This is a genomic window from Kriegella aquimaris, from assembly GCF_900103215.1.
In the GTDB taxonomy this organism is placed as follows: domain Bacteria; phylum Bacteroidota; class Bacteroidia; order Flavobacteriales; family Flavobacteriaceae; genus Kriegella; species Kriegella aquimaris.
On record NZ_FNGV01000004.1, the window covers coordinates 288,358 to 346,028 of the forward strand.

General features: G+C 40.3%; 44 protein-coding genes (2 of these 44 only partly in view). 19 read left to right on the forward strand and 25 right to left on the reverse strand.

The window, feature by feature from the left end; translation table 11 throughout:
- The 9 genes from BLS33_RS11280 to BLS33_RS11320 form a co-directional block, all read right to left on the reverse strand.
- A protein-coding gene (locus BLS33_RS11280; RefSeq protein ID WP_089888684.1) for a hybrid sensor histidine kinase/response regulator transcription factor crosses the window boundary here: on the reverse strand, nucleotides 1–885 show its 5' end (the start). 3,273 nt of this gene lie to the left of the window's left edge; 885 of the gene's 4,158 nt are visible here — the first part of the coding sequence; its start codon is at nucleotides 883–885; its stop codon lies beyond the left edge, outside the window.
- 94 nt (nucleotides 886–979) lie between these two features.
- Nucleotides 980–1,306: a DMT family transporter gene (locus tag BLS33_RS11285; protein WP_089888687.1), complete on the reverse strand. Its 327-nt coding sequence runs from the start codon at nucleotides 1,304–1,306 to the stop codon at nucleotides 980–982.
- Nucleotides 1,307–1,353: 47 nt separating this feature from the next.
- Nucleotides 1,354–1,737: a DUF3037 domain-containing protein gene (locus tag BLS33_RS11290; protein ID WP_089888689.1), complete on the reverse strand. Its 384-nt coding sequence runs from the start codon at nucleotides 1,735–1,737 to the stop codon at nucleotides 1,354–1,356.
- Nucleotides 1,727–2,506, reverse strand: a complete 780-nt coding sequence (locus BLS33_RS11295; RefSeq protein WP_089888691.1) for a HipA family kinase — start codon at nucleotides 2,504–2,506, stop codon at nucleotides 1,727–1,729. Before BLS33_RS11295 ends, BLS33_RS11290 begins: the two co-directional genes overlap by 11 nt.
- 91 nt (nucleotides 2,507–2,597) lie before the next feature.
- The gene (locus tag BLS33_RS11300; RefSeq protein WP_089888694.1) at nucleotides 2,598–3,458 is read right to left on the reverse strand and encodes a CPBP family intramembrane glutamic endopeptidase; all 861 of its coding nucleotides are present in this window, start codon (nucleotides 3,456–3,458) and stop codon (nucleotides 2,598–2,600) included.
- 81 nt (nucleotides 3,459–3,539) lie between these two features.
- On the reverse strand, nucleotides 3,540–5,066 hold the full coding sequence (locus BLS33_RS11305; RefSeq protein ID WP_089888696.1) for an ArnT family glycosyltransferase: 1,527 nt from the start codon (nucleotides 5,064–5,066) through the stop codon (nucleotides 3,540–3,542).
- Nucleotides 5,067–5,267: 201 nt separating this feature from the next.
- Entirely contained in the window at nucleotides 5,268–5,732 is a 465-nt protein-coding gene (locus BLS33_RS11310; protein WP_089888699.1) for a Cif family virulence factor, read from the reverse strand.
- Between the two features lie 252 nt (nucleotides 5,733–5,984).
- On the reverse strand, nucleotides 5,985–6,986 hold the full coding sequence (locus BLS33_RS11315; protein ID WP_089888701.1) for a PorP/SprF family type IX secretion system membrane protein: 1,002 nt from the start codon (nucleotides 6,984–6,986) through the stop codon (nucleotides 5,985–5,987).
- Nucleotides 6,986–14,512, reverse strand: coding sequence for a PKD domain-containing protein (locus tag BLS33_RS11320; RefSeq protein WP_089888704.1), 7,527 nt, complete (start codon nucleotides 14,510–14,512; stop codon nucleotides 6,986–6,988). The genes BLS33_RS11315 and BLS33_RS11320 overlap by 1 nt, the downstream gene beginning before the upstream one ends.
- A gap of 629 nt (nucleotides 14,513–15,141) precedes the next feature.
- Between BLS33_RS11320 and BLS33_RS11325 the strand changes: the two genes are divergently transcribed.
- From BLS33_RS11325 to BLS33_RS11335, 3 genes are read left to right on the forward strand one after another with little or no spacing between them, the layout of a single operon-like run.
- Nucleotides 15,142–16,014: a UDP-2,3-diacylglucosamine diphosphatase gene (locus BLS33_RS11325; protein ID WP_089888928.1), complete on the forward strand. Its 873-nt coding sequence runs from the start codon at nucleotides 15,142–15,144 to the stop codon at nucleotides 16,012–16,014.
- On the forward strand, nucleotides 16,015–17,019 hold the full coding sequence (locus BLS33_RS11330; RefSeq protein WP_089888706.1) for a glycosyltransferase family protein: 1,005 nt from the start codon (nucleotides 16,015–16,017) through the stop codon (nucleotides 17,017–17,019).
- A 7-nt stretch (nucleotides 17,020–17,026) separates the two neighbouring features.
- Nucleotides 17,027–18,397, forward strand: coding sequence for a GH1 family beta-glucosidase (locus tag BLS33_RS11335; RefSeq protein WP_089888709.1), 1,371 nt, complete (start codon nucleotides 17,027–17,029; stop codon nucleotides 18,395–18,397).
- Between the two features lie 159 nt (nucleotides 18,398–18,556).
- Here BLS33_RS11335 and BLS33_RS11340 read toward each other — a convergent pair whose 3' ends face one another.
- From BLS33_RS11340 to kduI, 4 genes are all read right to left on the reverse strand, one after another.
- A complete protein-coding gene (locus tag BLS33_RS11340) occupies nucleotides 18,557–20,482 on the reverse strand; it encodes a heparinase II/III domain-containing protein (RefSeq protein ID WP_089888711.1) in 1,926 nt (641 codons plus the stop codon).
- 68 nt (nucleotides 20,483–20,550) lie between these two features.
- Nucleotides 20,551–21,735, reverse strand: coding sequence for a DUF4861 domain-containing protein (locus BLS33_RS11345; protein WP_089888715.1), 1,185 nt, complete (start codon nucleotides 21,733–21,735; stop codon nucleotides 20,551–20,553).
- 2 nt (nucleotides 21,736–21,737) lie between these two features.
- Nucleotides 21,738–22,532, reverse strand: coding sequence for a gluconate 5-dehydrogenase (locus tag BLS33_RS11350; RefSeq protein WP_089888718.1), 795 nt, complete (start codon nucleotides 22,530–22,532; stop codon nucleotides 21,738–21,740).
- 2 nt (nucleotides 22,533–22,534) lie between these two features.
- On the reverse strand, nucleotides 22,535–23,374 hold the full coding sequence (gene kduI, locus BLS33_RS11355) for a 5-dehydro-4-deoxy-D-glucuronate isomerase (protein ID WP_089888721.1): 840 nt from the start codon (nucleotides 23,372–23,374) through the stop codon (nucleotides 22,535–22,537).
- A 228-nt stretch (nucleotides 23,375–23,602) separates the two neighbouring features.
- Between kduI and BLS33_RS11360 the strand changes: the two genes are divergently transcribed.
- Nucleotides 23,603–24,637: a LacI family DNA-binding transcriptional regulator gene (locus BLS33_RS11360; protein WP_089888724.1), complete on the forward strand. Its 1,035-nt coding sequence runs from the start codon at nucleotides 23,603–23,605 to the stop codon at nucleotides 24,635–24,637.
- A 96-nt stretch (nucleotides 24,638–24,733) separates the two neighbouring features.
- Nucleotides 24,734–27,046, forward strand: coding sequence for an FdhF/YdeP family oxidoreductase (locus BLS33_RS11365; protein ID WP_089888726.1), 2,313 nt, complete (start codon nucleotides 24,734–24,736; stop codon nucleotides 27,044–27,046).
- 42 nt (nucleotides 27,047–27,088) lie between these two features.
- Here BLS33_RS11365 and BLS33_RS11370 read toward each other — a convergent pair whose 3' ends face one another.
- The 5 genes from BLS33_RS11370 to nirB form a co-directional block, all read right to left on the reverse strand.
- A complete protein-coding gene (locus BLS33_RS11370) occupies nucleotides 27,089–27,460 on the reverse strand; it encodes a DUF7009 family protein (RefSeq protein ID WP_317039850.1) in 372 nt (123 codons plus the stop codon).
- An 8-nt stretch (nucleotides 27,461–27,468) separates the two neighbouring features.
- Nucleotides 27,469–29,334 carry a sensor histidine kinase gene (locus BLS33_RS11375; protein WP_089888730.1) on the reverse strand — a complete coding sequence of 622 codons (1,866 nt, stop codon included), beginning with the start codon at nucleotides 29,332–29,334 and terminating at the stop codon, nucleotides 27,469–27,471.
- A 31-nt stretch (nucleotides 29,335–29,365) separates the two neighbouring features.
- Nucleotides 29,366–29,956, reverse strand: a complete 591-nt coding sequence (locus BLS33_RS11380) for a DUF4202 domain-containing protein (RefSeq protein ID WP_089888732.1) — start codon at nucleotides 29,954–29,956, stop codon at nucleotides 29,366–29,368.
- A gap of 24 nt (nucleotides 29,957–29,980) precedes the next feature.
- Entirely contained in the window at nucleotides 29,981–30,358 is a 378-nt protein-coding gene (gene nirD / locus BLS33_RS11385; RefSeq protein ID WP_089888734.1) for a nitrite reductase small subunit NirD, read from the reverse strand.
- A 61-nt stretch (nucleotides 30,359–30,419) separates the two neighbouring features.
- A complete protein-coding gene (gene nirB / locus BLS33_RS11390; protein WP_089888737.1) occupies nucleotides 30,420–32,936 on the reverse strand; it encodes a nitrite reductase large subunit NirB in 2,517 nt (838 codons plus the stop codon).
- 125 nt (nucleotides 32,937–33,061) lie between these two features.
- On the opposite strand from nirB, the gene cobA reads away from it, so the two are divergent.
- Nucleotides 33,062–33,835 carry a uroporphyrinogen-III C-methyltransferase gene (gene cobA / locus BLS33_RS11395; RefSeq protein WP_089888739.1) on the forward strand — a complete coding sequence of 258 codons (774 nt, stop codon included), beginning with the start codon at nucleotides 33,062–33,064 and terminating at the stop codon, nucleotides 33,833–33,835.
- A gap of 262 nt (nucleotides 33,836–34,097) precedes the next feature.
- Complete coding sequence (locus tag BLS33_RS11400; RefSeq protein ID WP_089888742.1) at nucleotides 34,098–34,460, forward strand: group I truncated hemoglobin; 363 nt, start codon at nucleotides 34,098–34,100, stop codon at nucleotides 34,458–34,460.
- 29 nt (nucleotides 34,461–34,489) lie between these two features.
- Here the strand turns inward: BLS33_RS11400 and BLS33_RS24845 are convergent, their stop codons facing one another.
- Complete coding sequence (locus tag BLS33_RS24845; RefSeq protein ID WP_176801375.1) at nucleotides 34,490–34,654, reverse strand: hypothetical protein; 165 nt, start codon at nucleotides 34,652–34,654, stop codon at nucleotides 34,490–34,492.
- Nucleotides 34,655–34,851: 197 nt separating this feature from the next.
- On the opposite strand from BLS33_RS24845, the gene BLS33_RS11405 reads away from it, so the two are divergent.
- The 10 genes from BLS33_RS11405 (at nucleotide 34,852) to BLS33_RS11450 (ending at nucleotide 48,012) form a co-directional block, all read left to right on the forward strand.
- Nucleotides 34,852–36,270 carry an MFS transporter gene (locus BLS33_RS11405; protein WP_089888744.1) on the forward strand — a complete coding sequence of 473 codons (1,419 nt, stop codon included), beginning with the start codon at nucleotides 34,852–34,854 and terminating at the stop codon, nucleotides 36,268–36,270.
- 113 nt (nucleotides 36,271–36,383) lie between these two features.
- Nucleotides 36,384–37,667, forward strand: a complete 1,284-nt coding sequence (locus BLS33_RS11410; protein ID WP_089888746.1) for an alginate export family protein — start codon at nucleotides 36,384–36,386, stop codon at nucleotides 37,665–37,667.
- Between the two features lie 219 nt (nucleotides 37,668–37,886).
- Nucleotides 37,887–38,558: a response regulator transcription factor gene (locus tag BLS33_RS11415; protein ID WP_089888748.1), complete on the forward strand. Its 672-nt coding sequence runs from the start codon at nucleotides 37,887–37,889 to the stop codon at nucleotides 38,556–38,558.
- Nucleotides 38,559–38,856: 298 nt separating this feature from the next.
- On the forward strand, nucleotides 38,857–39,459 hold the full coding sequence (locus BLS33_RS11420) for a TetR/AcrR family transcriptional regulator (protein ID WP_089888750.1): 603 nt from the start codon (nucleotides 38,857–38,859) through the stop codon (nucleotides 39,457–39,459).
- Between the two features lie 122 nt (nucleotides 39,460–39,581).
- On the forward strand, nucleotides 39,582–40,316 hold the full coding sequence (locus BLS33_RS11425; RefSeq protein ID WP_089888752.1) for an SDR family oxidoreductase: 735 nt from the start codon (nucleotides 39,582–39,584) through the stop codon (nucleotides 40,314–40,316).
- Nucleotides 40,317–40,489: 173 nt separating this feature from the next.
- Entirely contained in the window at nucleotides 40,490–40,885 is a 396-nt protein-coding gene (locus BLS33_RS11430) for a DoxX family protein (RefSeq protein WP_089888754.1), read from the forward strand.
- Nucleotides 40,886–41,230: 345 nt separating this feature from the next.
- Nucleotides 41,231–42,034 (forward strand): helix-turn-helix domain-containing protein, encoded by an 804-nt coding sequence (locus BLS33_RS11435; protein WP_089888756.1) that lies wholly within the window; start codon nucleotides 41,231–41,233, stop codon nucleotides 42,032–42,034.
- Nucleotides 42,035–42,117: 83 nt separating this feature from the next.
- Nucleotides 42,118–42,663 carry a cupin domain-containing protein gene (locus BLS33_RS11440; protein WP_089888932.1) on the forward strand — a complete coding sequence of 182 codons (546 nt, stop codon included), beginning with the start codon at nucleotides 42,118–42,120 and terminating at the stop codon, nucleotides 42,661–42,663.
- 344 nt (nucleotides 42,664–43,007) lie between these two features.
- Entirely contained in the window at nucleotides 43,008–46,541 is a 3,534-nt protein-coding gene (locus tag BLS33_RS11445; protein ID WP_089888758.1) for a nitrate reductase, read from the forward strand.
- A gap of 10 nt (nucleotides 46,542–46,551) precedes the next feature.
- On the forward strand, nucleotides 46,552–48,012 hold the full coding sequence (locus tag BLS33_RS11450; RefSeq protein ID WP_089888760.1) for a rubredoxin: 1,461 nt from the start codon (nucleotides 46,552–46,554) through the stop codon (nucleotides 48,010–48,012).
- On the opposite strand, the gene BLS33_RS11455 is transcribed toward BLS33_RS11450, so the two are convergent.
- The 6 genes from BLS33_RS11455 to BLS33_RS11480 form a co-directional block, all read right to left on the reverse strand.
- Nucleotides 47,990–49,201 (reverse strand): bifunctional folylpolyglutamate synthase/dihydrofolate synthase, encoded by a 1,212-nt coding sequence (locus BLS33_RS11455; protein ID WP_089888762.1) that lies wholly within the window; start codon nucleotides 49,199–49,201, stop codon nucleotides 47,990–47,992. The genes BLS33_RS11450 and BLS33_RS11455 overlap by 23 nt on opposite strands.
- On the reverse strand, nucleotides 49,198–50,139 hold the full coding sequence (locus BLS33_RS11460; protein ID WP_089888764.1) for an energy transducer TonB: 942 nt from the start codon (nucleotides 50,137–50,139) through the stop codon (nucleotides 49,198–49,200). Before BLS33_RS11460 ends, BLS33_RS11455 begins: the two co-directional genes overlap by 4 nt.
- 144 nt (nucleotides 50,140–50,283) lie before the next feature.
- Nucleotides 50,284–50,670, reverse strand: coding sequence for an ExbD/TolR family protein (locus tag BLS33_RS11465; protein ID WP_089888767.1), 387 nt, complete (start codon nucleotides 50,668–50,670; stop codon nucleotides 50,284–50,286).
- Between the two features lie 4 nt (nucleotides 50,671–50,674).
- A complete protein-coding gene (locus BLS33_RS11470) occupies nucleotides 50,675–51,355 on the reverse strand; it encodes a MotA/TolQ/ExbB proton channel family protein (protein ID WP_089888769.1) in 681 nt (226 codons plus the stop codon).
- Between the two features lie 50 nt (nucleotides 51,356–51,405).
- Nucleotides 51,406–52,782 (reverse strand): sodium:proton antiporter NhaD, encoded by a 1,377-nt coding sequence (gene nhaD / locus BLS33_RS11475; protein ID WP_089888771.1) that lies wholly within the window; start codon nucleotides 52,780–52,782, stop codon nucleotides 51,406–51,408.
- Nucleotides 52,783–52,798: 16 nt separating this feature from the next.
- Nucleotides 52,799–54,031, reverse strand: a complete 1,233-nt coding sequence (locus BLS33_RS11480; protein WP_089888773.1) for a Glu/Leu/Phe/Val dehydrogenase dimerization domain-containing protein — start codon at nucleotides 54,029–54,031, stop codon at nucleotides 52,799–52,801.
- A 273-nt stretch (nucleotides 54,032–54,304) separates the two neighbouring features.
- Here BLS33_RS11480 and BLS33_RS11485 point away from each other — a divergent pair, with 273 nt between their 5' ends.
- Complete coding sequence (locus tag BLS33_RS11485) at nucleotides 54,305–55,447, forward strand: acyl-CoA dehydrogenase (RefSeq protein WP_089888776.1); 1,143 nt, start codon at nucleotides 54,305–54,307, stop codon at nucleotides 55,445–55,447.
- A 327-nt stretch (nucleotides 55,448–55,774) separates the two neighbouring features.
- A protein-coding gene (gene gltB, locus BLS33_RS11495) for a glutamate synthase large subunit (RefSeq protein WP_089888780.1) crosses the window boundary here: on the forward strand, nucleotides 55,775–57,671 show its 5' portion. Its footprint extends 2,612 nt past the window's final position; 1,897 of the gene's 4,509 nt are visible here — the first part of the coding sequence; it begins with the start codon at nucleotides 55,775–55,777; the stop codon falls past the right edge of the window.

The following is a 57,671-nucleotide window of genomic DNA, read 5'->3' on the forward strand; positions in this document are numbered from 1 at the left end:
GTCGTCTTTAGTGCCGATCCATACAGCACCGGAATGATCTTCAAAAAGTGTATTGATTACGAATTCAGTATCGAGCGATTCAGGGTTACCTAGGTTATTGAATGTATCGATTACGTGCACCTTATTCCCCTCAAAAGTTGCCTTGTTCAGGGCCCTTTCAGTTCGTATCCAAAAGATATTTTCTTTCTTCAAAATTTCAGTGACCATCTCGTTTTCGAAAGATTCAAAAACAAAAGAAGTTTTAATATTTGCAAAGCCATTCGCAACTGTCGTACTTAGCTTTAGCAACTTCAAACCTTTGGAAGTCGCCATTAGCAACGAACCATCATCCCTAAAACTAAAATCATTTATACTCCCGAAATCGGGCAATAATTTTAAGAGATTGTCGGAAGTATTGAAAATACCATCATCTATGTTTTTCAATTCGCAAACGTATAGTTCATTTTTTCCCGAAAACCAGATTTGCCCCTTTAGTCCGGAAGCAATCGTATTAATATGTAACTTATTCGGTAAGGGTACGGTAAAGAATTTTTCTAAGGAGGGTATGTAAACATTTAGTCCCAGATTGGTGCCGATCCACAGTATGCCGTTGTTATCATTATACAACCGTGTAATGTAATTGCTGAGAATATGCCCATCTGTATCCGATTGCGTTGTATAGGTTTTAAATTCATAGCCATCGTATCGTATCAGACCGTTAGGGGTGCCATACCATAAGTAACCATATTGGTCTTGTTCGATGGTATAGATGGTATTCTGGTTAAACCCTTCTTCATTGGAGAATCTTTCAAACTTCTGGGAATATACCGCCGGCGAAATAATAAGCGTCAAAAATGCTATTTCGATAAAGAGTAGTAAAGCCTTTCGTTTTCCGGATTTTCTCATACAACATCGTCAAATTTGACCTCCATTTTTCAATTTTGAACGTCAACCAATATAAGTAAACAAAAAGACACTTTTTTTATGTTTGTTTTAACTCTTAATGGGACACCACTTTTAAACCAATAACGGACCCGATAAGGGTAACCATAAAGAAAATTCGCCAAAAATTTGCTGGGTCTTTAAACACAAAAATGCCCATTAAAACGGTGCCCACCGCTCCAATGCCTGTCCAAACCGCATAAGCGGTGCCTATCGGCAGTTCTTGGGTAGCCTTTATGAGCAATAGCATGCTTATGGTCAAACAAACTAAAAATCCGCCGTACCACCAATATACTTCGTTTCCTGTGGCTTCTTTGGCTTTCCCGAGACAGGAAGCAAAGGCGACCTCGAACAGGCCTGCAATAATTAAGATAATCCAATTCATCAGTTTTGCTTCTGCTGTAAAATGTTTAAAAAATAAAAAATCTGACCTTACAATACGTATTTTTCAAAAAGGTCTTCCAGTTCCTTTTCGGGATCATGGCATAGCCCAGGGTGTGGTTTCGAACTCTGAATAATCGTACTTCTAGACGCGGTCAACCAGCGGAATCTAGATGCCAAATCGAGCTTTCCGATAGCGCCTCCTTCAGGTTCTCCGTCACAAATCAACTTCCAAGCTTTCAAATATGCGGTAAGGGCATCTATATCTAGTTCATTTGAAAAGGCTTCAAGCCGATTTCGGTTGATTTCAAATTTCATATCAAGAAACTTTTTCCGTTTAGAAAAGAGTATGGCACCGACATTCATAAACTCTTCCCGCTCTACCTTGGGAACGATTCTAATAATCGCAAACTCATAGGTACATCTATCTTGCATCTTCCGCTTCTTTAACCAGTATATCTATCTTAGAAAGTCGCACCTGTATAAATTCAACGTACGCCGCCCGCATTTCATCGGGTGTCATAGCTACGGACTCATCAAATAACCAATCATCAGGAATCTTCGAAACGATTTCCCGTATGTGATCTTCGTTCAACGATTGCCGAATTTCCTGTGCCGCCTCGGTCAAATGGGCCGCACGGTCTAAAAGCACATGGTCTTTAATGGCAGGAAATGTTCGGGTGAGGTGCGCTTGCCAGGTTTCCCAGTTATGATGAAAATAAAAGCTTGACCCGTGATCGATAAGCCACAGTTCGTTATGCCAATTTAATAAATTGGTGTTTTTTGCAGTTCGGTCAATGTTGCTGATCATGCTATCCAATACCACTACTTTTGATGCCGTCATGGCATCTGCTATCGAAACCAAGGGATCATAAACAATAGCGCCCGATAAAAAATGTAGCCCCAAGTTAAGGCCGACACTAAATTTAAGCAAGTCTTGAATTTCTTCATCGGGTTCGGTCTTACTGAACGAATCATCTAGATTCATAAATACGATTTCAGGTACTTTTAGACCAATTGCCCGTGCCAGCTCACCCCCGAGAAGTTCGGCAATCAAGGCTCTTTTGCCTTGCCCTGCTCCCCGAAATTTGAGTACATAGAGAAACTCATCATCGGCCTTGACGATAGCCGGTAGCGAACCTCCCTCGCGTAATGGTTTGATATATTGAACGACATCAACGGTACGAATATCAATTTTATTCATGGTTTCGAAGATAGTAAAAGTCCCGATGCCTTGCTTATAATGGGCCTATAATATGGGAGGTTTTCAGGTAACGCAGCAAAATTGGTTTTATCTATTTATGTAAAAAAACCGTTAAAAACTGCTTGTGTAACGGTTTCTGTTTTTGTCTGCAGTCATTGCATTTTTTTACTTCAAATTCCTTACCTAGGGAGTAAATGCAGAACGCCAAAGTAAAGACGGATCCAATAATTGTCATTATCAAATTTGGAAATCCACCATATATTTCCAACACAGGATTATCCATAAGTGAATCAACACTTATGAAGTAAAGCATTAAAAAACCGCAAAAATTAGATGTTGCATGTATTATAATCGAAAAAGATAAACTTTTAGTTCGGTAATAAACCCATCCTGAAAAAATCCCGATTATAAATGCAGACACAAATTGCCACGGATTTAAGTGCACCAATCCGAAAAGCAAACTAGAAATCAGGATAGATTTTGTTGGAGCATATTTTTTCAACAATCCATCCAAAATTATTCCTCTAAATATTAATTCCTCTAAAATTGGAGCAGCAATTCCCGTTACTAAAAAAGCAAAAAAACCAGTATAGCTAGAATCTATGAACATTTTTTTAACCCATTCTGGCATTGGTATTAAATTTGCAATTGGCGATATAATTCCGAAAAGCAAAACTATTGTTCCTACCATTACGAAAGGAATTATCCGCTTATTTTCAATAACTATATTGAACGAATCGTGACCCGTTTTTTTCTTTTTAATTAAATATACGATCCAGAAGGGTATCCCAATTGCCAAAAGGTAATAAATGAGCATGGATGCTTCTTTACCAATCAACTTGTTTAATATCAAATTCACTGGAGTAAACAATAGCGTACCTAATATTACTATTCCAGTAATTCCAAAACTTTGGGCTATGTCGGGATAAATTTTTCTTGTCGGTTCTATCACTTGTTTTGTCCTTGGGCGATTGCACAAAATGAATTTAAAAAGTAGTTTGTAAAAAGAGGCTATTTTCGGTTTAAAACATGCTTATTCACGGTCGTTTTTTACTTCTTCAATCTCACTTTTTATTCTTTTATTAATATCAACTTTAGTACCCGTAAAAACAAAAATCATAGTTTTATATTCTCTCGAAAATTGATTTGTTATAGAATCTGCTATAACCGCGGAATCAAAATAGGGACTAGTTTCTTTTAGCTCACCATCTTTTTCCTTATAATTTTTGACCCTTATAAGATTTAGATATTGACGGTCAAAGTTAAACCAGTTAATGTAGTCGGCATTAAAGGACACCGCCTTTAGCTGTTCTTTTGTATAATAATTTATTGCTCCGGCCTGTCCGTAATTGTCACAGAGTATTAGTGTTTGACCCGGGTTGGGCATTATATTATAAACAGCGTCTACTTTTTTCGCCAGTTCTTTCCAACCGAGCATATCTGCATAATCTTGTGGCAGCAAGTGATCTTTTCCATCTTCCCAACGAAGCATTCCCAACTTTTTATATTTGCTCGCATGCTCAATAATATATTCTGGACTTTTATTTGGGTAAGCTATGTTATACATCGGAATGAAAAATAGTACTGGGATTACAATGGCTATGGGCTGTACATATTTTTTCCATCCGTCTTTCAAAATATTGGCAATGAAAACGGAACCAAATGAGATATAAATAGGATGAAGGCCGATCGCGTAGTAGTCTTTTGCTTTGAAATATATAAAAATGATTAGCGTAAAAAAGAAGGTATAGAAGAATGTCCTATACACCTTAAAGGGTTTGTAAAACAATAGCGCATATAAAGCCGAAATGATTACAAATAAGGAACCTATGTAAAAAAATACTTGTGATTTTAAAAAATCAAACTTGTCAACATTTACCAATTGTGTTTTTGCTAGCTCATTTAAATGATGAATAACAGGGAAATTATTGTTGTATTGCCACACTAGGTTCGGGGCAATGAGACATAATCCGAGAAGCAGCGCAAGGTATAGTTTCTTTTGAACAAAAATTTCACGCTGTTCGGTCAGTAAAATTGCAGGTATCAATCCTAAAAGTAGAAAAACGATATTGTATTTGTTTAGAAACCCTAAAGCGAAAATGAATGCTGCTACAAAAAGCCATTTTGAATTTTTAGTATTGAAATATTTAATGATAATAAAATAAAAAAGGACCCAACTTAAAACGTCAAAAGAATTAGGCTGGTATAAGGTGTTCAGTCTTAAAAGAGCAGAAAATAAAATGCAAGTTGCGCCTAAAACCAATGCAAATAGATTTCCTTTTAGTTCTTCAATTGCTTTCCAAACGACCAGAATTGTCAAAGCACCAAAGAGCGCAGGAAAGAATTTAACCCAAAAAACGGAATTCCCTAAAAGATAGATGATTTTTGAAATCCAAGCAGTGAAGGGCGGTACAGATAGATATCCCCAAGCCAAATGATGACCTAGGTCAAGATGCAGGTATTCATCTCGCTGTAAATCGTATTCAGGGCTTATTAAAATATACTGTAGTAGAAATTTTAAAATGATAAACCCGATTAATAGTACTCTTTTTTTTGTCATCAGATTTTGACTGCTGTTTCAACATGCGTTGATGCAGTTAATTTACAAAACTAAAAGGACCTGGTAACGACCTATTCTGAATTCTGCTTAGTCTTATTGCTATTTAGTTGTCGCTATAAAGCCTCTTAAAAAGGTGTACATGAATGGATTTTTTGGTGAATGAACGGCTTGTGTAATGGTTACCATTGCTGTAAAACGCTTTTAGTGCTTTTCTGATTCCGTACTTCTAGCATCGGAAATTAAATGAGCTGTAATTTCCCATTGGTCAGTTTTTTCAAAAAATCGATAATGAGTTGTGTTTCGGGCTCCTAAACTTTTGTTGTCAACAGTTTTTTGTCCTTTTCTTTCAACCGTTGTGATTACTAGAATTGCTTTGTCAGATATCTTTTTAAGCTTTAGCGAGGTCTGTTCCGTATTTCCTGCCATTACAAAGTCAAATCCAAATACTCTAGTCAGATATTCCTGTATTTCTGCCTGTCCAATCATATTAAATCCGAAAGCATTGGTAAAATCAGCGTTTTTTGAATACCACTTGCAAGCCAATTCCACGTCTTTGGTTTTCCAACCTTGATTCCAATCATTTATTTTATTTACAATTTGCAAACTGTCAGATTCAGATAAGGCTTGAGCATTTGTTGTTTGTATCCCCAAAACAAATGTAATCATCAAGATTATATGTCTCATTTTCAAATGTTTTACAAAACAATGAATATAGTTACTAATGACTATATTCCCATTTCACCACTAAGATAACAAAACCCGACAGTGCAAAAAACTCCTTTTATTGCTTTTGCTATAGAAGGATGAGCGCCAAATTTATGGCACAACGAGGCCACCTTACTGCAATACCATCAGAAGGTTTTTAAAAATGAATAAAGGGTGGTTAAACTGTTCTTATTTAGATAAGGGAATCGATGACTAATAAAATCGGCTGTAGTTTTTGCGTCTACGTTCTTTAAAACTCGAAATATCAAAAACCAAAAAGAGTTCCAACGAGTTTGGGATTAATTGCTTGGCCTGGGCCCCAAAAGGCAATCTATAGTTTAGCCCCAATTCAAAAGTTTCCAAAATAATACTTGTGGCAAAGCCAATTTCAGAGAACGTGGCACTTTCCATAAAATTCAGGTGTTCATTGACCCCTACACTAAAATTACCCAAGGTCACATCTTGGTAGAAATCAAGTCGAGTATTCGGGCCTTGCACCGATACGGCATTAAAAAGGTACAAATAGGAGTATTCGGGCAATTTGGTCTGTCCGTATTTATTAATGTCCATTTCATAACCGAACTGCCCTGAAATCAGCATATTCAGATTTACATTGTTCTCACTTTGCCGTGACGATATTTTGGGTTGGTTCAAATGTTTGAACGCAAGTCCGAACAACATATTCATATCGTTATGTATCATTACCGAGGCGCCCATATCGAGGTATCCTATATTTTCCGCTGCTGTAATGGGGTCAATGGTATTGGCGCTGATCTGCCCCGTAAAGATATTGATCTGGTCTTGAAACGTCAGGTTGTTAAAATCATACTTATAATTACTGTAACCTGCCGTGATACCGGGGTAGAAAATCCAGTCGTTCGACAATTCCAATTTGTACATATAACTTAAGGCCGCCGAAGTATAATTAAAGCCCGAATTGTTCAAATTGTTATTGAACAGGTCAAGCCCCAATTGAAAATTGTACTCTTCAAAGGCCGTAGACCCAAAGGCGTATTTATGTTGCGATTGTGCCCCTTGATTTTGGCTTGCGAATTCGGCCAACACCCCAATTCTGGTCTTATCTTTAAAGGCATGAAAACTAGGGTTCAACGATGCCGGGTTCTTACTGAGGTTATGCACGAACTTTTCCTGAGCATACGCCCCTAACGAAATAAGAACAAGCAGCAGGGTGGTTATCAGTTTATGTTTCATCATTATCGTAATATTGCGGCTTCGCCAGATTTGGTTATTTGGTTATTTTCTTTAGTGGTTCCGACAAACAGGTATCTGAACGATTTGTTTTTATACAGTTTTCCTGAACTGTAGGTACCGTCCCAACCCCAATTTACCGGCATATCATCGAAATCGTATGCCACGTCATAGACCAGTGCACCCCACATATCGAAAATTTGAAAGGCAAAAGAAGCTATTCCTGTAATCTCTCCTTGGAAATAATCGTTGATACCATCGTTATTTGCCGAGAATACGTTCGGGAACATCACATCGTAACCATTGCCGATCTGCACCTCTTGGGTTACCGTTTTACTACAGCCCTGTTCGTTGAAAAGAGTCAAGCTCACGGTAAATAAGCCCGGATGACTATAAATATGGGTAATCATGGTACCGTCGGTATTTGGATCGACATCTACGGTGGCACTTCCATCGCCAAAATTCCAGGTTGCATTTCCTGCACCCAGTTCACTTGTAATGTTGAACCGAATGTCTTCTTTGGCCATCAACAAACCTGTGATTTCAAACTCGTCAGAGCTATAATCGAACTCAGGGTCGGTAACACCCGAACTTATCGGCATGGTAAATCCGCATCCTTCATCATTGACCACATTAAGCAAGGCATCTTCCAACGGGTTTGCTATTTGTACCGAATACGTATCCGTACCTATTTTTACGGAGGGCATCAAGGCATTATCATAGTAAAAGCTAAGATCACCGCCTTGGCTATTAAAAATGGACACTGAAATACTTCCAGGGTTTCCTAAACATAGCGCATCGTCTAAATACGGACCATCGACCAAACTCAGTGATTCCGTTTTGTTCAGCGTGATGATCTCACGGTAATAATACGCCGGGTCAGCCTCGGTACAGCCATTTATCGTACTGGTAACCGTAAGTCGATAGCGACCTTCTTCCAAACTACTCAGTTGTGTAATGTTCTGCCCCATGGGTGTAAAGGTTGCAGCAGGATTATTTGTCGTACCGGCTTCCTCTTTTTCCCATACAATTGCATAAGGTCTAAGTCCGCCACTTACGACTATCGAAATAGCCCCATCATTGGATGAACCACAACTTACCAAGTCGATTGTCTTATCGACCACAATAGGCTCGTAGGTCGTATTAAAAGTGAATTCGATTAGTTCCGACGTACAGCCTTTACTGTCTGTAATTGTTAAAGAATAAGTGCCCGCTACCGCATCAAAAGAGGTAATATCTTGGGCTATGAAATTGTTAGGACCTGTCCAATCATATATATAATAGGTATCGCTATTGGCCGCTACAAAAGGAGTTCCGCCTACTACGAGATCCGTATCGAGAACAAAGGCGAAATTGGTCTCACAAGCCGCTATCGTATGTGATTGTACCCCGTTATAGGAAAGTACTTCATAACGATCCATCGTAAACGTTTGTACCACACACTGGTTCGTATCGGTAACGTCGATAACATGGCCATCATTCGATAGCGAACTTATCGTAGTTTCAGCGCTCGTAAAAAGCACGGGTGTTCCATTATCTACGGTGTATTGATAGGGTGCTGTACCGCCCTGAACGGTGAACGTAAACGTTCTTCCCGTATTGGCATCAATGCAACCCGGGGTTTCCGTTTGAACCTCTTGGGCAACAAATACTTCGGGAGCACTTACTTCAAAGGTCTGTCGAACCGTACAAGGCGCAACGGGATCGCTATTGGTATCTTTAATGACAACCTCATAAGATCCTGCTCCTAAATTCGTAAGATTCGTATTGTTCGTGGTATAGCTCGTGCCGTTTTTAAACCATGTTATTTGTAATTGGCTGCTAGGATCCGAGCTGATCTGAATACTGATTTCAGCATTGGTATCACCAGCACATTGTAATTGCTCGTTGATCGTTTGCACATTACTGATCTCAAGCACCGCTTTCGAGGCCACATTGGCCGTAAAAGTCGTACTACAACCTATTTGGTCAGTAACCGAAAGCACATAAACACCCGGAACAAGATTCGCTATATTCTCTGATGAATAGGTTGCATTGTTGGGGCCTGTCCAGCTAAAGTTATACGGAGAAAAACCACCTGTTACGGTCGTTGCCCCGATATTCAAACTGATGGTACCGTCATTTTGACCAAAACAGGTCGCATTCTCGACCACTACGGAAGCTTCATCGAACTGCAAACCTAAAGGCAAAGTCACCGGTTCCGATTCTTCCAAGCTACAGGTAGCCCCTTTTACACTTACGGTATACGTAGCACCAGCCGTTAAATCGGTATAGGTAACATTCGGATTATTGGAAGTTTGCACCAAAGTTGTTCCATTCGGCCGGGTAAGCGTATAGGTAAACGGCGCAATACCACCCGTACTCGAGGCCGTAATAGCGGTGTTACACGTATCGCCGATATTGAGAACAAGTTGTTCCGGCTGCGAAACCAAGAACGGAGACGATGTTATGCCACAGAATTCATTATAAACGGTCAGCAAGTAAACACCGGCCGTCAAATCGGAAATGCTCAAGGTTGAAGCACTAAAACCGGTATCCCCGACTTTTGTCCATTCATAGGTATTGGCTACTCCGTTCGGCTGGGTTATCACGTTGGATGCGCTGGCATTGGTAGCACTTCCCGTACTTACGTAGGCCGTAAAAGGAATTCCCGTAACTTTTGCAGTCAATATAACTTCGTTCGCATTGGTCGTTGCAATTACTTCACTAAGATCAGCACCGGTCGCCGTGTTTATTTCTTGTGCTAGGGCAATGGCCACTTCATTGTTATTTTGCGGTTGATTTAGCCCATTCAAAGTAACTTGATGCTCGTATACAATACCGTTGATGATTAAACTATAGGTATTGCCGAGTTCTGGGATACCAAAAAGAGAGACCGTATTAATTTGTGTTTGAGCGGTATTGCCACCGGTAATTCTTCCGTTAGGCACTACGATACTACCATCGTTTCCTCCGAAGCAACTGACGTTTGTAATATCATTATCAATAATCGCATCATTATTGATTATAGGATAAGGAATGACCGTTACTAGTTTGGGTGATGTTTCATCCGCACAGGGAACTCCAAAAACCGTACTCGTCACTACTCTTTTGAAATAGGTTGAAGTGGTCAGGGTCGTCGGTGGCGTATAATTTGGTTGTGTCGCACCAGGAACCATCGTATAGGTCTGATTGTCTGGGGAAGACCACCATTGATAGGCCAATGTACCTGCACCCGTGGCAGACTCTAGTTCTACAATGGCAAGGGGCTGGCTACCTTCACAGACCGACTGGTTGTCTGTGATTTTTCCGGCATATACCCCGTTGAGCACCACTTCAACGGCATTGGTTTCGACCACGCAGGTCAAGCTGCCAAAAGATGTTCTACTAGTCGTTCTTTTGTAAAATGTTGTCTCTGTAGGAATCGGTGGCGTATAAGATGCCGTGGTTACATTAAGGTCGGTCCAAATAACACCATCCGGTGAGGCGTACCAAGCATAGCTCTGGTCTACAAAGGTACTACCCCCTGATACAGTCAATGCAGCAGGCACAACACCTTCGCAAATGGTCTGGTTACTACTCAAGGTTCCGGGAACCAATTCGGCAGTCACCTCGACTACGACCGTATTACTATCTTCAGAACAGGCTACATTATTTAAATTGGAATATGTCCTTCTTTTGAAATAAGTTGTTGGAAAACTTCCGGCTTGGGGATCATAAGAACTATTTACAGCTCCATCGACAATACTCCAGGTAGAATTATCTTCGGAAGAATACCATTGATATCTTAAAACTCCCGATGCGGTTCCGTCAACATTATTGACCAATGTCGCAGGGTCTTCTCCAAAGCATATTTGTTGATTGCCCGTAATAGAACCAGCGCTAACATCATTGATAATAATCTCAATGGTATTACTCAATTTTTCCGGACCACAAACACTCGCATCTACGGTTGATGTATAGCCTCTACGGTAAAACTTATTGGAAGTAAAAGCTACCCCAGGAGAATATGTCGGTCCCGTGGCACCGATTATCTCCGAAAAGGATACGCCGTCATTCGACTCGAACCATTTAAAACCCATGTAAGGAACCCCTTGAATCGTATTTGTATCGCCGAGTGTCGGTGGAACCGTATTGGAACAGATGGTTATATTACTGCCTATGGAATCTGCATTAGGTACCAGAACAACAACAGAATTACTTTCGACAATACATGTAACTCCTGATATATCGGTACTGTAGGTAGTTCTATGGTAGGTGGTTGTTTGTGTTAATCCAGCTGGGGGATCATAACTTGTTGCGTTGGCACCTGCTATCAATACATTGTTGGCATACCATTCATAAGTTAAGGTTTGTCCCGTCGCAGCAGTCAATTCTTCTATTAAGCTCGGATCGTCACCACTACAAATCACTTCTTCACTTGTACCATTCGTGCCATTGGCATTCGTGGTACCGATGCTACCGGGCGTAGCATTGCCACCGTTGATAAGCTCAAGAACATTACTGGTCTCGCTGCACGAAAGCCCATTCAAGGTAGATGTGGTAATTCTTCGATAGTACGTATCTTGGGTCACTAGAGGCGGATCATAAGAAATAGCATCAGCTCCGGCGATATTCGAGAATGTAATATTGTCATAGGAAACCTGCCATTGATAGGTCACGGCTCCTGAAGCGATTAACGGGAAATTGGTATCAAAAGGCTGTGGATCTCCATCGTTACATACCACCGTGCTTCCTGTTCCTCCTGAAACGAAAGTTATTCTATGATTGACAGCATCGTCAAATTTGTTCACATAAACAATTACAGGCCCTGTTGTAGCTTCACAAGTGGTACTTTGCAAGGTAGTCGTAGCCTTTCTTCTATAGTAAGTTTCTAGGTCACCAGTATTGCTGGGCGCATAAGTAGCCTGATCGGCTCCTACGATATCGGACCATGTATTGCCATCGGGAGATATTTGCCAGCTATAGCTGATGGTTCCGTTGGATGTGGCATCGACCGAACTGGTAAGTGCAGCTACATTATCGGAACCACATACGGTTTGGGTCTGTGCAACTGCCCCCTCTGACAACGTAAGCAAGGTAACCAAGGTAGGAAGACTCGAAGCTTCACAAGTATTGCCATTGCTGGTGAAAGTCACATTTCTTTTAAAATAAGTCGAAGTAGTCAAACCTGTTGCAAAACTTAGACTTTCTCCAGTTTCACCTGACATTACTGTATAGCTTACATTATCTGTTGAAGATACCCATTGAAAGTTTATGCCCACCCCTGCAGGTGTACCATTGGCAACGCTAATTGTTGCAGGAGTTTCGTCTTCACAAACCACCTGATCGGCAGATCCTTCTCCACCGGCAATAGCTCCAGCGACATTTATAGTCACCTCATTCGTATAGTCGGAACAAACCTTGCCATTTAATGTACTTGTATCCAACCTTCTATATTTTGTGGAGGATGCAAGTGTACCTGGAGTGTATGTAGCACCCGTAGCCGCTGGTATGGATGTCCAGATAACACCATTATCGGTAGACGCTTCCCATGTATAAGTTAAGTTGCCGGCGGCGACCGTATTTCCTAAATTTATAATGGTGTTTGGTGTTTCTCCCGAACATATGTCTTGGTCGTTCCCAATAATACCGGTAGTAAGACTGTTTACAAAAACAGTGGTTTCCGTAGAATTCTCGAAACATACTTTGGCATTGTCAGAAGCAACGGTTTGTCTTCTATATACGGTCGTAGCATTAGGGGCACTTGCAAAATTAAATACTGCATCGGTTTCCCCGCTAATATTGGTAAAATTACCTGTTGTTTTTGATTGCCATTGATAACTAATACTTGGCCCCGCAGCCGTTCCGTTTGCGATGGTAATCGAAGCAGGAACCTCTCCTTCACAAATTGTTTGGTTGGCACTTGCGTCACCTCCGTTGATTTGATCAAGAACGGTGATTTCAATTTCATTGGTATAATCGGAACAAGTAAACCCATTTAAAAGTATGTTGTCTTGTCTCCGAAAGCTTGTTGATTGCGAAAGGGCAACGGGTTGATAATCTGCATTGTTGGCGCCAGAAATTGTCGTCCAAGAAACTCCATCAAATTGTTCCCATTGATAAGAAATCGTACCTGTTCCCGTAGCATTGGTATCAGATGCCAAGGCATTGGGCATTTCATTTGAGCAAATCGTTTCTGTTCCGGATATACTTCCAACAACAAAATTGGTAAAAGTAATAGTGGTAACGGTGCTTGTACCCTGACAACTCGCTCCTGAAACAGTCGTAACCCTTCTAAATTCCGTAACTCCAGGGCTGAGGTTTGCACTGGCATTGTAGGTATTCTGGGTAGCCCCGCTAATATCCTCCCAAGTTCCTAGATTATTTTTTTGCCATTGATAAATGCCGTTGTTTTCTCCATTATTTACCGTAAGCAATTGCAAATCGCTTAACGCACAGATATTCTGATCCGTGCCGGTACCTCCTAAAACTGTTGAATTCACGATAATGGTTACCGCAGGGGTTTCCTCAAAACAGCTAAAACCATTGATAACATTCGTGAATCTTCTTTTAAATGAGGTTGATGCGGTCAAAGGTGTAGGTTGATAAAAATTGTCGGTCGCTCCCGCAATAAGATCCCATGTTCCCGTATCGTTTTTATACCATTGATAAGAATTCGTACCGGTCGGTGCCACGGCAACATCACCAGAAGCACTTAATTGTTGGGGTGTTTCCGTAGTACAGACATTTTGGCCCGTACCTTCGGTAATGGTTCCCGCATATATTTCATTCACCGTAATGGTTGCCGGCGAGCTTACCTGGGTACATATTTCCCCATTTATGGTAAAAGTAGTTAGGCGTCTGTATTTACTCACACCATTTGGAAAAGAAGCCCTGTCTATCACCAATATTTCTGAATTGGAACTTGCAATGGGCGTCCAAGTACCGCTGATTTCTTCTTCCCATTCAAAGGTTCTGGTTTGGGTAATGTTAGAACCGGTAACACTGATGTTTTGAACATCATCGATAGCACATACTTGCTGATCGACCCCTGCACCACCTATAAGTGGATCAAAAGAGATTGTAGCAAGAGTCTCATTATCGGTTAGCGCATTGATGTTATTGGCATTGCCATCGAGACTGTATTTTAAATTACCGTCGGTTGTAGTTGCTCCGGGAATAAGTAGTAATCGAACGTTTTCGATAGTAACAACATCCAGAGACGTTTGGGCGCTTGCCGTAATGGTCACTTCTAATCGGGATGCATCACCAGCATCTTGTGTTACCGTTGCAGCTGTAATATCAGTACCCGTTTCGATAATGGTCGTCGCATTTATATCAAAATTAGAGGGTGCTTGAATATAGAACGTATAGGTACCTATGGAAAAATCTGTCGCTAGGGATTCGGATAAAACCAAGCTTCCAAGATTGAGTTCAGCTTGTGGCAAATCAGAACCACATGAGTTGAAACCGGTATTCTGCAAGCTAGGGGCGACCTGCGCCATACCATACCAAGCATTAAAACTAATTAACAAAAATAATGGCACTAGTTTTTTGATTGATTTAATCATGATATTTGGTCGTTATTTGAAAATTGTAATGAAACGGTACTACCTTTACCATTTGTAAGAAAGACCTTATAACGACCTAGAAGTTCAATATATTGCAGTTATTTACAATATTCTTAACAACGTGTTTGATTTGATGTGAAACTGCATTTTACAGTGGTCAACAACTACAATTTTTATGTTGTACGGAGTTAATCACATCATCAAACAGCTCTTATGAGAATCCAAGTTTCCGAGGTTCTTTTAATACTTACTTCGGATTTGATCTTATCTGAAAATACAACTGCCAATACAAAAATATTCTAGTGTCCAAATTCTGGATCGACCACTAGTGAAAGCTATTTTTTGAGGGATGGTGGTCTGTTGGGGAAATTTTGGAATACCATATTACCCAATGGCTATCAAATGCTTATATGTTTTTTTAATAAACTTCACTTAACCATACCTTAAAATCAACTTTACCAAAACTCTGGTTTTATTTCCAACCTTTGAATAAGCTGATATTCTGTGCATGAAAATTGTTTCAGTTTCCTTTTCGTCCCTAGTGTCCGACTTCTTTATTGCCCGTATGGGCACGTATTGTTCGCCCCTTAAATTCAAGAGAATCACAAAACCAATACCCAACCCTCCAAATGAAAAAAAGACCCGTTGACCTGGTCGTGATTTCCGATGTACATTTAGGTACATACGGTTGTCACGCCAAAGAATTATTAAATTATTTAAAATCAATAAAACCAAGACAAGTAGTACTCAATGGCGATATCATCGATATTTGGCAGTTCAGCAAACGGTATTGGCCCAAATCACATATGAAGGTGGTCAAACTACTAATGGATTGGGTCGCCAAAGGAACAGAAGTGTATTATATAACCGGAAACCATGATGAACTTTTGCGAAAATTCGTCGGGTTTAAAATGGGATCCTTGAGCATTTCCAATAAAATTGTACTACCCCTTGATGGTAAAAAAGCATGGATGTTTCATGGCGATGTCTTTGATGTTACCATGCAACATTCGAAGTGGATTGCCAAGCTTGGCGCCATGGGGTATGATTTCTTGATTCTTTTGAACCGGGCCGTGAATTATATTAGCAAAAAAATGGGTAGAGGTCCCGTTTCTATGTCTAAAAGAGTAAAAAACGGCGTAAAATCAGCCATAAAGTTTATCAGTGATTTTGAACGCATCGCTGCAGATATTGCCATTGAAAAAGAGTTCGACTATGTCGTTTGCGGGCATATTCATCAGCCGGATATTAAAAATATCAAGACCGAAAAGGGAACGGTATTGTATCTTAATTCAGGTGATTGGGTCGAAAACCTAACCGCTTTGGAATACCATGAAGGGAAATGGATGCTCTATCAATACGAACAAGATCTTATTGCAAAGGCCCAACATCGAGACATTAAGGATTCTGTTGACGAACTTGGAAAAAATGAACTTTTCGAAAGTCTGATGAAAGAATTCAGTTCTATTTCAGAGTCAACGAATAAAAAAAAAGCGGTATAAATGAAAGTACTTTACGCCATACAAGGAACTGGAAACGGACACTTGAGCAGGGCGCGTGACATCATTCCCATCTTACAGAAAAATAAGGTAAATCTTGATATTTTGGTAAGCGGAACACAGGCAGATATTCAAATTCCGTACCCTATTAAATATCAACTAAAAGGGTGGAGTTTTATTTTCGGGAAAAAGGGAGGTGTTGATATGTGGCGTACGTATGTCAAGACCAATTCGGTGAGGCTTCAAAAAGAAATCAAGAGTATTCCCGTCTCCGATTATGATTTGATTATCAACGACTTCGAACCGGTTTCAGCATGGGCTTGCAAACAGAATCAGAAGAGATGTATCAGTCTTAGTCATCAAGCTGCTGTTTTATCGCCCAAAGCACCGCAACCAAAAAAAACGGATAGATTTGGTAAATTCATCCTCAGAAAATATGCTCCCACCACAAAGCAATATGGCTTGCATTTTAAAAATTATGATGATACTATCTTTACCCCCATCATACGCCAAGATGTTCGGAATATAACACGAACTGCTGGTAATCACTATACTGTTTATTTACCTTCCTATAGTGACGAAAAAATTTTAAATGTACTTTCTCAGATAAAGAATGTAGCATGGGAAGTATTTTCGAAACATACCGATAGTGATTTCTTTTGGCGCAACATAACCATTCGTCGCATCAAAAATGAAACTTTTATCAAGAGCATGGCAGAAAGCAAAGGAGTGCTTTGCGGTGCTGGTTTTGAGACCCCCGCCGAAGCCCTATACATGGGAAAGAAGCTTATGGCTATACCTATGAAAGGGCAATATGAACAACAATGCAATGCCGCGGCTTTGATGGAAATGGGCGTACCAATAATAAAAACATTAAAAACCAAACACCTTGATAAGCTAAAGCAATGGGTCGAAAGCAGTAAAAAAGTCGATGTATACTACCCCGATATCACAGCAGAAATAATTGATCGCGTGCTTCAAGAGGTGACCATAGGTCAAACCTACTAGTAGATTTATGACCGACAAAAAAAATTACCCAAATCCTGAACTGGGCATCAACGATTTTGGAAATGATTTTATTTGGGGAGTATCAACTGCCGCCTATCAAATCGAAGGCGCCCACGCCATTCATGATAAGGGTGAATCGATATGGGACCGCTTCGTTTCCCAAAAAGGAAAAGTCTATCAAGAACATCATGGTAAAATAGCTTGTGACTTTTATCACAACTATAAATCGGATATTCAGCTGATGAAGGCAATGAACATTCCTAATTTTAGATTTTCATTGTCTTGGCCTCGACTCATGCCCAAAGGAGAGGGATCATCGAGCCAAGCAGGTATTGATTTTTACAACCGAGTCATCGATTTTTGTCTTGAATGTGGCATTACGCCATGGGTAACGATCTATCATTGGGACCTCCCCCAAAATTTAGAGGATAAGGGAGGTTGGACAAATAGAAAAATAATCGGTTGGTTCGAGAACTATGTCCGACTTTGCGCGAAACATTTCGGCAATCGGGTAAAACACTGGATGGTGCTTAACGAACCGATGGTATTTACCGGCGCGGGACATTTTTTGGGGGTTCATGCCCCGGGCCGTAAAGGATTGAAAAATTTTCTACCAGCCGTGCATCATGCCGCTCTATGTCAAAGTGCCGGAGGCAGAATTTTACGTTCCGAAGTGACAAACGCAACGATAGGCACCACTTTCTCCTGCTCTCAAATAACACCTCGTTCAAACAACAAGAAAGATGCTCTTGCGGCACGAAAAGCAGATGCTTTGCTCAATCGACTTTTTATCGAACCATCTCTGGGTTTAGGGTACCCAAAAGATATTAAAGTACTACAACGCATAGAAAAATACCAACGGCCCGAGGATAAAAAAAATCTGATTTTCGATTTCGATTTTATAGGAATTCAAAACTATACCAGAGAGGTCGTTAGGCACAGCTATACCACCCCTTATTTATGGGCCAAAATCGTTAAGGCCACAAAGCGGAACGTGCAAACCACCTTGATGGACTGGGAAGTATACCCACCCAGCATATACGCCATGATTGCTAAGTTCAACACCTATGAAAATGTCAAAAAGATTATCATAACCGAAAATGGCAGTGCTTTTGAAGATTCGCTCAAGGCAGGTAAAGTACACGACCCTCAACGCCTATCTTACCTAAAACATTATCTAAAAGAAGTTCATAAAGCCAAAAACGACGGATTAAAAGTTTCGGGATACTTTGCTTGGACATTCACCGATAATTTTGAATGGGCGGAAGGGTTTTATCCCAGATTCGGATTGGTCTATGTCGATTTCAAGAATCAAAAAAGAATCGTAAAATCATCAGGTAAATGGTACCGCGATTTTTTAAGACCACTATTCGATTAACATTTTCAAAATAGCTCTTTACTGAAAAAACCGATGTTTCCATCGGTTTTAATAGACTAACTCAAATACTCATCAGAACGTCTCCTTAAAACTAAGGCCGCTCAAAAATAGAATAGTCAAATCTTTTTAATGTAAAGACAGTTTAAGCAATTGATTAAATTATAACTTAGTTTCTTTTATGATGAATTGATGCTCGCCCTTTAACTTTTTACTTTTGGCAGTAAATACAATTCGAGTCAACCCTTCAGGCCAGCTATTTTTAAGCTTTTCGTCTTCAACAGCGTGAAATTCAATAACTGGTGAAACATGACTAGGGTTGTACTTTAATTCGACTTTAAAACCATCACCTTGTAGGCTCAAAATACCAGCAGCTTTCTCAGAGACTTTACATGGGGTCATGAAATTAATAGTCGTTGGGAGATCCCTAAGTTCGCTTAGCTCATAATTATCAAAGACCGTGAATTTCTTGCCCCTATTAAGCTGGTAGCTTCGAACCCATTTGTTAACACCCGCATCGACATAGGCACTTGAAATATCCGTTGAAAAAAACGCCTTTTTCTTGTCTGCTGTAAAACTGGTGTTTTGAGCAATATACTGCGACCCGTTCATTTGATCCACACCATTTATCTTGGGAAGGTTATGGTATTGTGATTGCATTGTCCATATCTCATATCTTTTATTACTAAAAGTCTTTGCGTTATACGTCTCCCTGCCCACATCTACCAAACACGGCTTACCGTTCACATAAAGTACGAAAGAACCCATATCGTTGTGATTATGGCTCTCTGCATTATGCCCGCCCTTTGCCGCAAAGAAGAACCCATCAGTTGTACCTTCGGCATCCCGCGCTCCGGCTACTTCAATATCGGACAACCAAAAATCACGAATAAGTGCATTTTCCGCAGGTGCCTTTTTTATCTCCTCGAGCAGCATCAATTGCATTACCTGCTCATTGATTTTTCCATCTAAAGTCTCAATTTCCCAACCTTGTTCATTCGCAAGAAACGCACCGAATTTTTGCATCACGGGATCCTTGATAGCTTTTCCGTAACTATAAATAACTTGGGGCTTACTATTAACTTTGGCATCTGCATCGGCAAAATTGACAAAGTAGGGATAATCAATATTTGCCTTATAAATATAGGCCCCCATGTTTTTGACAAGTTGGTTGTCAAAAACATCGAATTGGCCTTGTGTAGCCAAGCGGAGCAAATCTAGATTTTGATATAGCTTTGCACCTGCCAAACCCCAATATGAAGGACCTTCATCACACCCCCCATCAGCAGGGTACTGATTTAAAAAGATATCTAACGACCTGACTACTTTTTGAACACCCGCAATCTTTTTGCGCTCATCATTTTCCATAATAAGGATAGCGGTAAGCATGTTAAAATTGGTCCACGGATTCCAGTTGTTAACTTTTCTTTTTTTATCAAAACCCATCCACCAAAAATCTTCGCGCTCATAATAGGGAATAATAGCCTTATCCATAACCTCATCTTTCAACCTTTTCGAAATCAATGGATGAACTTTGTCAAATTCCTCTTTAAAAAAATAATAGGTCCATGAAAGAATATTTGCAACTTCCCCCACCCCAAGATCAATTGAAGGGTTATGCTTGTCAGGAAGACCGTCGGGTTCGGGAATGTGAGCCGACCAACCCCACCATGTCTGTTCACTGTAGAACCAAGCTCCGTTTATAATTTGGTCGATAAACCTTCCTTTGCCTTCCATCAATTCTGCCATAACGCAGGCAGTAAGTACAGATTGTGGTTTGACAAACAAGGGGTGACGCCGATCTCCTGAACGAATAATTTCCAGATAATCCGTTGCTTTTATAGTCGGCCAATTATACTCGAGATATTTTTCGCCCTGTTCGATATACTTTTTTTTCAATCCCTCGGGTATGGTATTCCAAAAATTACGTGTATCGTATTTTGGATAACCGAGTTCTGAAAAATTGGTGACCAGATTTTTTTCTAAGTCAATTTCTGCAGATTCTTTAAGTAGAATATTTCGCTCTCCTTGCGAGCTAAGATGAGTCGAAATCAAACAAAATATAAGAAGAACACAAAGGTTTTTCATGCTTCAAAATTAAAAATTATGAGATTGTCCGACTCAAATAACCGACGAGCCGATTTCTAAGCCAAAACTTACTTTACAACAACCTCTAACGGACTATTTAGTTTTTCTGCGAAATCGCTCAAATAATCGTCCCAAGCTTTTTTGGTTTGAAACTGTCCGCTTTTTTTCCATGAGAAACCAGCGTAGTATAATACTTTTTGATTCTCGACTTTTAAATGGGCAAAGAGGTTACTCTCATCATTTCTATTGGTCACATAATGCTCATGGCCAATCATGGTTCCTTTGGGGACAACAATACCAGTACCCAATTCTGAATCTTCATGGGGTTCCCAATAACTAATCCAACTTTCTTCTTCATTTATACCGACTTCTCCATTTTTTTCGTGCAAGGTTAGACCTGCGGAAAGTGTATCGGTACCCTTAACCTTGATTTCAAATCTTGAAAGATTGCTGCCATAATCCAATGAAATATGCTTTTCTTCAGAAATTTGATTTCCAGCGGCATCCCATGTGGCGTAAGTCAGTATAAAACTAGTACGAATTGGTCCGTTGTAAAGCGTTTTCCAAGAAGCATAGTTTCTAGAGGTATAATAATTGGTATCAACTTTAACTGCAGTTCCCCCTACCCCTCGGCTGGGTCCAACATGAAAATTGTCAAGTCCTTCACCTGTATCTTTGTGATATGAACCATCAGTCTCCAATTCTTTTTTGTACCATTTATTGATAATGGGATAATCAACTCTTTTGAGCCAGGCATCGATACCGCTTGAAAGCGTACCGCCTTTAACACCATCTTCTACCATTTTCTGAGCAGTTGGGCCATAAGTTCTAAAAGCTACGCGATTGTTTTCCCAGGCATAATCATCAGTTCTTTCAGGTACAAACCTTGAATAACAGCGTTCTTCGGTCATTGTAGATGTCGAATCGTTCTGAATTATTTCAAAAGTTTTTTCGGAAAGCGCTTTTACTTCCGGTTGAAAAAGTAGCATATCTAAAGTTCCATCACTATCGGAATCCACAACCTGCACTACCAGTGGTTTTTGAGTTTCAATATCTAAAACCCCCAACGCGCCCAAATCTACCGCCTCAACATCGAAACCTAAACTGTTCAAATCTAATGACACGGTCTCAGAAGAACGGTCGCTATTCAAGGTGTTCTTAACAACAATCTGTTGCTTCTCCGCCGCTTTCTCGGCACACCCAAAACAGAATAAAACAACAACTAATGAAAGAAAAGCCGAATTTACACGCATAATTAGTTTTCGTTTGAAGGTTTACCGATGGTTGCCAAAATACCACCATCAACATATAATATATGACCGTTAACAAAGTTACTTGCCTTAGAGGCTAGAAATACGGCAGCACCACCCAAATCGTCGGGATCACCCCACTTTGCGGCCGGGGTTCGATTGATAATAAAATCATTAAAGGGATGCCCATCGACCCGTATCGGTGCCGTTTGGGAAGTAGCAAAATAGCCCGGTCCTATTCCGTTGATCTGGATATTGTGTTTGGCCCATTCCGTTGCCATATTCTGGGTCAACATTTTTAATCCGCCTTTTGCCGCAGCATACGCGCCTACCGTATTGCGCCCCAATTCGCTCATCATTGAGCAAATATTGATGATTTTACCTTTTTTTCTGGCGATCATGCTTTTAACCACGTGTTTTGAAACTATAAACGGACTCACCAAATCAATATCGATAACCTGTTTAAAATCGGCTACTTCCATTTCTTCAAGTGGCGTTCTCTTAATAATTCCGGCGTTGTTAATCAAGATATCGATGGCGCCTACCTCGCTTTGTATCTTTTGAACGGCTTCGATTACCTCGGCCTCATCAGCAACATTAAATTTATAGCCAAAAGCCTTTATACCTTCTGACTCATAATATTTTACGGCATCGTCTATTTTTTGTTGTGACGAATTGCCGTTAACGATAAGGGTTGCGCCAGCATTACCCAAGCCCTTTGCCATTGCCATACCAAGACCGTGAGTACTACCCGTGACCAAAGCAATTTTTCCTGTCAAATCAAATAATGAATTATCCATATCTATCTTAATTCGGTTATTTTAGCAACATCCATATCCGTATAATCGAGATTTTCTCCCGCCATTCCCCAAATAAAAGTGTAATTCGAAGTTCCAGAACCACAGTGTATCGACCACGGTGGTGAGATTACAGCTTGGTGGTTGTGCATCCAAATATGTCTAGTTTCACTTGGCTGCCCCATGAAGTGGCAGACAGCTTGTTCTTCAGGTACATCCATATAGAAATAAACCTCCATACGACGGTCGTGCACATGGGCCGGCATGGTATTCCAAACGCTACCCGTTTTCAAAGTGGTCATTCCCATTTGCAATTGGCAGGTTGTCACCACGCCACCGATAATCATTTGGTTTACGGTACGGTGATTGGCAGTTTCTAGTGATCCCAATTCAAGTTTATTGGCATCTTCTAAACTTACCTTTTTTGTAGGATAGTTGGTATGGGCCGGCGCAGAATTCAAATAAAATTTGGCAGGTTTGGTTTCTGAATCACTTTTAAAAACGACTTCTTTTGCCCCCATTCCGATGTACAAGGCATCTTTATGACCCAAGGCATACGAAGTTCCGTCTACAACAACTGAACCGCTATCCCCGACATTGATGATACCTAATTCACGACGTTCCAAAAAATACGTTGATTTTAGCGGATCAATGCTTTCCAAGGTCAAAGACTGCTTAGGCACCGCTGAACCAGCAATATAGCGGTCATAATGGGAATAGGTAAGAACCATCTTTCCCTCCTGCATGAGATTATCGATTAAAAACTCGTCCCGTAATTGGGTCGTATCGTATTGTTTCACGGCTTCAGGGCTGGAGGCGTATCTTGTTTCGTAAAGAGTTGTCATTGTCTATATATGTTAATGATATTAATAAAAGGATGTAATTATAATCCGTTCAGTTAAACAGCGGTTTTCTATAACCAAATCGAAATGATGGTTTTTTCAAATGTACATAATTAATACAATCGATTGTATTAATTGTCCTCGAAATCTTTAAATTTACAAAAATTAGGTAATGGAAGCAACAGCCAAAAATGTGCTTTGATTTACTTCCCAGTTGAAAAAACTTAGTTCATGAAAAATGTGACCATTCACGAAATCGCCAAGGCACTGAACGTTAATAGTTCAACGGTCTCAAGAGCACTTAACGACAGCGACCGGGTAACCGCAAAAACAAAACGTAAAGTTTTGGAGAAAGCTAAGGAAATGGGATATCAACGAAATATGTTAGCTTCCAATCTCCGCCGAAAAAAAAGCAATACGATCGGTGTGGTTGTTCCTCGAATCTCTCGACATTTTTTTTCATCTACTATTGCAGGTATTGAAGAGACCGCTTATAAATTGGGTTTTAATGTTATCATATGCCAGTCTTTAGAAGAGCTCGAAAAAGAGGAGCTGATTATTGAGAATCTAATTGCCAATAGGGTCGATGGTATTCTCATTTCAGTTTCAATGGGCACAAAAAAAGGAGAACATCTGGCGAACTGCCTAAACAACAGAATTCCGGTAGTCTTCTTCGATAGGCATTTAGAAGGATTTCCAGATATGGGCAAAGTTTTGATAGATGATCAGCTTGGGGCCTATCGCGCGACCGAACATCTAATTCAAAAAGGATGTAAAAAAATCGGGCATTTCTCAGGACCTAAAAGTTTACTGATCTATAAAAATCGACTTGAAGGATACAAAATGGCCCTGAAGAACTACCATATTCCCTATGATGAAAGCTATGTATTGACCTCTAAGTTGATGAAAGAGGATGGTCTAGAAATGGCAAAAAAAATATTAAAAGAACATAGTGACCTTGATGGCCTGTTCTGTTCAAACGACACCTCAGCTGTCGGCGCCTTTGGCTATTTCAAAACCATAGGTAAAAGAGTTCCAGAAGACATTGCTATTGTCGGCTTTAGCAACGAGCCTTTCTCAGCACTTACCGAACCTTCTTTAACGACAATAGACCAATCAGGAGAAGAAATCGGAAAGGCGGCCTGCACTCTTTTACTCAAACACATTGCAAGTGGCAATACCTTGATAACGAACGAAACGGTTATTCTAAACCCAAAGCTTATAGAGCGCGGTTCTAGTCAAAGGCAAACGGCCACGATATTTTAATTACCAAACTTACAGGATAAAACTTTCACCCTTTTGTTTTCAACTCCAATTTTGCTACCTTAATTCATTAATAAATTATCATACGAAATAAAAATTATGAACGACCCAAAACGGGATGTAGCGGCAGGCATACCAGAAAAATTCAGTAATATCAGGTTAAGTAAACCAATGGACTACGCCGCTGGAAAATTGGCAGTGGCCAAAACGCTGCAACATGGTTTTATGGAAATGGGGGTCGTTAAATCATTTCGGGCACTTTTTAGTATGAATCAAAATGATGGGTTTGATTGTCCCAGTTGTGCTTGGGGCGACCCTGAACATCCGTCAAAAATTGGTGAATATTGCGAAAACGGTGCAAAAGCATTGGCCGATGAGGCCACCAATTCTCATATTGGCGCTACTTTTTTCAAAAATAATTCAGTAGAAGAACTCGCACGTCTGACCGACTATGAGCTAAACAAATTAGGCAGAATTACAGAACCTTTGGTACTTCGGCCAGGAAGCGTTTATTACGCCCCTATTTCTTGGCAGGAAGCTTTCGAACTGATGGCTGCCGAACTTCACAAACTTCCGAGCCCTGATGAAGCCATATTCTACACTTCTGGACGCTCTAGTAATGAAGCGGCTTTTTTATATGGCATGTTCGCAAGGGCCTTCGGCACCAATAATATGCCCGACTGTTCGAACATGTGCCACGAGTCAAGTGGCGTAGCCCTTTCGGAGACCTTGGGAATAGGTAAAGGATCTGTAAAACTGGAAGACCTTCATGAGGCGGAAGTGATTATCGTAGCCGGACAAAACCCAGGCACAAATCACCCGAGAATGCTTACTGCACTTGAAAAATGCAAAGAGAATGGAGGCCACGTCATTAGCATAAATCCGTTAGAGGAATCGGGGCTTGTACGATTTAAAAATCCACAGACCATTAAAGGAATGCTCGGCAACGGGGAACAGATTGCCGACGTACATTTACCAGTACGTATCAATCAAGACATCCCCTTACTAAAACTTATCATCAAAAAATTGGCTCTCTTAGATCAAAAATCGGAGCAAGTTTTCGACCACAATTTCATTGAAAAATATACACAAGGCTATAACGATTTAATGACCGATTTGGCGACTTATGAAGAAGCCGATTTATTAGTCAAATGTGGAGTGGAGGAAGAATTGATCAATCAGACGGTAGGCCTTTTGGCCAATAAATCAAAAATCATCGTTTGCTGGGCCATGGGACTCACACAACACAAAAATGGGGTGGCCAATATCAGGGAATACATAAACCTAATTTTACTCAAGGGCGCACTCGGGAAGCCGGGCGCAGGCACCTGTCCGGTTCGAGGGCATAGCAATGTGCAGGGCGATCGGAGTGTTGGCATCATGCATTTTGTCGACAAAGATTTGAATAAGCGTATTGCTGAGCATTTAGGATTTAACGCGCCTGAAAAGGAAGGTTTTGACGTGGTAAAAGCCATGCAGGCAATGCATGAGGGCAAGGCTAAAATATTCATGGCCCTTGGAGGGAATTTTTTAATGGCGGCCTCAGATACCGAATACACGGCCGACGCATTAAAACGTTGCGACCTTACTGTTCAAGTAAGTACAAAATTGAACAGAAGTCATCTGGTAACGGGAAAAACTGCGCTTATCTTGCCCACTTTTGGTCGTTCGGAAAAAGATGAAAAAGCAGGTGAATTGCGTTACATTACCGTCGAGAATAGTATGGGCAAAGTTAAAAAATCGAGAGGATTACTTAAACCCGCTTCAAATAAGATAATGAGCGAACCCGAAATCGTTGCCAATTTAGCGCATACTTATTTCAAAGGAAATCATCCGGTGGATTGGATTGCCATGGGTGATGATTATTCACTGATACGTGATAAAATCGATAAGGTCGCCAAAGGTTTTGACAGCACCGAGCAACGTATCAAGAATTCAGGATATTATTTACCCAACAACGTGCGAAATCTTGATTTTAGCATGCTACCTAACGGAAAGGCCCAATTGACCATAAACAGCTTATCGGAATTACGTACGAAGAAAGATGAGTTTGTTTTAATGACCATTCGTTCGCATGATCAATTTAATACGACAATTTATGGTTTAGATGATCGCTACCGGGGTGTTTATAATGAAAGAAGAGTGGTTTTCATGAACCCTAAGGATATCAAAAAATTAGGATTAAAAGATTTAGAAGTCGTAGACATGACCAGTCACTACGACAACACGAAACGAACCGCAAAAAAATTCAAGATCGTTCCCTATGCCATTCCCGTTGGTAATTTGGCGGCTTATTATCCTGAGACCAACGTTCTAATTCCTTATAATCATTTTGCAGACCAGAGCCACACCCCTATCAGTAAGTCGGTAATCGTAAAAATCGTGGGAAACAGGGAGCTCGAAACTGTATGAATTAATCGAACTTCATGATGGTTTCTCTAGACAAGGTCAGGGCTATTTGTTCGCTAAAGGGTTTGGGTAATTATCCGATTGATCTTCAATGGTCTCATCCAAACAGGTAAAATCTTTTTCTAAAAGCAACGACAGTTCTGCACCCGACGCTGATACTATCGTGTGCTGAAACCCTACTTGTTCGCTGTCACCCCATCTTTCCCTTTCTTTTTCCGGAAGGTATAAGGTTATTGTATTCTCCTTGAAATTGGCATCAAGATGCTCCAAACCGGCCTTTGTCCTTAATTCATAAATAAAGGTTTTGTCCCTGAACTGAGTTTTTTCCTCGAAATGACCTGTTTCGCAAAAAATCTTCACCTCTGTCCTTGTCAATCTGTATCTAACAGTGTTTCCTTTTATTCTAATCTTCATCATCAAAAATTTTATTGGGGCAAAACTTCTTGGCCCACTTCCTCATTTTCGTATTCCGTTCTATAATTAATAGTTACCCGAGTTCCGCGCCCCGGAGCAGAATTTATAAACAGGCGACCATTAATATAACCAATTCTTTCTTTCATAAAGAAGAGCCCCATACCTCCTTCACTACCATTCGTTGGCCGCTTTTCCAAAGCTTGGGGATCAAACCCTTTACCATCATCGTCAATAACCACACTTAAAATACCATCGCTATGATTTAAGGTCAAAAGAATATAATTGGCTTCGGCATATTTGATGGCATTGTTTATGGCTTCTTGTACCACTCTATAAATATTTGTTTCGGCCAATGAATCAAAACGTAAATTTTGATGTGTTTTGTTCTCGAACAAAATATTCTTTCCTGTTAATTTCGAAAGCTCCATTGTCATTTTCTGCAACGCCGGAAAGATTCCATGATCACTAAGTTCCGGTGGTGTGAGGTTAAAGGTTGCAGTACGGACACCCTTTATCAGATCGGTCGTAAGCTCTTTTAAATAGGCAATTTTCTCAGCAGTTTTATCTTTATTTTTTAGATTTATAGATTCGATATTGAATTTCAAGGCGGTCAACATTTGGCCAATACCATCATGAATATCTTTGGCAATGCGCTTACGTTCTTCTTCTTGACCTTCGACAATCTGACTAGCCTGAAGTTGCTTTTGACGCATGATCTCGTCATAGTTCTGTTTGGTAAGCTGTTCTATTTTTAATTGGTTCCGCTTGCGTTCGGTAATATCGGAACACAAGATTAAAACACTTTGCTCCAAACTTGTTTGGTGCATCGGTATGATAGACATATCCAACCATAGTTCATCGCCTTTCTCTGTCTTGACCTTTATTTCTTCGACACGAATGTTTTTGCGGTTACTTTTTAAAATCTCCTTTAAGTATTGTTGTTGGCCCTCATCAGAGGTTAATATTTCAGACAAAGGGCGGTTCAAATCTTGTTCGTCACTACCCAAAAGTTCTATAAACTTTCTGCTTATAAATACTACTTGACCGTCATTTTTGGCGCTGGCAAACAAGGCGGCGTTATCAATTACAAAATTGAGCTCTTGTAATTTTTCAAGTGACTTCTCTTTCTCTTGGTATAACTTTTCTATTTTTCGAGAGTTCTCATCAGATTTTTTTTGGCTGTCCATCAAATTCTTGATGGTTTTTCTAATTTGAATGGAAAGTGGTCTGAAAATAAAACCGATTTCCAATAGTAGGATGGCAAGGGAAAATGCCAGTAGAAAATACTCTTTTTGCTTAAGGTTCTGGAGCTGTTTTTTACTTCGCTCATCGTACTCATTGACGATACCATCCATCATGTTCAAAAAAATTCTTTCATTTTCAAGAATCACACCCACCTTGGCTTCAATGTTTTTTTCTACTTCTGAGCCAGCGTCTTGTGAATGCTCTAGCAGCCATGTTATATTTTCAGCCATGGCCAATTGATGTGGGCTTATTTTATGAAAAAGATTTAAAATTTCATCATCTTCTTCTTTTGGGAGACCCGCTTCCTTATTGCCAAATTGCAAAGCTCGATGTGCTTTTTGCCAAGCTGATAAATCTTCTCGTATTTCTGATATAATATGTTGTCGTTGCGCAGCATTACCATCTGCTTTAAGCAACAACACTTCTTTCACCAATTTCTGGCTATATGCACGTTGCATTCCTGCAACATTGATAACACGGGAGTCATCTAATTGCGAATTCAAATGTCTTTGAATAAGAACCTGTGCAAAAATAACGGTTAAGGCAATGGCGGCCAATGCGAGCAAATACCATTTTCTGACCCTTTTAAAAGTAGCCGTATCCAATGGCAGGGTATGCTTGTTTTTGCTCATTTTACCAAATTGTGACTATAAAGATAATCGATTAGCCTTGAAGGGCCTTCGAAACCAAGGCCTTAGTGGATGGGGACAAAGGCAATCGATGGGCAGCCGAATGACCGTCTTCAGACATTTTGCACCATGTTTTCTGAAGGATATCAATCAATTTGACCTCCGTATATTTCTGGGCGAAGCTATCGAAATAATATTCTAGAAATACCAGACAGATAACATCTTCCAAGGTCTGGGTCTCTTCATTTTTCTTCAGCTGTTTTTTCTCCAATAAAAAAGAGACTTGTGCAATGATATCTTGGTCATAGCCTACCTTTTCGAGAATTTCACTGGCTTTTTTCGCATGGAACTTTTTTAAATCTTGTCGCCATTTCAAGTATCCGGTCCGGTTCATCTCATACGATTCACGTGGAATTTCCCAGCGACAAATATGTTGACAGCGTGCCGTAAGCTGTAATGCCTCTGAAGCATCTGGAGCAAATTCGTTCAGCTTTTCGGTCATGCGCATGGCATACAATAACTCTTTGGCATATTCCTTTCCCTGCCACACCTCTACATTCGGGTCTTGCTTATTTGCTTCATCAAAAAGCGTGAAGGCCTTTTGCAATTTCTCTGACGATGCCATAGTATCTCCGGTTTTCTTCCAAAGCTATTCAGAAAACCCGATATACACAAAACCATTATCTAATTTTACGGGATACGTGGCAAGCGTACTTAAATCGCCATTGAGATGTTCCCCTGTTTTTAGCGACCATGTATTTTTGTGTAAGGGACACGCCACTTTTGGCTCTCCATGTTCTTCCCCAATCATACCACGTGATAAAACCATCTCCATCTTGTGTGGACAAAGATTTTGACAGGCGTACCAGGTGCCTTCTCTAGTAAAATTGAACACCGCGATTTGTTTGTCTTTATATTTTACGCAAGCCCCGCCATTTTTGGGAAATTTAGAAACCGCTGCTGCTTTAAACCACACCTTTATGTCTGCTGGTTTTACCGCTTCCTGTATATTCAGACCTATATCCATAATTTTTTCCTTTTAGTAGTTGATAAAATAAATTGCTTATTGCAGTTTTTGGTAATCTGAATTACGCCCATGCTTTGGGCATTTTCTGGTCTCGTAGGGAAACGAATTCGATGCTTTCATCCTCTTCTTCGGTATTTACGAAATGAGTGTATCGAGATCGTATCTCAGGGTTTTCGACCGCTTCCTTCCATTCACATACATAGGTGTCTACCAAATGTTGCATATCGGCATCCAGTTGTTCGACGATACCGAGGCAGTCGTTGACCACCACATCCTTTACATAATCGATTCCTCCATCCAATTTTTCGAGCCATGCTGCCGTTCTGGTCAACGGAGGCGCCGTTTGTATGTAATACATTAAAAATCGGTCTACGTATTTTGTCGCTGTCGCCTTATCGACTTTTTCGACCAGTAATTGGGCGTGTTTCGGGTTGGCTCCGCCGTTACCACAGATATAAACGTTCCAGCCTCCCTCAACGGCTATAAAACCGAAATCTTTGCTCCTCGCTTCAGCACATTCCCGAATACAGCCGGAAACACCACCTTTTATTTTATGCGGAGAACGGATTCCCTTGTATCTGTTTTCGATATCGATGGCGAAAGTCACACTTTCGTCCATACCATAGCGACACCATGTAGAACCGACACAACTTTTGACTGTTCGAAGCGATTTACCGTAGGCTTGGCCCGTCTCAAAACCTTCATCGATCAATTCCTCCCAAATCAAAGGGAGCTCATGTAATTTCGCACCGAACATGTCAATACGCTGCCCGCCCGTAATCTTCGTATACAAATCATACTTTTGGGCGATTCTACCCATTGCCAGAAGCTGTTTGGGGGTTATCTCTCCTGCAGCCACGCGCGGCACTACGGAATAGGTACCGTTTCTTTGGATATTGGCCAAGTACCGATCGTTCGTATCTTGTATTGTTTCTTGTCGGTTGGCCGTTTCATTATAGATACTGGCAAAGATTGCCGCTGCCGCCGGTTTACAGGTCTCACAACCGTGCCCCGTACCTACTTCATCGAGAAGCTCGTCATAATCAGTAATATTCCGGAGCTTGACTATATCATATAGTTCTTGTCTCGAATAAGCGAAATGTTCACAAATTGATTCTTTAACTACTTTTCCAAGTGATTTCAAGGTTTCTACTACCAAGTCCTCCACCATGGGCTTGCAACCGCCACAACCTGTTGTTGCCTTGGTGGCTTTGGCAATGGCCTTGACCGATTCGTTACCATCATCTTTTATAGAGCAACACAACTGTCCTTTCGTTACCGCTTCACAAGAACAAATTACAGCAGTATCCGGTAAATCCATGGCACTGCCAAAAGAAACCGCTTCACCTCCCCTACTTCCCAAAATCAGATTTTCAGGATTTTTGGGCAGCGGCATCTCATTCAGGTACATCTGTAGCAACATATTATAGTCGGATGCATCACCTACCAATATACCACCCAACAGTTTTTTACCATCATGGGTGACATTTATTCTTTTATATAGACTTTCCGTTTTGTTCTCGAATATGATGGAATGGCCTTTTTCAGCGGGCATGAAGGGAGTTCCAAAACTGGCAACGTCAACACCGATCAATTTCAGTTTGGTAGACATGTCTATCTCATCAGCCATTAAAGTATCTTGATCTCCAAGAATTTGGTCAACGGCGACGCTGGCCATTTCATATCCCGGTGCCACTAAACCATATATCATTTTATTGTACAGCGCTATTTCACCAATGGCATATATCTCAGGGTCTGATGTCTGCATCTTATTGTTTACCACAATTCCTCCCCGCGTTCCCATTTTCAATCCGCAACTTTTTCCCAGTTCGTCCCTTGGTCGAATACCTGCGGAAATAATGAGCATATCAACATTAAGTACATCGTCTTCATTAAACTCCATTCCGATGATATGGCCATTACCCAAAATTTGGTTCGTAGCCTTACTAAGATGAATATTGATGCCCATCGACTCCAGTTTGACCTGTAATACCTTACTGCTACGGGTATCAAGCTGTCTCGGCATTAACTTTGGGGCAAACTCGACAACGTGGGGCTCCATACCCATATCCATTACGGCTTTTGCCGCTTCAAGCCCTAATAAACCTCCACCTAATATTGCAGCTTTGGGCCGCTCAACCTTTTTCCTTATTTTATCAGCGTAGGCCAAGGTATCCTCCAAGTCTTCAATAGTTCTATACACAAATACCCCCTCTTTGTCAACTCCATTAATTTGCGGCACAAAGGGCGATGACCCCGTTGCCAGCACCAGATAATCATAGCTCAACGTTTTTTCACTCAGTGTAGTTATCGTTTTTGATTTTCTATGAATGTCGGTGACACGCTCATTGGTGAACAGGGTGATATTATTTTGCTCATACCACTCTCGAGGAGCCATAGCCAATCGTTCGGCATCATTGTTTTCGAAAAATTCGCTCAAGTGCACCCGATCATAGGCTACCCTAGGCTCCTCCCCAAAAACCACCAGCTGGTACGATTCTTTATCCGCCTTGGCGACAAATTTTTCACAAAACTTATAACCTACCATCCCATTTCCAACAACAATAACGGTTTTCATACGTAGCATTTTTATAATTACATGACAAAACTAAGTATTTTTACGTATAATACTTGTATTTTTATCAAAATAAATACGTAGTTTCGTTGAGGATTTAGCAAAAGTCACCCATAAGGAATGAAAAAATGAAATCAGAAAATATTGCAAAAGTGACCTTGGTAGGAGCAGGACCAGGAAGTAGTGATCTTATTACCTTAAGAGGATTCAAAGCATTGCAGGAAGCCGACGTTATTCTATATGATGCCCTTGTAAGCAAAGAACTTTTAACACAGATTGACAGCAAAGCACCTCAGATATATGTAGGTAAGCGCTGTGGAAACCACGAATTCAGTCAAGATGACATTAATGGATTAATTGTCGAAAACGCTTTCAGATACGGACATGTAGTTCGATTGAAAGGCGGAGATCCCTTCGTATTCGGCAGAGCTTCAGAGGAAATAGAATATGTTGAATCTTTCGGAATCCCAACAACGGTCGTTCCTGGAGTGTCGAGCGCCATTTCCGTTCCCGGAAGCCAAGGAATACCTGTTACACAAAGAGGTATTAGCAGTAGTTTTTGGGTAATGACCGCAACAAAACGAGATGGCTCCTTTTCAGAAGATTTGAAATTAGCCGCACAGTCATCAGCTACTATTGTAATTCTTATGGGTATGCGCAAATTTGATCAGATAACTGAAGAAGTAACAAAATACAGAAACAAATTAACCCCTATAGCCTTGATTCAAAACGGAACTATGGAAACTGAAATCTGTCATACTGCCACGCTGGCCAATGCTGTATCGATTAATGAAAAAATAGACCCAAATAATCCCGGGATTATTGTAATTGGTGACGTCGTAGCCAATCACCCTTCCTTTTTTGCGGAAGAAGTACAGCGCGTTCTGCACTCGCAAGTGTAAGATTCACCTACATTATACGAATGAATTCACCCTAAACAGCACAATTATCATTGCAATTATTTATGAATGACTAAATAATACCCACCCCATATTCGCAATACGGAGGATTTTTATGCTCATTTTAATCAGCTACGTAAAAATGCCTTCATAAAGAAGCTTTCAAGCCTTTATATTAAGTAGTTATACCCTATTATAATTAAATTTATAATCCACACCGAGGACTTCTGCTGACACTAGAAACTGAAAATTTAAAAATAGGAACATGAGCGAAACTAATGACTTATTCGAAAGAATTGGGGGTACCGATATTGTTAATGCAGCTGCAAAAATTTTTTACAGAAAGGTAATCACCGATGACAGTATGGAACATTTATTTGCCGATTCGAATATAGAAACGCAACGCAAAAAACAAAAAGCTTTTGTAGCACATGTATTCGGAGTTCCAGAAAAAAAAATTAAAAATAAGAAATACGCTTACAAACTTTTGAAGCTTACCGAAGACCACTTTAATCTTGTCACAGGATATTTAATCGACACTCTTAGGGAGTTAAATGTGCCTAAAGACTTAATAGACGAGGTGTTGATGATAGCCAACGACACACATGAAGAGTTGTCGGCCGAGTAAATATTTCTACACAACGCCATAAGCTAATATCAAAAAATCATATGTAACGTAAGGTCATCATCCATTTTAGGAATCCCATCTAAAGCTACTTGCTCTTCTTTTAAACTATCATCAAAGAATATACTTAGAATTCTTCCTTCTAAGCACGATTTCATGGCTTGAAGCCGTACTTCACTTAAGAAAATACGTGCCACAGTTTCAGATTTTGGGCAATATCATAATTTGAACCTTCCTTTTTTTTCAATATTCCATTTTATACGTTCATTTTTTCCTTGCTTGACAAAAAGAGTCCGTAAACAATAAAATTGAAATATAAATTACGTATTTATACTTAGTAATACGTATTTTTGTCTTGCGAATTATTTTAATAACCTATTAAATTTACGTAGTTATGAAAAAAACTATTTCCACCAAAGCCACAAAATTAGAGCTCTTGAACCTTAAAAGCATGCCCATACGCACCTTTTGGATAACCTCCATTGCGTTTTTTATATGCTTTTTTGCATGGTTTGGAATTGTTCCCTTTATGCCCGATGTAGTCAAAGACCTAGGTCTTACACCTACGCAAAAGTGGAATTCTGTCATTTTAGCCGTTTCGGGCACTGTTTTCGCCCGTTTACTTATAGGCAAGTTATGTGATAAATACGGCCCTAGATTGTGCTACACTTATTTGTTGGTGTTTGGTGCTATCCCGGTAATTCTGCTAGGGTTCGTACAAACACCGTTACAGTTTTTAATATGTAGGTTATTTATTGGTTTTATTGGAGCTTCATTCGTAATTACGCAATTCCATACTTCCATAATGTTTGCCCCGAATATTGTAGGAACGGCTAATGCCACATCTGCCGGATGGGGAAACCTTGGTGGGGGCGCGAATAGATTAGGAATGCCTTTAATCGCTGCAGCCGTTGTCAGTTTTGGGGTTGCCGATGAAATTGCATGGCGCTATTCCATGGTAATTGCTGGAGTTATATGCTTCAGCATGGGAATTATTTATTACTTCTTTACTCAAGATACTCCGGAAGGGAACTTCAAAGAATTGAAGAAAGAAGGCAAAATGCCCCAATTGAAGAAAGATGAAGCTTCCTTTGCGAGCACTCTAAAAGATTATCGGGTATGGATTCTATTCTTCGTCTATGCTGCCTGTTTCGGAATAGAGCTTACAGTATATGGTACTATGGACGATTACCTGCAAAACCGATTCGGTCTAGACCGTTCAACGGCCGGAAACCTCGTACTATCCTTTGCTTTGATGAACATTTTCGCCAGAACCCTAGGCGGCTATTTTGGTGATTTGTTCGGAAAACTAAAAGGGCTCAGGGGTCGAGTGATTTTCTTGGCCTTAATACTTGCTGCCGAAGGTGCAATGCTTTCGATATTCTCGGTAACTACGAGTTTGGTGGTCGGCATGATTTTCTTGATTGCCTTTAGCCTTACTGTTCAGATGGCCGAAGGGGCGACCTTCTCAGTTGTACCCTTTATCAATCGCAAGGCTATCGGTTCTATTTCAGGGATCGTAGGTGCCGGTGGCAATGTTGGTGCATTTTTAGCGGCAATGTTGTTAAAATCTAAATCTGCCGTCGCCGAAAGTGCAGCCATAGCAGCGAACAGTACATTGGGTGAAGAGGCCGTCAAGGCCGCACAAACAACTGCGGCCGCAACAGCTGTTTCGAGTGGATACTTCCTCATAGGCGGGTTTATCGTGGGTGCTGCAGTACTCTCTTTGGCCATTAAGTTTGCCACCGCAGATGAGAAAATTGCCCTCCAAGAAATTAAAGGCGAATTAGCGCTCAGCGGTGCGGACAAATAGAAAAGCCCTTAAAGTCAAAACCACATGAAATGTAGTGTCTCGAATTTAAAATTTAACCTTGAAAAATCAATCGCACAAAGGTTATTAGCGAATACATTATCAAAAAACCACCTATGAAAATAAAGACGTTTATAACCCTGCTTTTAGTATCCATTCAATTTGCCACGGCCCAATTCACCTTAGATGGCGAATTCCGCCCGCGCACCGAATACCGTCACGGTTACGGCTCTATAATAGCCGATAGCACCGATGCCGGTTATGCCGTGTCAACAAGATTAAGACTAAACGCAGGATACGCCGTAGATGCCTATACCTTTTATGTAAGTCTACAAGATGTAATGGTATGGGGAGAAAACAGGCAATTAAAAGCCAATGACGATAATAATTCATTTGCAATTTTTCAAGCTTGGGCCAACATTAATCTTGGCGGGAATTTTTCAACCAAGATCGGCAGGCAACAATTGGTTTATGACGACCAACGCATTTTCGGGGGAGTAGACTGGACCCAACAAGCCCGAAATCATGACGCACTGCTGTTTAAATACGACACCGGAAAATTTCAAGCCGATCTGGGTTTGGCATTTAATCAAGATTTTAACAATCCTGCTGGATTCCAATCGGAAGGAACAACCTATGCAACGACCGGTTTTTTCTCCTATAAAACCATGCAATACCTTTATTTGAAACAAAAATGGGCTAACCTATCAGGGAGTTTATTGCTATTAAATAATGGGTTTCAAAATTTTGAAGCGAACGGAGCTCTTGGAGATGGCACGAGTAACTTACAAACCCTGGGCACCCATTGGGACTATAAAAAAGATAATTTCGGAATAGCACTGAACGCCTTTTTACAGAGCGGGGAAAGACAAAACAGTATTGATGTCAGTAGTGCCTATCTTTTGGGCCTTGACGTAAGTTACAAATTAACCGATAAGATCGGCTTGGGAATTGGAACAGAATTGATCAGCGGTAATAAAGCCGATACACCCAACAAGACTGAGGCCTTTTTTCCTTTATATGGTACCAACCACAAATTTAATGGCTTTATGGATTATTTCTATGTTGGCAATCATGCCAATTCCGTGGGGCTATTCGATATTCATGTCAACGCCAATTTCAAGTTGGGCGAAAAATCGAGCCTCTTGATCAATGTACTGAACTTCAATGCAGAACAAGAATTAGCAAATGGAAGCCACTCCTTGGGAACTGAAATAGACCTCGTATATTCACAAGCATTTAATGGCTATGCGCTAAAACTGGGCTATTCCCAATTATTTGCAAGTGACGGAATGAATACACTTAAAGGCGTATCGGAAGATGCTGCCGCAAGCTTACAAAATTGGGCATGGGCCATGTTGGTCATCAAACCAAAATTCTTAAACACTTCGAAGAAGTAATTTCAAAATCGATTGCTTCGTGAAGGCTATCATGACCATATTTTTTATTTGGTTGTGGTAGCTTTTTTTTGAAGAAGACATAGAAAACGATTAAAACAAGAATTAATTTTGTCCATACACCCCGTACACAACAGCTAAAATCGATCATTATCGAACCACCCCGTACGAATACGTAGTTTTTCCTATATTTGCCACCAAAGAATTTAACAAACTAGTATTTTGAGCAACGTAACAAGTATCGTATTGGCCGACGACCACTCCTTGGTCCGTGATGGTATTCGAGCATTGCTCGAGGAGGAGGAAGACCTAAAAGTTATTGGTGAAGTTTCAAATGGCAAGGAAGCAATAGCCATGGTCTTAGATAAAAATCCCGATTTGCTCATCATAGATATACGAATGCCTGTAATGAACGGCATCGATGCCGTAAACGAATTAAAAGCTCGATCGGTTGCTACCAAATGTATTATTCTCTCGATGCACGATTCAGAAGAGTACATTCTAAAATCTGTCAGTGCCGGTGCCAGTGGTTATTTGTTGAAAGACACCGGCAAAACCGAATTCTTAAAAGCGATACATACCGTACGCCAAGGCGGTAAATATTTTAGCGGTGACATATCGAATGTTTTGGTCAACAACTTATTGAACGCAAATAAGAGACAAATAGAAGTGGTACCCGAGGCCAAGAATACGGAAACTCCTTTCGATCTGACTAGCAAAGAATTGGAAATATTGCAATTGGTACTATCGGGACTTACCAACAAACAGATTTCCGAAAAACTGCAAAAAAGCAAACGTACTATTGAAACGCACCGATTTAACCTGATGCGGAAAATGGAAGTCAAAAATTTAATGGATCTTTCTAAAAAAGCTCAGACATTCGGACTTGTCTAAATCAAGAACACCTCCCATATTAACTGTCGGTATTTAAAAATCATTTCAAACAAGCAGCTACCGAAGTAATAAATATTTCTTCTAACTCATTTATTCGATTTAGAGGGTATTATGTGTTTATTGAATAATAGTAGCATCTGTCAATAAAACGGTATGTTCAATTAATTACCGAAAAGCAAGCTTTCTATTCGATCTGTACTACGAGCATTTTCTACTTACCCTACAACTCATTAGTTAGTGTAAAGCACAATGTTTACACAAAACATACTACATAGTATTTTATTATTATCTTTGCGCCATGGAGCAGAGGCAAAAGTCGGAACTTACCAAGCAGTTAATACTTAACGAGTCATTTAAACTGTTCTACGAAAACGGTTTTAAAACGACAAGTGTTGATAAAATCATGAAAGCTACCAAACTCACAAAAGGAGCATTTTATCACCACTACAAGAACAAAAAAGAACTAGGGCTTGCCGTAATTAGTTTAAAATTACAAAAGAGAATATATGAAGGAATGATGGCCCCTTTATATGAGCCAGGAGATGCTTTGGTCATACTTAAGACAACTTTTATTGACCGTTTGAAATCATTTTCGGTACATGAAAAAAAACACGGCTGTCCCATGAATAATCTAATAAATGAAATATCGGATTATGAGATAGCCTATCAAATTGCATTAAAGAGAATAATTGAAGAGTGGCAGTCAGCCTTAATCTATTTGATAGATAGGGGTAAATCTGAAAATGTGATAAACAAAAGCATTAGCAGCAAAGCGGTGGCCGTCTACCTTATAAGTGCTTTTGAAGGTATTCGTGGAATTCGTAAATTATATGACAATGATTTTATTCTTGAAGAATACATATCAGGCCTTTCTTTATATCTAAATCAAATAAAATCATAATTTTTTTACCTACTAACATACCTTTTAGTATGTTTTTTTACACCGTCTTATTTTTTTATGTTGGCAGTTTTATCCTTTTACCAATTAAAACAATTAAGTAATCCACTAAACAAAAATACGATATGAACTTACAAGATAAAGTAATCATAGTAACAGGCTCTTCGAGGGGTATTGGAAAAGAAATTGCTATTCAATTAGCCAAAAATGGAGCGAAAGTAATCGTAAACTATTCAAAAGGTAAAGTTGAAGCAAAAGATACTGTCGATACCATACATAATAATGGGGGCATCGCTTACGCCTTTAAGGCCGATGTAAGCAAAAGGGATGAAGTCACTCAATTATTCGATAGCGCCATAGAATGTTACGGGAAAATAGATGTTCTAGTTAACAATGCAGGTATTCTCATACCTAAATTGTTAAAAGACAATTCTCAAGAAGATTTCACTAGACAGTTTGAAATTAATGTTAGGGGAATTTTCAATACATTACAAGAAGCAGATAGTAAACTGGCCGACAATGGAAACATTATAAATTTGTCTTCAAGTACCGTTAAATTAATGTTTCCAGCTTATGCGCTCTATTCAGCATCAAAGGCCGCCGTTGAGCAAATGACCCGTGTATTTTCAAAAGAAATTGGGAGGGGAATTTCAGTAAATGCTATTGCCCCAGGGGCAACGGAAACTGAAATGTTCTTGAATGGTAAATCTCAAGAATTTATAGATCGGCTAAAAGGGATGAACGCCTTTAATAGGCTTGCAAAACCGCTAGATATAGCAAAAGTTGTTTTATTTTTAGCAAGTAGTGATTCGAAATGGGTTTCCGGTCAAGTTATTGGCGCCAATGGAGCTCTGGTTTAATTTAGTAGAATCAGAACGTAAACTTATAAGTCATTAAAATCCCTTTTTCACCTATTGGAATCGGTGACACTATAAGCACGAAAAGCTGTACCATTTTCCAAAAGGCGCAAACCACAATTGTTTGGATTAAACCGAAAAAAAGACTGTCACATTAAATTTTAATACAACTAGCTATGAATACAAAAATTACATATCTAATTATAAGATTAGGCGTTGGGGCAAGTATGTTCGGTCACGGATTAGTTCGTCTTCCTAAACTACATGCATTTAGCGAGTGGATGCTCAAATCATTTGAAAAAGCCATGCTTCCCGAAATGATGGTATTGCCTTTCAGCTACGTTTTGCCTATTGCCGAGTTCGCATTTGGAATATTTCTTATTTTGGGTTTCTTAACCAGAATATCGGCTATTGCCGCATCGGTTTTAATGATTCTTCTCATATTCGGCACCACTCTAATTGAAAACTGGGGTGCACTCACGCCTCAATTTCTGCATCTAGGTTTCTTTGCCTATCTCATACAGCATATTGATAAAAACAGATTTTCCATTGATTATTCATTAAAAAAATAACGAGCTCATACGTGCTTGTTGAAAAAAAATAAAAGCAACGGGTTTATTTGACAAATCATTTGAATTGAAAATCACCCGCCGTATTTGGATATCGACTTTCCGAATTATCACCTATTTCGCCGATAATTATTTATTGCGATTTAAGAACGAGTGCTTATCTTTAACCTTTTTACAACAATTTGCAAGAAAACGACACCATTTGGCACAGGCTTTAATGCCAACTAAGACGTTTAACTACATGCAACAGGATTGTGCTTCAGGTTGCGAAATCTCGAACCGTTGTAAAATGAATATGTAATACATTTTAGTCTCCGCTTTAAACACAGGGGCTAAAACCAGTATAAAATGAAAACCCATCCAGTAAACATATCAAGAATAGTCAAAAAGCGCACGACAAAACCAAAAGGGAGTTTCTATACGGTATGTTGGATCCAAGATGAGATAAAATATATAGAAATAGACAAGATTATTTATGAGAACGTTTCTAATGCAATCTTTTTTCTAGACCCCATTAATGAATGGACAATTAGTATTGAAAACACGGCCCTCAGTCCAGGGTACATTATGTATTTATCCAAAGAAATTTTAAATGAACCCCTTTTAAGCAAGTTACATATCAATGAGGTACGGCTTTTCAATTCTGGTGAGATACCTAAAATAAATCTAAGTCCGGGTATTGCAAAAAGAACACAGGCCATTCTAGAAATGCTAGACGAGCTTATTGCCTCATCACTTAACAGCAAGGAAAGCGCCATACTTTCTCTTTTAAATACATTTTTTGTGTATTGCGATGGTCAATGCAACATAAAATCCATCATTACGTCAAACAACAGTAAATCGAATATCGTTTATAAGTTTAAGAAGTTGGTCGACAAAAACTTATCGAAATTTCACCAAGTAAACGATTACGCCAATCTTCTAAATATTTCATCTAAATATTTAAATGAATGCGTAAAGGAAATACTACATGTAAGTGCAAAAGACATTATTACCGAGCAACTACTTATGCAATCTCGACATGCATTAAAATTTTCTGGTAGATCCATCAAAGAAATAAGTTTCGAACTTGGTTTTTCCTCTCCCGATTATTTCAATTATTTCGTTAAAAGCCATACCGGAAACACTCCCTCCGCCATCAGAAAAAGTTGATTGCTCTGAAAATCATAGTTATTACCGTAATTTTCACATAAATGGATGGTAATTCACATGGTAACTTGGCAAAAAGTTATATCATGGACAGAAAATCATTTATCAAAACCACCAGTCTTGGAATTGGGCTAGCAGTGCTTCCGCAAATTTCATGTGCCAACAAAGTAATTTCTAACGAAGAGACACAAACAGACCCCAAAATCGTTGAAAATCATGAAGGCAAGGTATTCAATGTTATTGGGGATATTCAAACACACAAACTAACCGGAAGTGATACCGGCAATCAGCTAGTCGAATGGGTCGACGATGTTGAACCCGGTGTTGGTATACCACCACACATACACACCAAAGAAGATGAAATATTTAGGGTAATCAATGGACAGGTTGAGATTTTAATCGGTTCACAAACAACTATTCTTAATAAAGGGGATATCGCATTTGCACCGAAAAACGTAGCCCATTCATGGAAAGTCGTCGGAACCGAGAAAGCAAAAATGATAACCAGTGCATTTCCAGCAGGTATTGAGCATATGTTCCGCGAACTAGGTGATTTACCACCAGGACCACCAGATTTTGAGGAAGTGGCAGCAATTTGTAACAGATTTGGTATTCGATTTCTAGAAATATAATAGTCATGCCCAACCATACCATATTAAGATTACCAATTAATAAGACCTCATGAAAACCGCTCTACCCAGCGGTTTTTTTATCAAAGTTTCATAAAAAATTTAAGCCTTAAGAAAATGGATGATAGATAACTATCTTTAAAAAACACTTAGTTTCCCCATTCTTTACAGTCTTCAATCAACCTCTTCAGCTCTCCGCAAAGTACCTTAGTATCAAGTTGTTCCCCGCCCAATTATCATATCGTTAAAATTACACCCTTACAATTACCGATAAAAAACTACGTATTTATACTTAATTATGTATTTTTACACATTAAATCGCCGGTATTATTTCAATATAGAACTTCATGCTAAAAAAGAACGTACATAAGACCATTTGTTCCTACTGTGGTGTCGGCTGCGGCATTCTGGTAGAACAAGATGCCAAAGGAAATATTAGTGTTGAAGGAGACCCTGATTATCCGGTCAACAAAGGCATGCTTTGTTCTAAAGGAAAAAACCTCAACTATGTAGCACAAGATATAAGCGACCGCATTCTGTATCCTGAAATGCGATGGAGTAGAAACCATCCATTGGAACGTGTGAGTTGGGATACGGCTTTTGACCGGGCCGCTTCAGTCTTTAAAAGTATTATAGCAAAACACGGTCCCGATAGTGTGGGCTTTTATGTGTCGGGCCAATGTCTTACCGAAGAATATTATTTGGTAAACAAACTTACCAAAGGCTTTATCGGCACAAACAATATTGACACCAATTCTAGGCTCTGTATGAGTTCGGCCGTTGTGGGATACAAAAAACTGGTGGGAGAAGATTCCGTACCTATCTCGTATGAAGATATCGAACTTTCCGATTGTTTTTTGATTGCCGGGGCCAATCCCGCTTGGTGCCACCCCATCCTTTTTAGAAGGATAGAAAAACACAAAGAGGAGAACCCAAACGTAAAAATTATTGTGGTCGATCCGCGAAAAACGCAAACCTGCGCATCAGCGGATCTCCATTTACAAATATTACCGGGAACCGATGTAATCCTTTTCAATGCCATTGCCCGCTGGTTGATCGAAAAGAAAAAAATAGATAAAAATTTTATCAAAAACCATACGGCGAATTTTGAAGCATGCAAAGAAAGTGCGTTTCAACTATCGCTACGGAAAGCTGCCGATCTGTGTGGCATTGATGTAGAAAATATTCGCAAGGCTGCGCAATATATCGGTAATGCCAAGGCCTTTATTAGCATGTGGACGATGGGGCTCAATCAAAGTGTTATCGGAGTTTCCAAGAACGTTGCCCTGATGAACCTTTCGCTGCTTACCGGGCAAATAGGAAAGCCGGGGGCAGGTCCTTTTTCACTTACGGGACAGCCCAACGCCATGGGCGGAAGGGAAGTTGGCGGTATGGCGAACCTACTGGCCGCACATCGCGAATTGAGCAATCCGCTACATCGCAAAGAAGTAAGTCAGTTTTGGGGTGGAAAAGAAATACAGCCAAAACCGGGATATACCGCGACCGAAATGTTCGATGCCCTAGAAAGTGGAAGAATGAAGGCCGTTTGGATAATTTGTACCAATCCCGCCGTAAGCATGCCCAACGTGCACAAAGTGGAAAGAGCCTTGAAGAATGCCAATTTTGTTGTCGTTCAAGATATTTCCCATAACTCCGAAACTACCAAATTTGCAGATTTACTCTTGCCAGCGGCAGGGTGGCTCGAAAAGGAAGGTACCATGACCAATTCTGAGCGACGAATTAGTCTCCTCCCCAAAGTAATTGACGCTCCTGGGGAAGCAATCCCAGATGCAGAAATTCTGTGGCGGTTCGCGCAAAAAATGGGATATTCGGGCTTTGACTATAAAAATACATCTGAAGTATATGACGAGCATTGTCTGTTGACAAAGGGTACCGAAATCGATATTTCCGGTCTATCATATGAGCGATTAAAAAATGAAGGCAGTTTTCAGTGGCCCGTGCCCCATGCAACCCACAAGGGAACCCCTCGATTGTTCACCGACGGTCGTTTTTTTACGAATGATGGCAAGTCACACTTTAATGCACCACAAAAAATTTATAACAGTTCTGAAGCGACCGATGCAGAATACCCTTTAATATTGAATACGGGCAGGGTACGAGACCAATGGCACACCCGTACCAAAACAGGAAAAGTAAAACGGTTGCTAACCCATATACCCGAACCGTATCTCGAAATAAACAAAGTAGATGCCTACCTGCGTAAGCTCAAAGATGGAGATATTGCCGTGATAAAAAGCAGAAGAGGGCAAGTACAGGTCAAAGTAAAGGTAAATTTTGACATTCGCGAGGGTGTGGTCTTTTTGCCCATGCATTGGGGCAAATTGCTCAATAATGATTTTGGAAGGGCCAATAACATCACCAATGATTTGGTAGATCCAGTTTCTAAAGAACCAGATTTCAAATATTGTGCCGTTGCAGTCGAGAAATACGTGAAGGCGAAACAGAAAATTTTGATTATCGGTGCTGGTGCCGCCGCGTATCGATTTGTACAAACTTATCGAGAGAAGAACGAAATTGATGAGCTGCATGTATTTTCTAAAGAAAAAGACCCCTTTTATAATCGGGTGCTACTACCCGAATACGTAAGCGATGAACTTTCTTGGGAGGCCCTGGAAAAGCTCAAAAAAGGAGAACTCGATAAACTCAAAGTAAACCTTCATTCGGGTATAGGGATCGCGAAAGTGAATGCCAAAGATAAAACGGTCATCGATGACCTTAATATAGAACACACCTACGATATTTTAATCATGGCCACAGGAAGTCGGGCCTTTGTACCCAGTGATGTGCAGATAAAAATGTCAGGGCGGTTTACCATGCGCGAACGGGGTGATGCCGACAAACTTCGTACGTACTTACAAGACACCGGACTTCCTGAGTCGGAACAACATGTGGTTATAGTCGGCGGAGGTCTCTTAGGACTTGAGCTAGCCGCAGCACTCAAGAAGAAAAATGTCAATATCAGTATCATTCAACGGGCTCCCCGTCTAATGGAACGACAATTAGATAGCATCGCCAGTAGGCTTTTGGCGGAAGATGTGGCCGAAAGGGGCATAAAAACCTATTTCGACAATGAAGTAAGTACCGTATTTGAAGAAAAAGGAATAAAAAATTCATTGACAGTCACCCTAAAAACGGGAAGAACCATTAAATGTAATGCCATCGTTTTCGCTATAGGCACGCGCCCTAATATTGAACTCGCAAAACAAGCCAGCCTCAAAACGGGTCGCGGGGTTCAGGTCAACGAATATTTACAGACCAGTGAACCCAATATTTTTGCGCTTGGGGAAATCGCGGAGTTCAAAAACAGCCTTTTTGGCATAACCTCCGCCGCCGAACAACAGGCCGATATCGCCGCAAAATATATTATGGGAGATTATGGAAGCATTTATAACGGTTCGGTACTCATGAATATCCTAAAGTTTGAAAACCTCGATCTCTGCAGTCTGGGCATGGTGAACGCCCCGGCCAACGATACGAGTTATGAAGAAATTATCTTTATGGATGTCAGCAAGCGTTATTATAAAAAATGTATCGTCAAAAACGACACCCTTCTCGGCGCTATACTAATGGGCGACAAAAATGAATTTGCCGAATTCAAGAGACTGATAGAAGAAGAAATCGAACTTTCAGAAAAAAGAAACGAGCTTTTACGGGGCAACTCTAGTTCGGTACCCATGAAAGGAAAACTGGTCTGCTCGTGCAGCCAAGTGGGTGATGGCAATATTATCGATACGATTCGCAATGGTTGTGGGGATTTCGCAAAACTTTGCTCCGAAACTGGCGCAGGTCTAGGTTGCGGCAGTTGCAAACCCGAGATTCAGGAAATACTCAACCAGCAGTTACAGACCACTACCTCTTAATATCAAGGCTATGAATGATGATTTACACCGCATACTGATTAAAGGAGGGGTAACCTCCCCAGGAGAGCTTAAAGATATCATTGCCATGCTGGAAGCAGGCGGACTAAAAGAAGTCTTTTTCGGGTCAAGACAAGATTTATTGTTCCCGTTGCAAAATGCCGCTGAAGAACAATTGGAAAAAATATCGAAATTCAATACCGATATTGTTGCCGAACGCAACTACCAGAATATTGTTTCCTCTTACGTATCGGCCGATATCTTTGACATGACACACTGGTTGAAAGGCTCTACCTATCTTTATATATTAGAGGGCTTTGATTTTCTTCCGGAATTAAAAATAAACATTACCGATCCAAAACAGCGGCTGGTTCCCATATTTAATGGCAACCTCAACTTTATCGCCTCTGAAAATGAAGATTATTGGTACCTGAACATCAAATTGCCCCACTGGACAGAATCGGCCTATTACCCTGTACTTGTATACAGTTGGAATATCACCATTTTGGCCAAGGCTATTGAAGAAATTTATGAAGATGTATCAGATGTGGAAGAGTTGTTCTTCATTCTTAATAAGAAACTCGACACTAATAATAGAACAATTGAAAAGGAATTGGAAATACCTTATTTGAAATTTCCTTACTACGAGGGCATGAACCGTATGGGTCTTGACCAATACTGGCTAGGTCTTTATTGGCGAAATAATCGATATGACCTCGAATTCTTAAAAGAACTATGTGGATTTTGTTTGGACAATAGTATTGGAAAAATATGCATCACACCTTGGAAATCATTCGTAATTAAAGGCATTAAAGGCAGTTCACGCCCAGAGCTTGAACGCTTTCTAGGCCAAAAAGGAATCAACATACGCCATTCACAATTGGAAATGAACTGGCATTTACCGGTCGATGACAAAGAGGCAATGGAACTAAAAAACTTCTTGGTGCGTAGTTTCGATCAAAATGATATTAGCACCTACGGTCTCACTTTTGGCATCAGTAACGAAGCCGGAAAAAGAACGCATTTTTCATCAGTAATTATCGAAAAGAATACATTACCGACCATTGTTAAAGATTTTGATGTGCGGCCGACCTATAATGTGCTACATTTTAAGAACTTCGACCCCAACACACAAACATACAAGGCCTATGCTCAAGATGTCGATAAAATAGAGTTGCCTGGGCTGTTAATGGAGCTAAGCAAATATTACTTCGAACAATTAGGCAAAACCGAAAAGAAAAAAGAGCCTGCCAAGAAAAAAGTGGTTGCGACGACACGTGAGATTCATCAATGCCAATCATGTTTTACGATTTACGATGCAACGTATGGAGATGCGAAGGCTACTATTTCAATTGGCACACCCTTCGACACACTTCCGGAAACCTATAAATGTCCGGTTTGCGAAGCACCAAAATCTAGTTTCGCAAAAACTGAAATGTCGATCAGTGAAGTCAAACAACCTCCGCAACGGTAAATGTACTTCCTCCGATAAATATAAAATCTGTTTTTGAGGCATTTTGGAGTGCCTGGGAAAATGCTGCATTCACCGACGGATAGCTTTCCCCCTTTAATCCGAATTCGGTGGCTTTATTCCTAAGCGTGCCAACATCCAGACCTCTAGGAACGTTCGGTGAGCAAAAATAATAAATCGCCTTTTTAGGAAACAAAGGCAATATACTGTTCAAATCTTTTTCCCTAACAAAACCGAGTACCAGGTGAAGGTTATCAAATTTTTGTTGCCAGATTTGCTGTAAAACCAAAGAAAGCCCTTCGCTATTATGTGCCGTATCGCAAACCACAGTAGGTGAGTTCTTAAGTATTTGCCACCGCCCCATTAATCCGGTGTTTGCAGTCACTTTTGAAAGCCCCTCTTTAATATTTGACTCTGTAACTTTAAAATCACTTAACTCCCGTATAGTAGCTACAACTCCTTTCATGTTTTTTGACTGATAGTATCCCAGAAGAGACGTTTTATAAACGTCCGGAATAACCTCATCGGCAAAAACGATTCTACTATTTCGTTGTTGGGCAATTTCCTTGAAGGTATCGACAATTTCGGGTTGAGATTCGCTAATCACAACAGGAACACCCTCTTTGACAATACCTGCTTTTTCCACAGCTATTTTAGTCAAGGTATCCCCCAGCATATCAACATGGTCCATTCCAATATTAGTAATTAACGAAACCTCGGGAGTAATAATATTGGTAGAATCCAATCTGCCGCCCAGACCCACCTCAATAATGGCGATATCAACTTTTTCTTCCGCAAAATAAGCAAACGCCATGCCCACGGTCATTTCAAAAAATGACAAACTGAAAGTTTCAAAAAAGAATCGGTTGTTTTCTATAAAATCAACTACAAAGCTTTTAGAAACTGGCTCTCCATTGATTCTGATACGTTCCCTAAAATCTTTTAAATGAGGCGAAGTATAAAGTCCGACCTTATAACCGGCATCTTGAAGTATGGAAGCCAGCATATGACTGCTAGAGCCCTTCCCGTTTGTACCGGCAACATGTATGCTCTTGAACTTTTTCTCGGGACAGTCTAAATGAGCAGAAAATGCCCTGCTATTATCGAGCTTTCCAGTAAATGCGATCTTTCCGCTTCGCTGGTACATTGGAAGTTGGGTGAACATCCAATCTACGGTTTGCTTATAGGTCACTCTCCCAGTTTAAAGTTGACAACTACAAACCCCACTTGTTGATTGGGTGCATTGGAATCTAAATTCCATTTGTGTTTAAAAGCCGTCTTTTTGGCAGGATCCAACAAACATGGATCGTTATTGGTCGTACCTTTTACACCTGGAGTAGCACTGATCACATTGCCATTTCTATCAACAACAATCTTTACGACTACCCTACCCTCTTGATTGCAATCTTGTTTTACTTGACCTTTGCCGACTAAAGACCTTCCATTAAGACCGTAGCCGCCTGTTCCACTGCCAGATCCCGGGCTACCGTAATAACTAGTGGCATAAGGATCACCATCAGGTTGGCCTTTGTCACCCGTTCTATTGTCATCACCCTCCGAGCCTGTGGCCGTTCCATCCGACTTATTGAGCCCACCCATTAGCGCGTCCAATTTTTTCTTTTTGGCCTCTTGCTCCTTCCGGGCTTTCTCCTCTGCATCCTTTTTTTGTTGCGCTATTTTAGCCGCTACGGCCTTCGCCTTTTTCACGGCATCCTCGGCCTTTTTCTTGGCCGCTCTTTCAGCTGCTTCTGCCTTGCGCTTGGCTTCCTCGGCTTTCTTGATTTTAATAGATTCTTCGTTCTCTTGCGTCAATATTTTTTCGGCAGGTGCCTCTTCTGCCACACTTTCTTCAGGAACCTCTTCGGCAACTTCTTCAACTTCCTCTACGACTTCTTCCTGCTTGGTAGGTTCCACAGGTGGCGTTTCTAGAGGTTCGGATCGTATTTTTTCTTTAGGTTGTTGGTTACCGCTTCCAAAATCCATTGTTCCGAAATTCACAGAGATTCCGTTCTCCTCCGGTGGATCCATATAGGTCAGACCTATGTAAAAAAGCAAAAGCAGTAGTGCACTTAGCAGCGCTGTGGTAAGTGTAAAAGATTTTTTCTTGTGTCTCGTATCTAAGAATGACATTATCTCAATTGAATTTTAAATATCCTTGAATAATATCGTTGATCAAATCAAACAAAAATGTTCAACAACCCATGAATAGTTGTTTGTTTCCTTGGAAGGCAAGACATGACAACATGTCTTTTTGAAATTCAAACCGTACCAATCTTAATTAGGACGTACCGCCAAGATAACTTTGTAATTGTTTCTGTTGGCAATATCCATAACGTGAACCGCCTCTTTAATGGCCACACTCTCTTCGGTTCTCAAAATGATGGTAGGCTTTTCTTGCCCCTTTAGTGCCTTCTTCAATTCAATTTCAATATATTCCCCGTTAATTCTCTCATTATTCACAAAATATTGTAAGTTCTTATCGATACTTACGGAAACATTTTGCGTATTCGTCGATTTCCCCTTTGCCTTTGGCAATAAGAGGTCGAGCGCATTGGGCGAGTTCGCAGTAAGCATAAAGAAAATCAAGAGCAGAAAAACAATATCTGTCATTGAAGACATGCTAAAGTCTGGACTTACCTTATTTCTTCCTTTTAGTTTCATATACCTATAGCGGTTCGTTCAACAAATCAAGAAACTCGACTGCATTGGCTTCCATTTTGTGTACCACCTTATCGGTTCTGTTCACAAGGTGATTGTATCCAATGTAGGCAATAATACCAACAATAAGACCTGCAACCGTTGTTGTCATCGCCGTATAGATGCCTGAAGCCAAAGACCCCATTTCAGCCTGACCCCCACTGGAGGCCATTTCATGGAATGCCAAAATCATACCAATCACGGTTCCTAAGAAACCAATCATTGGCGCAGCCCCGGCAACGGTAGCCAAAACACTTACATTTTTCTCAAGTTTATATACCTCTAGGGTTCCTGCGTTTTCAATTGCCGTATTAATGTCATCCAAAGGCTTTCCAATTCGAGATACCCCTTTTTCGGTTAATCTTGCAACGGGAGAATCTGTCTGCGCACAAAGAAGTTTTGCCGCTTCTAATTTACCATTGGTCACATGATCGCGAATCTGGTTCATAAAATTACTATCTATCTTGGATGCCGCCTTGATAGCAAAAATGCGCTCAAAGTAAATATAGAGAGCAACGAACAGCATTATAAAAAGTACAGAGATGATTAAGATACTTCCCGTACCACCATTTATAATAAGATCAATTACCGAAAGCGTCTTTTCTTCCGATAGAATTTCACCCCCTGCAGGGTCTTGAAACAACAACATAGTATTCTGGGTTATTAATTTGCCTTTATAACGGCATTTTATCGATTAAATTATGCGTTGAGAATTAAATTTCGAATTAAAATAAAAGTTACCGCCCCTGAAATAAATCCGAGGAACGCCAACCAGGCAATTTTCTTCAAATACCAGAAAAAATCGATTTTCTCCATTCCCATAGCAACAACACCTGCCGCAGAACCAATAATCAACATACTGCCTCCCGTACCTGCAGAATAAGCAATAAAATGCCAAACCGGATCATCAATAGGAACGGAGAACATTCCCATACTTGCAGCCACCAATGGCACGTTATCAATAACGGCAGAACCAACACCTAGAAACAATACCACCAAATCGGAAACATGCTCCCCTATAGATTCGGTACCTAGCATAGGCATCGTTTTATCTAAAGCCTCGGCAAAATGGAAGAGCATACCTAAAGACTCCAACGCAGCTACGGCCAATAAAATACCGAGAAAGAACAATATACTCGGCATCTCGATTTTTGATAGGGAATGGTGTACAGGACTATGATACCCTACAGAATCACTCTCACCGGCTACATCTACAGGATCCGAGATAGTAAATTTAGAGCTGCTATATATTTCAGCAAAAGTTGCTACAATCGCCAATGACAACATCATACCAACATAAGGAGGCAAATGAGTAATAGTTTTGAAAAACGGAACAAAAACAATTGCTCCCAAGCCCAAATACAACATAGTAGCTCCGAATTTTGATTTTGGGGCATCAGCGTCGCCACCTACCTCAGCTTCTATATTACCTTTAAAAGCCGAATACCTGCTAGCAAACAATACCGGAACTACCATACAAACAATTGAAGGCACTAAGACATGCTCTATCAATTGGGCAGCGGATACCTTATTGCCGATCCACAACATCGTCGTTGTCACATCACCGATGGGAGACCATGCGCCCCCGGCATTAGCGGCAATAATAACCATACCTGCAAACCACAGCCGTGTGTTTTTATCGAGAATCACCTTTTGAAGTATGGTAATCAAGACTATAGTCGCCGTAAGGTTATCAATGATTGCAGAAAGTATAAAGGCCAAAATAGAAAAAAGCCAAAGCAATTTACGTTTGCTCTTTGTTCTTATATAGCCCTTGATCGTTGCGAAACCATCGAAGTAGTCGATAATTTCAACAATGGTCATGGCCCCTAATAAGAAAACCAAAATTTCCGCCGTCTTGCCTAAATGGTGCAGCAGAATTTCATCAATGTGTGAAGGTTCCAACTCCTTTAGGTCGGTATTTACCTCAAAAACGGGCAGATGCGCCAAAGCAATTATGGCCCACAAAATGGCCATCATGGCCAGCGCGGGAATAAGTTTATCAATTTTAAGGTTATGCTCCATGGTTATGGCCAGATAACCTACTACAAACACAATAATGATAATGGTCTCCATACTCAGTTCGATTAATTTAAATTAATTGTTTTAACGCTATTTCAAATCCTGTTTTACTCAAATTTACTTTTGATTGATTTTGCTTAAAGATATTCAAAATTGCTTTTCTAATAGTCTCTGAAGTATCTTTAAATATCAACTCTTCATCCATACCGACTCTTTTCTCCATAAAGTAGGAAAAAACCCTAGCCATTCCGCAATTGGATATAAAATCGGGAATAAGGCTTGTTCTTTGATCGGTGTATTCCATTATGGGACCAAAGAAAATTTCCTTATCGGCAAAAGGAACATTTGCTCCACAAGAAATCACTTCAAGTTCGGTATCGATCATCTTTCCAATCTGATCTCTAGTCACCAATCGAGATGCTGCACACGGTACAAATATTTCTGCAGGCAGTGTCCAGATTCGTTCATTGATCTCTTCAAACGGAATCATTTGGTCTGCATGGGCCATCAAATTGTTCCCCGATTTGTTCAAGAAAAAAGAACGTATCTCCTCAAAAGAAAAACCATCCTCTTTAATCACTCCACCGGCCCTATCCAGTATTCCTACGATCTTTGCTCCCATTTGCGACAAATAAAATGCGGCCGCACCTCCAACATTTCCAAAACCTTGTACAACTGCTCTTTTGCCCATAATATTTCCTCCGAAAATATCGTAATAATGTCGTACGGCTTCTGCTACCCCAAAACCCGTAATCATATCGGCAACCGTATATTTTCTAGCAATATCGGGAGAATACATGTGTCGTTCCAATGGTTTTATGACTCCCAAACGAAGTTGACCGATCCTATTTATTTTATCTGCCTCCGTAGGCTTAAAATGACCATTGAAAACACCCTCTTGAGGGTGCCATACTCCGGCATCTTCCGTTATGGGAATTACTTCGTTAATCTCATCGACATTTAAATCACCTCCCGTACCATAATAACTTTTCAACAATGGGGATACCGCATGGTACCATCGTTCAAGTACTCCTTTTTTCCTTGGATCGTTAGGATTAAAATTAATTCCCGATTTAGCACCACCGATAGGCGGCCCCGAAACCGTAAATTTAACTTCCATAGTCTTCGCCAACGACAACACTTCATTCATATCTAAACCTTCGCGCATTCGCGTACCTCCACCGGCGGCCCCTCCCCGTAAGGAATTTATGACCGTCCAACCTTCTGCTTCCGTTTCAGGATCTCTCCAATTAAATACGATTTCAGGCGGTTTGTTTTCGTAGGCACTTAGTAACTCTTTCATTAGATAATTATTATTAAAATTATGAAAACACCATTACTGCTTTTTTGCATTGAATCCATTAATTCAATGTGTTTGTTTCAAAGCTACTGTTGTCTCATAATTTCGAAGTTAAATCGATCTGAAAGATTGAATCTGAGCAAATATAAAAATATAGATTTGGTTTGAAAGCATTTCTCATGGTCTTGTCAAATTATCGGAAAAACAATAGCTGAAAAGTCGGTCAATTTTTCATACATACCCTTATATTTGTATACAAGCTAAACATATTAAGTTATGGACTTTACCTTATCAGAAGAGCAATTGATGATACAACAGGCTGCGAGGGATTTTGCTCAAAACGAACTGCTACCCGGTGTTATAGAGAGAGACGACGCACAAAAATTTCCGACAGAACAAGTCAAGAAAATGGGAGAACTAGGTTTTCTCGGCATGATGGTAGATCCCGATTATGGCGGCAGTGGGCTAGATACACTATCCTACGTACTAACGATGGAGGAACTTTCAAAAATAGACGCTTCAGCTTCGGTAATCGTTTCGGTAAACAACTCTTTGGTCTGTTGGGGGTTGGAAACTTATGGAAACGAAGAACAGAAAAAAAAATACCTGACCCGCTTGGCAACCGGCGAAATCATCGGAGCTTTTTGCCTTTCGGAACCGGAAGCAGGGAGTGATGCAACCTCACAGAAAACCACGGCCATCGACATGGGTGACCACTACGTATTGAACGGCACAAAAAACTGGATTACCAACGGCGGCACGGCATCGGTATATCTGGTTATTGCACAGACCGATAGGGAAAAGGGCCACAAAGGCATAAACGTACTAATCGTCGAAAAAGGTATGGAAGGTTTTGAAATAGGCCCTAAAGAAAATAAATTGGGCATACGCGGTAGCGACACGCATTCCCTCAACTTCAATGACGTTAAAGTGCCCAAAGAAAATAGAATCGGTGATGACGGTTTCGGATTCAAGTTTGCAATGAAAACACTTGCTGGCGGTCGCATCGGTATAGCTGCTCAAGCCTTGGGTATCGCCGCTGGCGCTTATGAACTGGCAAAAAACTACGCAAAACAAAGAAAAGCTTTCGGAACCGAAATAGCGAACCATCAGGCCATAGCCTTTAAATTGGCAGATATGCATACCCAAATAGAAGCAGCGCGTCTCATGGTTTACAAGGCCGCATGGGATAAGGATAATGATATCAATTACGATCTTTCGGGTGCTATGGCAAAACTATACGCCTCCCAAGTTGCCATGGACACGACCATAGAAGCTGTACAAGTTCATGGCGGAAACGGTTTTGTAAAAGACTACCATGTTGAACGATTGATGCGCGACGCCAAAATAACGCAGATATACGAGGGTACTTCGGAGATTCAAAAAATAGTGATTTCGAGAAGTATCCTAAGAGATTGACGCAGTTAAATGGTATTAACCATGAGAACGACCCAAATATAAACAGGGGTACACCTTCAATTTTAGACAAAAAATTAACAGAATTGCAAAAAATTAGGGGTGCAAACTTACGAAATATGTTATTTTTGACCTCCCACCCCCTAAAAACATTTTATAGAACACTGATTTACCTTACTTTTGTCATTATGACAAATTAACACCCCCAAAAATCCGTTTTTGAATATTATTTAACGTTGAATTCCATTCGTTGAATTTTTTGTTTCATTTCACCCTAATCAAGGCAAATAATTCAGAAAGAATGCTATTTTTGAGGAAATACCCTAATTTATGAAGCTGGAAAAACAAGGATTATATCTCCCGGAATTTGAACATGAGAATTGTGGTGCAGGGTTCATCTGTAGCCTTAAAGGAAAAAAGTCGAATGACATTATTCATAAGGCACTTGAAATATTAGACAAACTCGAGCATCGTGGTGCAGTAAGTTCAGATGGAAAAACAGGTGATGGTGCTGGAATTTTAGTAGATATTCCACATGACTTTTTTAATGATGTATGTAATTTTGAATTACCGGAACCTGGTGAATATGCCGTTGCAAATGTCTTCTTACCACAAAAAGAAAATCAACGCAACTATTGCTGTGAGGTATTGGAAGAAAATATCGAAAAACAAGGACTCCAACTTTTGGGCTGGCGAGATGTACCGGTAAACAAATCAATACCCGGAAGAGTCGCCATGGAGACTGAACCTTATGTAAGACAGGTTTTCATTGGAAAAAAGGATGCCGAACAAGACAGTACACAGTTCAATCTAAAGTTATTCATCGCTAGAAAAGTTTCGGAGCATACGGTTATTGCATCCAAACTTTCGGAAAGCAAGTATTTCTACTTCCCCAGTCTTTCGACCAAAATTATCATATTCAAGGGGCTTTTAATGCCTAAAGATATCAGTCTTTACTACAGAGATTTAATGGATCCAAGGGTGGTTACCAGATTGGCATTGGTACACCAGCGTTTTTCTACCAACACATTCCCGACATGGGATTTGGCGCAACCTTTCAGATATATGTGCCATAACGGAGAGATCAATACCCTACGTGGTAATGTTTCCCGTATGCGTTCAAGGGAAGAACTTTTGAAAAGCGATTGGTTCGGTGATGAAATAAAGAATATTCTTCCTATCATATTACCAGGAAAATCAGATTCTGCTACCATGGACATGGTAGTAGAACTACTGTTGATGACTGGACGTTCGTTGCCTGAAGTCATGATGGTACTCGTACCTGAAGCCTGGGAAAAGAATCCGGAAATGTCTGAGGCGAAAAAAGCCTTTTACGAATATCACTCCTGTTTGATGGAACCTTGGGACGGACCCGCATCCATACCATTTACCGATGGCAACTATATCGGTGCCGTTTTAGACCGTAATGGTTTGCGACCTTCAAGATATTCCGTGACCAAAGACGGCTACGTTGTCATGTCATCGGAGACCGGTGTTTTAGATTTGGCCCCGGAAAATATCGATTTACACGGAAGGCTTGAACCAGGAAAAATGTTCTTGGTGAACATGGAAGAGGGGCGCATCATCAACGATGAGGAAATCAAAGAAGAAATTGCCCAGCGACATCCATATAAAGAATGGCTCGATAATAACTTGGTACACCTTAAAGACATACCTTACAACGATTGTCCTTTATTTTTAGGGGAAGCTTCCCTTGAAAAGAGAAAATCGGTTTTCGGTTACACTTTGGAAGATATCAATACTATTATCCTTCCTATGGGAAAAACGGCCAAAGAACCTATTGGTTCAATGGGGTCAGATACACCGATTGCGGTACTTTCGGATCGTCCGCAGCTTCTCTACAATTACTTTAAACAGCTTTTTGCTCAGGTAACAAACCCACCTTTAGATGGTATTCGGGAAGAAATGATTACCGATATCAGTCTTACCTTAGGTAGTGATACCAATATTTTCGAATCTACCGAGCTACATTGTAGAAAACTTAAGATACAGAACCCTGTTATATCAAAAGAGGATCTCGATAAGATAAAAAATTACGATGCGAGCCCCGACTATAAAGTAGTTTCTATTTCTGTCCTTTATGAAATAAACAAAGGAAATAATGGCTTGGAAGAAGCTTTGGACGATATTCTCGACCAAGCATCAAAAGCCATAGATGAGGGAACCAACATCATCATATTGTCCGATAGAAGTGTAAGCAAAGAAA

Bases quoted from the DNA above. Each gene is read 5' to 3' on its own strand.
- BLS33_RS11435 (WP_089888756.1), top strand. From the start codon at position 41,231: ATGAAAACCCATCCAGTAAACATATCAAGAATAGTCAAAAAGCGCACG.
- BLS33_RS11370 (WP_317039850.1), bottom strand. From the start codon at position 27,460: ATGATGAAGATTAGAATAAAAGGAAACACTGTTAGATACAGATTGACA.
- BLS33_RS11305 (WP_089888696.1), bottom strand. From the start codon at position 5,066: ATGACAAAAAAAAGAGTACTATTAATCGGGTTTATCATTTTAAAATTT.
- nhaD (WP_089888771.1), bottom strand. From the start codon at position 52,782: ATGGAGACCATTATCATTATTGTGTTTGTAGTAGGTTATCTGGCCATA.
- BLS33_RS11350 (WP_089888718.1), bottom strand. From the start codon at position 22,532: ATGGATAATTCATTATTTGATTTGACAGGAAAAATTGCTTTGGTCACG.
- BLS33_RS11445 (WP_089888758.1), top strand. From the start codon at position 43,008: ATGCTAAAAAAGAACGTACATAAGACCATTTGTTCCTACTGTGGTGTC.
- BLS33_RS11340 (WP_089888711.1), bottom strand. From the start codon at position 20,482: ATGAAAAACCTTTGTGTTCTTCTTATATTTTGTTTGATTTCGACTCAT.
- BLS33_RS11405 (WP_089888744.1), top strand. From the start codon at position 34,852: ATGAAAAAAACTATTTCCACCAAAGCCACAAAATTAGAGCTCTTGAAC.
- BLS33_RS11285 (WP_089888687.1), bottom strand. From the start codon at position 1,306: ATGAATTGGATTATCTTAATTATTGCAGGCCTGTTCGAGGTCGCCTTT.
- BLS33_RS11410 (WP_089888746.1), top strand. From the start codon at position 36,384: ATGAAAATAAAGACGTTTATAACCCTGCTTTTAGTATCCATTCAATTT.
- BLS33_RS11485 (WP_089888776.1), top strand. From the start codon at position 54,305: ATGGACTTTACCTTATCAGAAGAGCAATTGATGATACAACAGGCTGCG.
- BLS33_RS11400 (WP_089888742.1), top strand. From the start codon at position 34,098: ATGAGCGAAACTAATGACTTATTCGAAAGAATTGGGGGTACCGATATT.
- BLS33_RS11465 (WP_089888767.1), bottom strand. From the start codon at position 50,670: ATGAAACTAAAAGGAAGAAATAAGGTAAGTCCAGACTTTAGCATGTCT.
- BLS33_RS11320 (WP_089888704.1), bottom strand. From the start codon at position 14,512: ATGATTAAATCAATCAAAAAACTAGTGCCATTATTTTTGTTAATTAGT.
- BLS33_RS11345 (WP_089888715.1), bottom strand. From the start codon at position 21,735: ATGCGTGTAAATTCGGCTTTTCTTTCATTAGTTGTTGTTTTATTCTGT.
- BLS33_RS11375 (WP_089888730.1), bottom strand. From the start codon at position 29,334: ATGAGCAAAAACAAGCATACCCTGCCATTGGATACGGCTACTTTTAAA.
- BLS33_RS11430 (WP_089888754.1), top strand. From the start codon at position 40,490: ATGAATACAAAAATTACATATCTAATTATAAGATTAGGCGTTGGGGCA.
- BLS33_RS11330 (WP_089888706.1), top strand. From the start codon at position 16,015: ATGAAAGTACTTTACGCCATACAAGGAACTGGAAACGGACACTTGAGC.
- BLS33_RS11335 (WP_089888709.1), top strand. From the start codon at position 17,027: ATGACCGACAAAAAAAATTACCCAAATCCTGAACTGGGCATCAACGAT.
- nirD (WP_089888734.1), bottom strand. From the start codon at position 30,358: ATGGATATAGGTCTGAATATACAGGAAGCGGTAAAACCAGCAGACATA.
- BLS33_RS11310 (WP_089888699.1), bottom strand. From the start codon at position 5,732: ATGATTACATTTGTTTTGGGGATACAAACAACAAATGCTCAAGCCTTA.
- BLS33_RS11325 (WP_089888928.1), top strand. From the start codon at position 15,142: ATGAAAAAAAGACCCGTTGACCTGGTCGTGATTTCCGATGTACATTTA.
- BLS33_RS11460 (WP_089888764.1), bottom strand. From the start codon at position 50,139: ATGTCATTCTTAGATACGAGACACAAGAAAAAATCTTTTACACTTACC.
- BLS33_RS11380 (WP_089888732.1), bottom strand. From the start codon at position 29,956: ATGGCATCGTCAGAGAAATTGCAAAAGGCCTTCACGCTTTTTGATGAA.
- BLS33_RS11365 (WP_089888726.1), top strand. From the start codon at position 24,734: ATGAACGACCCAAAACGGGATGTAGCGGCAGGCATACCAGAAAAATTC.
- BLS33_RS11290 (WP_089888689.1), bottom strand. From the start codon at position 1,737: ATGCAAGATAGATGTACCTATGAGTTTGCGATTATTAGAATCGTTCCC.
- BLS33_RS11315 (WP_089888701.1), bottom strand. From the start codon at position 6,986: ATGATGAAACATAAACTGATAACCACCCTGCTGCTTGTTCTTATTTCG.
- BLS33_RS11425 (WP_089888752.1), top strand. From the start codon at position 39,582: ATGAACTTACAAGATAAAGTAATCATAGTAACAGGCTCTTCGAGGGGT.
- BLS33_RS11470 (WP_089888769.1), bottom strand. From the start codon at position 51,355: ATGTTGTTGTTTCAAGACCCTGCAGGGGGTGAAATTCTATCGGAAGAA.
- BLS33_RS11420 (WP_089888750.1), top strand. From the start codon at position 38,857: ATGGAGCAGAGGCAAAAGTCGGAACTTACCAAGCAGTTAATACTTAAC.
- BLS33_RS11440 (WP_089888932.1), top strand. From the start codon at position 42,118: ATGGACAGAAAATCATTTATCAAAACCACCAGTCTTGGAATTGGGCTA.
- nirB (WP_089888737.1), bottom strand. From the start codon at position 32,936: ATGAAAACCGTTATTGTTGTTGGAAATGGGATGGTAGGTTATAAGTTT.
- BLS33_RS11360 (WP_089888724.1), top strand. From the start codon at position 23,603: ATGAAAAATGTGACCATTCACGAAATCGCCAAGGCACTGAACGTTAAT.
- BLS33_RS11450 (WP_089888760.1), top strand. From the start codon at position 46,552: ATGAATGATGATTTACACCGCATACTGATTAAAGGAGGGGTAACCTCC.
- BLS33_RS11480 (WP_089888773.1), bottom strand. From the start codon at position 54,031: ATGAAAGAGTTACTAAGTGCCTACGAAAACAAACCGCCTGAAATCGTA.
- kduI (WP_089888721.1), bottom strand. From the start codon at position 23,374: ATGACAACTCTTTACGAAACAAGATACGCCTCCAGCCCTGAAGCCGTG.
- BLS33_RS11295 (WP_089888691.1), bottom strand. From the start codon at position 2,506: ATGAATAAAATTGATATTCGTACCGTTGATGTCGTTCAATATATCAAA.
- cobA (WP_089888739.1), top strand. From the start codon at position 33,062: ATGAAATCAGAAAATATTGCAAAAGTGACCTTGGTAGGAGCAGGACCA.